The organism is Streptomyces sp. NPDC060209 (assembly GCF_042728155.1).
Classification (GTDB): domain Bacteria; phylum Actinomycetota; class Actinomycetes; order Streptomycetales; family Streptomycetaceae; genus Streptomyces.
Map to the genome: position 1 here is coordinate 1 of NZ_JBHWZS010000019.1, position 57,671 is coordinate 57,671.

The window sequence follows — 57,671 nt, forward strand, 5'->3', positions numbered from 1 at the left end:
GTGGAGGCGAGCTTCAGCTCCTTGCGGGCGGCGACCGTCCTGTTCGGGTCGATGCCGGTGAACGCCAGGTCGTAGGCGACGTAGAAGTCGTCCGTGTTGCCGGCCGAAGCGGCGTCCTTCCACGCGTCCGCGGTCTCCTCCAGCTGTGAGCGGAGCTTGACGGTCTCCGGATGCACGATGCCCTTCAGGGATGCCAGGTGGGTGTTCAGCGCCGCGGAGACGGCCTTGGCCTGCTTCTTGTAGCCCGCGAGGTCCTCCTCGATCTGGTCCGCCTCGGGCTGGTTGCTCCAGAACGCCTCATAGACGGCGTTCGAGCCCTTCAGGTAGGCGAGCTGATCGGTGCTCAGGGACTTGTTCTCGAGCGAGCCGGAGAAGGTGCCCGACTCCTTGGCGTACGTGCAGCTCACGGCGCGGTCGCCGGTCTTCCAGCTCTCGCTGGTGGGGTAGTAGTAGAAGAGGTTGACGCCCACCGGCACCGCCCAGGTGTCGGAGATGAACTTCTGCGACTCCGCCGGGCACCGCTCGTCGGCGATCTTCGTCGCCCCGTCGTCCCCGGGGTACTCCGACTCCCCCTCGATGTCGAACTCGCCGACGACCTGGCCCTTGTGGGCCTCCTCGCACGGCACGATCTCGACGCTGACCTCCTCGCCCGCGGTCGCCCCACTGCTCGGGTTGTAGCAGTCGCCCTGGGAGAGCGAGAAGACCGACCGCGAACGAACCACCTTCTTGGCACCGGCCTTGGCGCTGTCGATGGCGTCGGCGCAGCCCACCGCACCGATCGCGAGAAGGGCGACGGCGGCGGATATGCCGCGCGCTGAACGGGACGTGACACCGAAGAACATGACGTGGGCATCCTCAAACGGAAGAGCTGTGAACAGGTGTGCGCATCGTATGGCATAAGTGTGACGGTGCTGTGCGCAGGTGATTTCCGTAAGGAGCCCCCTCCGCTCGTGCCGGTCGGCTGCGAAGGGGGAAGCGTTCGACCCGACGCTTGTGAACTCAGTCAATGGCCAACACGCTGGAGAGGTGGCAGCGACGGGAGCCCGACGGCTTCCGCCGGGCCTCCTTGCCGGAGGTCCGCTTCGCGCGTGATCCGGCAAGGAGGCCCGCACCGGCGGCGGCGGTCGGAGGGAAAGGCGACGAGTAGACGTCCAACTCACGTTGCGAGAACGGCCTCTGATGGACATTCGACGGAGAGCGCACCTATATGCCCGGAGCGGTGTCCCGCCGGACGCCGCCAGGGAGACCCCGGAAGAGACGGACGCGAGCGCGAACCTCCTCCGTCTCCTGATTACGTCGGCGGCCACGGACGGCACCTGCGAGACTCACGAAGCCGTACGGTCCGAACTGATGGCGGCGCTCCTGCGTGCGGACCGCCGACCGTCGTCGGCCTTCGGCGTCCACGTCCTGCGGCGCACCGGGCACGGCTGGGCCGGGCGGGACGCCGGAGCAGCCCTGAGCAGGGACAGTCGTGAGCAGGGACAGTCGTGAACTCCTCTTCCGTTTCGGAGCACACATGAGAACACTGCAGACCGTGACACTCCTCGCCTCGGCCGGGGGAGCCGCCCTGATGGCCGGGCTGTTCTGCGCCTTCGCGTACGCCGTCATGCCGGGCCTGTCGCGCACCGACGACCGGGCCTTCGTCCGGAGCATGCAGCACATCAACCGGGCCATCATCAACGGCTGGTTCCTGGTCCCCTTCCTGCTGCCTCTGCCGCTGCTCGTCCTGGCGACGGTCCTCGCCGTGAAGGGGCACAGTCCGGGAGCCCTGCCGTGGATCATCGCGGCGCTGGTCCTCCACGGGGCGGCGTTCCTCGTCACCGGGACGCAGAACGTCCCGCTCAACGACACGCTCGACAAGGTGCCGCCGGACGCCGCCCCCGAGCCGCTCCGGGACGCGCGAGCCGCGTTCGAGAGCCGCTGGGTCAGGTGGAACACCGTCCGCGCCGTCCTGCACACCGCGTCCCTCGGCGCGCTGCTCTGGGCGCTCTACCTCCATGGCGCGGCGAGTTGAGCCATCGGCCGCCGTCCGGAGGGACCCGCTGTGCCACGGCCGGCGGTGCCCGGTGGATCAGGCCGCGATGACGACGGCCGGCTTGGCCAGGGCGCTAGCCCTCGACGGCGCCGCGGGCGGGGCGAAGACCACCGTCCGCAGCAACGCGAACCGTCCGGCCCCGGCCACCGCGGACGCCGACAGATACACGGACTGTTCGACCAGCGCGGAGGGGGCGGACTGCACGGCGTGCAGCACGAGCAGAGCGGCGGTGGTGAACGCGTAGCTCACCGCCACCGTGAGTCCGGACTGCAGGTGGACCCGCCAGCCCTTGCGTTCGCTCCGGAAGGAGATCCGGCTGTGCAGCTCCGTCGCGATCACCGTGGAGACGACGGTGATCAGGGCGTTGGCGAGGACCAGCGGTATCCGGTCGCCGATCAGCACCAGCGCGCCACTCGCCGCCAGGCCGACACCGCCCCCGCAGACGACGAAGCGCAGGAAGGCCGTGACGAGCGGATGGGTGGCGCGCTTCGTCGGCAGGTGCGCTCGGGCGATCACGGGTGAGCCTCCGGGAGGGGTGCGGAACGGTGTTCTGATTCCACCCCACAACCTAGGGACGGCACGTCCCCCGAGCGATGCAGCCAGGCCCCGACTTTTATGGGGGGTATCCCCCATGAGGTCCTGGGGGACGCCCGGCCCACGACCCCCGTTCCGCGTGACTCCTGTCGCTCCTCTCTCGTTGACCAAGGCCGCGCCCCTCTGTCCTGCGGCGCGGGTGAGGACTGGAGCGGTCATGTACGGAACCCGGCCGATGCGTCCGGCGCAGCGGGCCCCGATCACCACCCGGCCCGGCGGATGGACATCCGGTCCGCTGCCTTGGCTGACGGCGGTCGCCGTGGTCTTCGCCGCAGTGCAACTGACGTTCGTCGTACCGGGTTCAGGCCTTGCGTGGGACGAGACCGTCTACGTCAGCCAGGTCGGGGGCAACGCCCCTCCCGCCTTCTTCAGCGCTCCGCGCGCCCGCGGGATCTCCTACCTCGTCGCTCCTGTCGCAGCGCTCACCACATCCACCACCGTGCTGCGGATCTACCTCGCCCTGCTGTCCGCCGCCGCCCTGCTCATCGCCCTCTGGATCTGGCGCAGGGTGCTGCCCACGCCCGTCCTCGTCGGCTCGGGCGCACTGTTCGCCGGTTTGTGGCCGACCCTGTTCTACGGCCCCGCGGCGATGCCCAACCTGTGGTGCGCCCTGGGTGCCCTTGCCGCGGCAGGCTGGGTCGTCAGGAGCCTGCGCGGTGCCGCCGGCCGGGCGGAGGCGGTCGGCGCGGGGGCAGCCGTGGCGCTGGTCGCTCTGATGCGGCCGGCCGACGGATTCTGGCTCGCGCTGCCGCTGGCCCTCGCGGTAGTCCTGGTACCCGGCCCACGCCTGCCCGGCCGGTGCGCCGCGATCGTCGGCGGACTCGTGGCGGGCTGCGCCCCCTGGACCGCAGAGGCGTACGCCCGTTACGGGGGCCTCGGTGCCCGACTGCACCGGGCCGGAGAGATCCAGGGTGGGCTCGGGTGGAACTTCGCCGTCGACGACCACCTGCGATCGCTCGCCGGCCGGACCCTGTGCCGCCCCTGCGACATCGCCTGGGAGAGCCCTGCCACCGCGGTGTGGTGGGTGGCGCTGCCCCTCCTCACGGCGGGCGGGATCGTGTCGGCCCGGCGCGCGGGCAGAGGCTCCGTGGCACTGCTGGCGACGGCGACCGGCTTCTCGATGGCGGTTCCGTATCTGTTCCTGGTCGAATACGCGGCCCCCCGCTTCCTGCTGCCCGCCTACGCGCTGCTGGCCGTACCGGTGGCCGAATACCTGGCGTCCCTCTTCGCCCGGAAGCGGCGCGCACGCCACCGGGTGGGCCTCGTCGCGCTGACACTGGCACTGGCGGCTCATCTCGGGATCCAGCTCTCCGCGCTCAGCCATGTGGTCCGCACCAGCCACGCCACGAGTGCGAAGTTCGCCGCGGTCGCCGGTGCGCTGAACCGGATGGGAGTGCGCCCGCCGTGCGTGGTCAGCGGGGACGACGCCGTGCCGATCGCCTACTACGCCGGCTGTGCCTCGCGCCAGACCGGTGGGCATGACGCGAGTATCACGCCCGAAGCCCTTCGCGCCCTCGCGCGCCGCGTACCGACGGCCGTCCTCGTGAAGGAGGGTGGCGCGCCGCCCCCGGTCACCGGCGGCTCGCGGGCGGTTCCCCCGCCCGGCCCCCGCGGCCAAGGGTCCCACCTGACCTATCTGCTGCCGGGCCCCGCCGCGGGCGGAACGGCGGCCGGCGGACCGTCCCGCTGACCGGAACGCCCGGGCGGCCGACCCGCGTCACCCACGTCCCAGGTCACCGGGTGCGTCCGGATGCGCCGCGCGCCACGCGGCCATGGAGCGGTCCCACTCGTCCCCGGAGAGCGCGGTGAGGGAGGCCGGGAACAGGCCGTCCTCCTCCTTGGCGATGTGCCGGTGCAACTCGTCGACGGCTTCGCGCAGCTGCACGACGTCCTCGGCGCGGCCCGGATCGACACGGCCGAGGAACGCGGCGAGCTCGCGGTGCTCCCGCACCAGGGCGTCGATGTAGCCGGCGTACTCCGCATCGCCCCCCATCACCGCGAAGAGCCCGTCCTCCTCGCCCTGCCAATGGGCGAGGAGTTCCCGCCCCATCCGGGCGATCAGCTCCCCGGCGAGGCCCGGATCGCCGTGGTCGAGGGCGCGAAGAGCATCTCCCGCAGCGTCCGTGACGGACTCGTGCTCCGCGATGAACTCCTTGATCAGCGGGATCTCACGGCAGCCGCAGTAATGGCACATGCGGCCACCGTAACCGGGTGCGCCCCATATGGGTGACATGGTGTCATTGCGGGCTTATGGTCGCTGTGGCTCCGGTGGGCAAGTCGCTGTGGCTCCGGTGGGCAACAGGACCAGCCTGCCGACGGCTAAGCCCCACGGGTCATCGGATGGCGGCCTCCGGGCCCTTCGCCACGATCGGCTGGATACGCGCCTCGACGCGACGAAGGTGCTCCCGGTAGTCCTGCGTGTTCAGAGCCAGGGAGCGGTCCAGCCGTGCGGCGTTGAAGAAGATCTCCTCGTGCTCCAGCACCCCGGGATCCACGATGAGTTCGAGATCCGGATGGAAGCTGAACGGCAGAATCGTGCCGCTGACGCTCCCGGACAGTGCTTCGGCCCTGTCCGCGGACGCGAACGACACGTAACTGCCCTCCGCCAGCGCCTTCAGACCCGGCAGGTCGACCCGGGCGTCTCCCGGGACGACAGCCAGGAAGTACCGCTTGGTGCGCTTGCCCGTCTTGACCATGACGACAAGGCACTTGGCCCCCTGCGCCACTGGGTGGCCCCGGTGGCGGCTGACCTCCTCGGTGCGCCCCTCGGGGGCGTGGTCGATGACGCGGTACCGGGCAGCGCTCTCGTCGAGCAGCGACATGAGCCGCAGATAGGCGGCGTCGTCGCCGACGGCTTCCGCGGGCTCCTGCGAGACGGACGCATACTGTTCGGGCACGTGTACCAATCCTTCGTCGAACATCCGCTTGACCTCGGTGATGTGTTGCAGTCACGACGATAAGGCTCTGCCGCCCGTGCGGTCCCGCTGTCGGCCGGACGGCAGGATCGCCGGGGATCACTCGGCAACTCACCGGTCCATTGGCCACGTTGGCGGTGCGGGTGATCAGCGGCCGAAGACCCCGGCACCTGCGCGCGGGCCCTGCTCACCAGCACGCCGAGGGGGCCACGGGCCACATCGGCGCCGGCCCACACCAGCCCGAGAACGAGCGACCGGCACTCACCACGGCGTAGGCCGTCAATCGCCCTGAGACCCTCACCGAACGCAACCGGCTCAGGGGCTCCGGACAGCCCTTAGGGTCGCGGCATGACCAGAACAATCATATGGCTCCTCGCATGCGCCGGGTTCGGTGTCACCCTGTGGCTGCTGACCGGCGCACCGGACATCAGCTCGGGCTACCCCAACTCGAAGTGCCATTCCGTCCTCGGCAGCGAACAGGGTGCCGGCTACGGGTCGATGGAGAACGGGGTGGACGCGACGTGTGCCTCCCTCCAGACGCGACGCCTGGGGTGGGCGGTACTGGTGTCGGTGCCGACGGTGGTGCTGGCGGCGGCAGGGATGCGCAAGCAGGGCACCTGAGCCGGTCAGGGGCCCCGCGCCGTCGCGGACGTACCCACGAAACCATGGCGGACGAGGGGGCGTTGCCTGCGAAGGTGGTGCCGCGATGATCACAGGGCGCGTCTCCCGGTGTCACCACCCCGCGCGTGTTACGAATGCCGGGGCGGCGGACAGCCGCCCCGAATCCCACCCGGGCGCCGCCTGAAACGTCCCGGTAATCCGCTCGGCGCGGGAGCTTCCTACCCTCGCTCGGGAATCGTCGGAGCAGCAGACGGAGGCGGTGCCGTGGCCGGCGCACCAGCACGCGGACGACAGGCCGAGCACAGTGTGGGGCTGTCCCACCGGATCATCCACGGCTACCGCCGTGCGTACAGGATGGCGGGGGAGGGACCTGCCATCCTGCTCATCCACGGAATCGGCGACTCCTCCGCGACCTGGGCGGAGGTCATCCCCGAGCTGGCCCGCCACCACACCGTGATCGCCCCCGACCTCCTCGGCCACGGAGCCTCCGACAAGCCCCGGGCCGACTACTCGGTGGCCGCCTACGCGAACGGCATCAGGGACCTGCTGGGCGTCCTGGGCATCGAACGTGCCACCCTGGTCGGCCATTCGCTCGGCGGCGGTGTGGCCATGCAGTTCGCCTACCAGTACCCCGAACGCACCGACCGGCTCATCCTGGTGAGCGCGGGCGGCGTGGGGCGGGAGGTCAACCCCGTCCTGCGAGCGGTGTCGCTCCCGGGCGCCGACCTGATGCTGTCCACACTGCGCCTGCCCGGCATGCGCAGCCAGGTCGGCCTCTTCACCCGGTTGATCAAGCTGCTGGACACCGACCTCGGCCAGGACGCGGGTGAGCTGCTCGACCTCGTGGACGCCCTGCCCGACACCACGTCCCGCAGCGCGTTCATCAGTACACTGAGGGCGGTGGTCGACTGGCGCGGCCAGGTGGTCACGATGCTGGACCGCTGCTATCTGGCCCAAGGTATGCCCACGCTCCTGCTGTGGGGATCACGCGACAGCGTGGTCCCCGTGCACCACGCCTACGGAGCCCATGCGGCCATGCCCGGCAGCCGACTGGAGATCTTCGAAGGCGCGGGCCACTTCCCCTTCCACCACGATCCCGCCCGGTTCCGTGCCCTCGTGGAGGACTTCATGGGCACCACGGCCCCGGCCGACTGGAGCCAGGAACGCTGGCGCGAACTCCTCCGGGCCGGCAGGCCGGGCAGCACGGACGGCGCGCCGGACCCCGCGTTCGACAGCGCTGTGGACCGCGACCTCCGGGAGGCGAGCGAACGCAGCGCGACGTGAGGGCGCAGGCGGCCACGGTTCAGCAGCCATACCGAACTGTGGCCCCGGCCCCGCCCCTCACGCACCGGCCGCAACCGGGACTCGCGAACCCTGTACGCAGGGGCGGGTAACCGGCCGTTACGCCTTGCGGGCTACGGCGCACCACATGGGCAGGGTGTCGTCCGGAGTGTCGGACGGTCCGGGATGCCAGCGGGTCAGGGTGACCACGCCCGGTTCCAGGATCTCCAGGCCCTCGAAGAAGCGTTCCACCTCTTTCTGGGTGCGCGGGGTGGCGGAGGCGTGGCTGGCGGCGCGCTCGTTGTAGATCCGCATGGACTCGGCGACTTCGGGGGCCGTGACGTCGGCGGCCGGGTGGGACAGGACGAGGTAGCTGCCGGGGGCGAGACGGTCCAGCAGCCGACGGGTGATGTCCCACGGGTCCTCGGCGTCCTTGATGTACTGCAGGATCGCCACCAGCATCAGGCCGACCGGCCGGCTCAGATCCAGGGTGCGTGAGGCCTCGTCGAGAATCGTGTCCACGTCCCGTGCGTCCGCCTGCACGTAGTCGGTCTGCCCTTCGGGGCCGCTGACCAGCAGCGCCCGGGCGTGGGTGAGCACGATCGGGTCGTTGTCGACGTACACGACCCGCGATTCGGGAGCCTCCTGCTGGGCCACCTCGTGGGTGTTCTCCGCAGCGGGAATGCCCGTGCCGACGTCCAGGAACTGACGGATCCCGGCCGCCGAGAGGTGACGTACGGCGCGGCCGAGGAAGGCCCGGTTGGCCCGGACCGACGGCACGATCGTCGGGTTCGCCCCTGCGGCGAGCTCGGCTGCCTCCTGGTCCACCGGATAGTGATCCTTGCCGCCCAGCCAGACGTTGTAGACACGGGCGGGATGCGCGCTCGTGGGATGGGGAGTGGGCAGCGGGTATTCGTTCATCGTTCGTCACCTCGTGCGGCCGAGAGGCCAGGTCGGACTCGTGTTCGGTCACGGTACCCCTTGATCCGCCGCTCGCTGCTGATCGACGGAGTCGGTCGATGTACCACCAAGTCCCATGTACGTTCGCGTGCTGACTACCCGCCAAGTCCGACGGTCGTTGCCCGGCCTCCGCCAGGACGAATGGGTCCGCGAACGTCGCAGTCCGTCGTGTCAGCGCCCGGCCGTGTGGTCCAGGACGGCGGCGGTCAGTGGAGCGAGGACCTGCCGGGGAAGCGTATGGCCCATGCCGGGGATCTCGATCACCCGGGCCCCGAGGAACGCCTGGGCCAGATGGTGTGGGTGCGGGGGAGGGAAGACCGGTTCGGCCGGGGCGGAGATCACGAGGGTCGGTACGTCCGTGCTCGCCAGCTCCTCGGTGCGATCCATGCCGGCGGTGCCGGCACGGGCGTGCGCTGTGCCGGTGGTGCGGTGGCCGGTGTGCTCGATGATCTCCCGTTCCATGGCGCGTGCGCGCTCGGCGTCGAACGGGATCTGATCGCCTCCCAGTGCCCGCCAGTGCTCGACCCGGCGGTCCAGCTCGGCCTCCAGGCCCCGATCCGTGACCGGGAGAGCCCACAGCTCCAGGACATGGGGCGCGATGCCGGGAAGGTCTTCCGGCGCGACGCGTGTGCCGTCCGGGCGGGTGTACGGGGCGGTGCTGAGCGCCGACGTGCCGAGCAGAGTGGCGCTCAGCAGGCGGTCCGGATGGTCGGCGATCAGCAGTTGGGCGAGCATTCCTCCGAGCGACAGACCCATGATGTGAGCCCGGTCCGCGCCCACGGCATGGCCATGGCCCTCCCGCGCTCCGAGGCGAACCGAGACGTTGCGTCTCGTTTATTGACTGTAGCGCACTTCTCGCGTGCCCGGCGGTGTGCCGGGCGACCGCGTGGCCGGGCGACCGCGTCGGCCGGGTGGGCGAGGGTGCCGGCCCACTGAGGTCAACATCTAGGGTGGTGTCTCCGGCGGAGCTGCCGGACATGGCGGCAGCCGGTGCGGAACGAAACCGAGGACAGCGGTGGCGGGGGACATGAGCGGGAACAGGCCGACAGCGATACCCGGAGCGGTGGCTGCGAAGTCGGGGGCTCCCGGGGCCCCTGTGTCCGGTGCCCGGAAGGCCGTCGGCTCCCTGGTGTGGGCGGTGGGGCTCCCGGCCGTGATGATTCTGGGCGCAGGGATCGGCCAGTGGGTGACCTGGATCGGCGTCGTCGTCATGCTGGCGGCCGTCGCGGTCGCCGCGTGTCTGATCGGTGGCGCCTGGCACCGGGCCGGCGCCGCGACGCTGGCCTCGGTGGCCGGATTCCTGCTGATGCTCTTCGCGGGGCCCGCGGTGTACGAGGCGTACATGATGACGGTGGGTGAGCCCGCCGCCGCGGTGGTGACCGAGGTGACCGACCGTCACAACCGCCGGGGCGCCGACATGTTCTGCTCGGTCCAGGAGGCCGGCGGCGACCGTGCGACGTACGAGGTCTCGCAACAGGAGAACTGCTTCGGGCAGGCTGAGGTGGGGGACCGGGTCGAGATCCGCAAGGACCCGCTCGGCCTGCTGGACCCACGGCTGCCCGATGGTCCGGATCAGGAGAACACCACCGAGATCACCGTCGCAGCCACCGCAGGCCTCACCCTGCTGACCGCCGCTGCCACGTTCTACGGAGGGCAGCGTCGGCGGCAGTACACATAGCCGGGATGGCGGTGCCAGGTGCTCGACCCCTGCCCTTGCATGTGCCGTAGTCTGATCCGCTCACCTTCTGGGGGCCTGTGTGCGCGCGATATCGACTTCCGCGACGGCGGTACTGGCCGTCCTGCTCCTGGGAACGGCCGTCACCGGCTGTGCGGGCGGGGCGGGGCAGGAAAAGGAGCTCTCCGCCGACGAGTTGCTGGACGAGGCGCACAGGACGATGGGTGCGCTGAAGACGGTCACCATCGCGTCGTCGACCACTGCCACGGCCGGCAGCAGCTACTCGAGTCGGCAGACCACCGATCTCAAGGGCCGGTGCACGAACAAGATCACCTGGACCGACGGGGGCAGCCTCGAACAGATCCGGATCGGTGACACCGATTACGTACGTCCGGACCGCGTGTACCTCGAGCGATGGTCGGGTCACAAGGCGGCCACCGCCAAGGATCAGAGCCGCTGGATCAAGACCCCGGCCGACAACGCGAAGCCCGGGGACGGGCTGGTCGACTGCACCTGGCCGTTCAGTGCCTTCGGGACGGCCGCGAAGGGCGACCGGACCGAGATCGGTGGCCGCCCGGCTGTTGCGCTGCGGGTGACCGACGGGGCCGACACGGCCGAAGGGAAGGGCACTTACACCTTCTACGTCGCCACCGAAGGCGAGCCGTACCTCCTCCAGGTCGTCTACAAGGGCACCGACTACCGCAGTACCACCGCGTTCAGTGCCTTCGACGAGCCGTTGGGCGTGCGGGCCCCGGCCGGGGACGACGTACTGGACGCCGCCGACGCCGGTTAGGCGGTTTCGCTCGGATCAGTTCGAACCGGAGGAAGTTGGTCCGAACGGGACGGCCCGGTTCGCTCGTGCGGTGCCCGAGTCGGCACCGCGGCTGAACTCGGCTTCCAGGAGTTCGGTGAAGATGCCGATGGGGTCCTCCCAACGCCCCTCCGCCCAATCGGCGTTGATGTTCACTGCCAGCATGTGTGTGCCCTTGCGTGTGCCGTAGACGTACGACCAGGAGCCGAAGAGCGCGCCGCCCATGCCCCAGGCCGCCGTGCCGGAGGGCAGGAGCAGGCGGGAAACGCCGAGACCGTAGTCGGCACCCGGGAGCCAGTTCTCCGTCGGGACCGTGGTGAACATCTCGCACTGCTGTTCCGGCCGGAGGAGGCGCCCTCCGAGCAGTGCTGCGAAGAACTGGTTGAGGTCGGACACGGTGGAGATCATGCCGCCCGCCGCCCAGTACGGGCTCGTCTCGAGTTCCGTGACGTTGTGGACCGTGGCGTCCGGGTCGGGGGAGAACAGTTTGGTGTAGTGGCTCGAATGTGGTCCGGGGAGTGCTGGATCGGCGCCGAGCGGCAGGCTGGTTCCCGTCAGGTCGAGCGGGCGGGCGAGACGGTCCGTGATCTCATCGGCGAGCAGCCTGCCGGTCACGCGCTCAATGATCATCCCGGCGAGGACGTAGTTGGTGTTGGAGTACGCCCAGCCCGTCCCGGCCGGGAAGTCGGCCGGATGCGACACGGCGATCTCCACGAGTTCCCCGGGCGTGTAACTCTCCTGCCTGCTCAGCGCCGGCCGGTCATGGGTGTGGCTGAAGACTCCGCTGGTGTGGTTGAGGAGCTGCCGGACAGTGATGCTGGTGCCGTCGTGCCCGTTCCCGGTGAGCACGCCCGGTAGCCATCGTTCCACCGTGTCCTCCAGGGCCAGTTGGCCCTCGGACACGAGTTGCAGGACCACTGTGGCGGTGAAGGTCTTGGTGATGCTGCCGATCCGGAACCGGTCCTCGTGCCCGCGCGCCCGACGCGTCCGTGTGTCGGCGACCCCCGCCGTGCCGAACCAGTGCGTGCCGCCGTCACGGACCTGAGCAAGAATTCCCGGTACTCCCCCTTCTCGCACCGCTTGGTCGAGCACGCGCTGGGCGGAGTCGTTGTTCCTGGTGACGTGCGCTGCGGGCGTGGCGTCTTCCATGTGAACCCCTTGGTTTCATCTTTTCGCGACACCTGAAAGCTACGTTGCACATGGATCCGCAGACGCCGCACAAGCCTTGGGATCTCCGGGAACCGGGCAGTTCCCCGGACCTTGTAGCGTTGCCGGTGACGGCTAACGCAACGCACGGGGGTGCGCGGAGTCGGTCGCGTGCGGCCGGCTCGCGGTACCCGCGGTGGGAGGGCGGAAATGGGCGGCAGGAGACTCACCGCGGAGGACCGCCGGGACGTTGAGGCGGGGCTGGCCGAGGACTTGCCGTACGCCGCGATCGCCCGACGGCTGGGACGGTCGACTTCGACCGTCAGCAGGGAGGTCGCCCGCAACGGCGGACCCGGCGGGTACCGTGCGGAACACGCCGACCGGGCCGGCGCCTGGCAGCGACGCCACCGGCTTCCTCGGCCTGCGACGCCACCGACCGCCGACGCCACGCACGGGCAGGAATCCGCGGCCGTTCACGCCTACGTGGACAGATTCGCGACGATGGTGATCGGGACCGGACTGCCCCGCACGGCAGCCAGGGTGCTGGCCAGCCTGGTGACTGCCCCCGCCGGTGCTCGGACTGCTGCCGAACTCGCCCAACGACTGCGGGTCAGCCCGGCCTCGGTGTCCAAGGCCGTCGGGTACCTCGAACGGCTCGACGTCCTCACACGCGAGCACGAGCCCGGCCGTCGCCGCGCACGCTACGTCATCGACGACGACGTCTGGCTCCGCGCCTGGCTGACCAGCGCCCGGAAGAACGCGGTGTGGGCCGAGACCGCCCAGGAGGGTGCTGACCTGTTCGGCCTCAGCACCCCTGCGGGAGCACGGCTTGAGGCAATGCGGCAATTCTTCGCCGGAATCCACCGGGACATGACAGGCCCGCCGGTCGACGCGCCCCTCGACGACGCGATGACCGTGCTTGCCGCCCTCCTCCACGCGGCCCGGCCACTCACCACCGGTGAACTCGCCGCCGCCCTCGGCTGGCCGCAGGCGCGCGCCGCCACCGCTGTGCAAGCCGCCGAGCGCCGGCCGGAGGTCTGCCGGCCACTGACACTTCAGCGCACTCCCTCCGGCGCACACCGGGTCGCAGCCCAGCACGGCAGGCTCACCCCGGCGCAGCGCACGGCTCTGACCCAGCGTCCAGGACGATGCCCGATCGGGAGCCCGGACGAACCCGGCTGGATCATTGCTCCAGGCGATTGATGGCTCGGCAGCAGGTCAGCGGCAGGCGCTGAGCATCGCGGACGGCGGTGGCACGGCCTCGTCCGAGTCGGGTCCACTCACCATGGAGACATGGACCAGCTGCCCGGACGCCCCGGCGAGCGCCCTGGAACCACCGAAGGAAGCCACCGGCTCCCGGTCGGGCGCCGAGCAGGGGAGCGTCACGGCTTGCGGGCCAGGCCGCCGTGCTCGCCTATGGGCTGAGGGGCGGGCGCTGTGGTGTCCGGGCGCCAGAGGGGGACCGATACGACCCCGGGGTCCAGGAGTTCGAGGCCGTCGAAGAACGCCGTGATCCGGTCGACGGGGCGCAGGAAGTACGGGATGGCGCCCGTGTCGTTGTAAGCGTCCTGGGCCTGTTCGTAGTCGGCGTCGACACCTCGGGAACCGTCGTTGATGGAGAGGTAACTGCCGGACGGCAGCCCGTCCATCAGGCGGGTGACGATCGCGCGTGCCTGATCGTGGTCGGCGACGTGGCCCAGGATGTTGCTGAGGATCAGAGCGGTGGGGCGGCTCAGGTCGAGGGTCTCGGCGGCGGCCGACAGGATGCGGTCGGGGTCGGCCAGGTCCGCGTCCATGTATGCGGTCGCGCCCTCGGGGGTCGAGGTGAGCAGAGCACGGGCGTGCGCGAGGACCAGGGGATCGTGGTCGACGTAGACGATCCTGGCTTCCGGGGCGAGCCGTTGGGCGACCTCGTGGGTGTTGTCCTCGGTCGGCAGGCCGGTACCGACATCCAGGAACTGCCGGATGCCGGCCTCGGTGACCAGGTGGGCGATGGTGCGGCCCAGGAAGGCGCGGCTGCTGCGGGCCACGGTGACGATGCCCGGGAAAACGGCGCTGTACGCGTCCCCGGCCTGCTCGTCGACGGGGTAGTTGTCCTTGCCGCCCAGCCAGTAGTTCCAGATCCGGGCCGAGTGCGGCACCGACGTGTCGATCCCTTGCTGCGCGGAGCCGGGCACTGTCGCGTGGTCGGTCATGAGTACCGTTCCGTCTTTCAGCCGGGGCGTGAACCGTTCGATACACAACTTACGTCCCAATGTGCTTGAGGGGCACGCCAGTTCACCTCGATGCGTTCATGCTCTCCGCCGCAGGCACCGCCGGTGCGGCGGATGGCCTGACGAGTCGGTGCTGCGCCAGGCAGGCCAGCACGAGTGTGGCGCCGAGCACCGGCCAGGCGAACGCGCCGGCGCTCACGGCGGCCCCGACGACGACGGGGCCCAGGCTTCGCTGTGCCGACTGGGCCAGGCCGTGCACACCGAGGTAGGCGCCCTGCGCCTCGCCGGGCGCGAGGGCGACGGAGAGCTCCCAGGACGAGAGCGAGTGCAGGATCTCGGCGAGCGTGAAGGCGACCGCCGCGAGGAGGACGGTCGCTGTGGCGAACCAGGGTCCACCACCGGCCGAGGCCGCGAGCGCCACTCCACCCGTCAGGAAGGCCGCGCCGATCGGGACGAGCAGGCGGCGGGCGGCCGCCCTCGTCTCCCCGAAGCGTGAGAGAGGGACCTGGAGCGCGATCACCAGCACGCTGTTGAGGACGAGGACCAGCGGTGCCAGCCCGACCGGGGCGCTGGTGGCGTGGACGATCCACAGCGGGAAGCCGACCTGGAGGATGCTGTCGTCCAGGAACAGCCAGATCTCCGAACCGGTGAACGCGAGGTAGCGGCGGTCCCGCCAGGGTGTCACCGCCTCGGTCCGGGAGACGGGGAGGCCGGACCGGGCCCGAGGGGCGTCGTCCCCGGCGGGGGCGGCCGGCCCGGCGACGACTCGACCGGGTGCCGGAGGTTCCGCGCAGCGGAGGGTCAGGACCCCGATGACCACGTACGAGGCGACGTTGGCGAGCAGGAGAGCCTGGTAGGAGGCGGTGGTGCCCACGGTCAGCGCGGCGGCCGCTCCCGCCGCGCCGACGGCCCACCCGATGTTCACGGCGGTGCGCTGGATGGCCTGGTAGCGGATGCGATGGGGGCCTGCGACTCGTGCGGCGAACAGCTTGGTGAGGACGCTCGACGCGCGGTCGGGCAGGGAACCCAGCGCCGAGAACAGCACCAGCAGCGCATAGTCGTTCGTCGTCAGCAGGGCCAGGAGTGCGGCGCCTCGCGCCAGTTGGGCGACGACCAGGATGCGTGTCACGGGGAAGCGGTCGGCCAGCCGTCCCGCGAGCGGGGGACCGGCTACGCCGAGGATGCCGGACAGGCCCATGAGCATGCCGATCTGAGCGATCGACAGATGGGCGACGTAGATGAAGTAGAGCGTGGCGGCTCCACTCCACAGGCCGGTGCCCACCTTGTCGATGACGGCGACCACCAGCATGCGCCGTCCGTCGCGGCCGCCCGGAATGACAAGGCGCCGGGTGAACGGCACTCGTTTCGACCTCGGTTCCATCGGGATCCCCCTTGACACACATTTTGTATCGGTACAAACTGATCTCTGTGGCAGAACAATATGGGATCGTCGGGAGTACGGCCAGGGAGATTTCGGCGTCCGTCGAAAGTCGCGTGGCCGACGGCACGCTGCAGCCGGGTGCCTCGCTGCCTCCCGTGCGGCGGCTCGCCGAGGGGCTCGGCGTCAGCGCCGGGACGGTCGCGGCGGCCTACAAGGAGCTGCGCGGACGCGGGGTGGTGGTGACCCTGGGGCGCGGCGGCACGGTGGTGGCGTCCGCTCCCGCCGTCACCTCGCGACGGCCTCCGCGAGTGCCCGCCGGGCTGCGCGACCTGGCGGGCGGCCACCCCGATCCCGCCTGCCTCCCGGTGCTGGCCCCGCCCGCCCGTGTGGAGCCCGTGCCCGGATCGCACCGTGCCTCGCCGAGGCTCACCGCGCTCGAGGACGCGGCCCGCGCGTGGCTGGACCGCGACGGTGTGCCCACCGGTTCGGTGACCTTCGCCCACGGTGCTCTGGACTGTGTCGCCAGGCTGCTGTCCACCGAACTCAAACCCGGTGACGCCGTGGCCGTCGAGGATCCGGGCTTCCACCATCTGCTGGACCTGGTGCCTGCCTTGGGGCTGCGCATGCTGCCGGTGACGGTCGACGACGCAGGCATGCGCCCGGAGGCGCTTCGCACCGCACTGCGCACGGGGGCCCGGGCCCTGGTGTGCAGCCCTCGTGGCCAGAGCCCGCTCGGCGCCCGCTTCACCCCGGGGCGCAGGGACGAACTCCTGGCCGTGCTACGCGACTTCCCCGACGTGCTTGTCGTGGAGGACGACCACAACGCGGACATCGCCGGTGCGGACGCGGTGACCCTCGCATCCGGCGGGCTGCCCCGCTGGGCCCATGTGCGTACGGTGTCCAAGCACCTCGGGATCGATCTGCGCTGGGCCGCCCTCGCCTGTGACCCTGCAACCCTCGCGCGTCACGACGGACGGATGCTGCTCACGTCCGGATGGGTCAGTCACATCCTTCAGGCGACCGTCGCGGACCTGCTGACCGACCCGACGGTGACACGGCTGGTGGCCGGTGCGGCCCGCACGTACACCACCCGCCGCGACGCACTGGGTGCGGCGCTGAGGGAGCACGGCATCACCTCCCAGGGCGTGAGCGGCCTCAACGTGTGGGTGCCCGTCCGGGACGAGTCCGCCGTCGTCAACGGACTGCGCACCCGCGGCTGGTGGATCGCGGCAGGAACGCGCTTCCGCATCGCGTCGCCTCCCGGCGTACGTGTCACGACCGCCACCCTCACTCCCGCCGAAGCCGGCGACCTCGCGCGGGACTTCGCGGACGTGCTCGCGGAGTCACAGGCGGTCTACGGCGGTTAGGCACGGTCCGGCAGCAGCACGATCGGCCGGGGCGGTGCGCCGGACGAGCAATGACAGCAGAGCCGCCGCGGCGCACAGGGCGCCGAGTGCCACCCAGACGGGACCGTACGTCCCGAAGGCGTCGCGGGCGGCTCCACCTCCGTACGCGGCCAGGGCGGCGCCGACCTGGTGGGCCGCGCTGACCCAGCCGAAGGCCACCGCCCCGGTGTCGCCGTAGAACTCACGGCACAGCGCGACGACCGGCGGGACCGTGGCGAGATCGAGCAGACCGAAGGCGATGACGAACACCATCAGCGACGGCTGCACCGTGGCGCTCATCAGCAGTGGCAGACACATCAGGAGGAGACCGCGCAGGGCGAAGAAGACCGCGAGCAGCCGTCGTGGATCGCGGCGGTCCGTGGCCCACCCGGACGCGACGGTGCCGATCACGTTGAAGACCCCGATCGCCGCGAGCAGGGAGGACGCGGTGGTGGCGGGCATGCCGTGGTCGTGGGCGGCCGGGGTGAAGTGGGTCCACATGATGCCGTTGGTGGAGGCCCCGCAGACGGCGTACGCACCCGCCATCAGCCAGAACGGGCGGGTGCGCGCAGTGTCGCGCAGGACCGTCAGCGCCCTGCGGCCCGCGCCTCGGGCGGGAACGGGCCTCGGCACGGGACCGTCGGCGCCGTAGGGCTCACGGCCGACGTCGGCGGGGTGGTCCCGCAGCACGAGCCACATCAGCGGCGCGGTGACACACGCCGCGAGCACGAGGGTGACGAGGGAAGGGCGCCAGCCGTGGTGGTCCACGATCCAGGACAGGGCCGGAAGGAACACCATCTGCCCGAAGACGCTCCCGGAGGCAAGTACACCGGTGACCAGGCCACGCTGCCGAACGAACCAGCGCTGGGTGACGGTGGCGCCGAAGGCCGTGGCCATGGAGCCCGTGCCGAGGCCGACGAGCATGCCCCAGTAGAGGGTGAACTGCCAGGCCGTGGTCATGACGGTGGTGAGCGCGGCGCCCGACGCGATGATCACGAGGGCGACGACCACGACACGGCGGATGCCGAAGCGGTCCATCAGCGCGGCGGCGAACGGGGCGGTGAGACCGTAGAGGACCATGTTCACCGATGCCGCCAGGCCGATCGATCCGCGGGACCAGCCGAATTCCCGGTGCAGGGGGCCGGTGAGCAGGCCGGGCAGGGTCGAGAAGGCGCCCGCCACGATGATGGCGATCAGCGCGGCGGACGCCACCCACCAGGCGCGGTGCCCGAGGCGGCTGCGGCGCGAGAGGCCGTTGACTGAATCCATGCGTTCGATGGTCATCGCCTGCCCGCGGGGCAACCACTGGCGAGATGGACTACTTCTGCAAGAATCCGGCCATGGCTGCACGGAAGAGGCATCAGGTGGTCGTACTCGTCCGGCCGGGGCTGCTGCCCATGGAGCTAGGCATCGTGCACCGGCTGTTCGGGCAGGCGGTCTCGGCTTCCGGTGAACCCCTGTACGAGGTCGTCACCTGCACACCGCGACCGGGCGTGGTGCCGACGGACACCGACTTCACCATCAACGTGGCCGTCGGTCCCGAGGCTCTGGAGAACGCGGACACCGTCGTCGTGCCGGCCGCCCAGGAGGACTACGAGCCGCAGGAACGCGGGCGGATCAGCACCGAGGTGGCCCATGCCCTGGCCCGCGTGCCGCGGGGAGCGCGGGTGGCGTCCATCTGCACCGGCTCGTTCGTCCTGGCGGCTGCCGGGCTGCTGACGGGACGGCGGGCCACGACGCACTGGAAGTCGTGCGAGGAGTTCCGGGCGCTCTACCCGGAGATCGAGGTGGACGCCGACGTGCTGTACACCGATGACCGCGGGGTCCTCACCTCGGCCGGTGTGGCCTCGGGCGTCGACCTCTGTCTCCACATGATCCGGACCGACCACGGAGCCGAGGTCGCCAACACGGTCGCCCGCGGGACCGTCGTGCCACCCCACCGGGAAGGCGGTCAGGCCCAGTACATCGAACGCCCGGTCACCCCGCCCGAGCAGTGCTCGACGGGACCGGCCCGGGAGTACGCCTTGCAGAACCTTGAACAGCCCATGACGCTCGCCGCGTTGGCCGATCGCGCCTCGATGAGTGTGCGGACCTTCAACCGGCGGTTCCGGCAGGAGGCCGGGCTCACTCCCATGCAGTGGATCGTCCAGCAACGCGTCGACCGGGCACGGCAGTTGCTGGAGCGGACGGACCTGCCCGTGGACCGGATCGCCGCCGACGCCGGCTTCGGGACCGGCACCGCGCTGCGGCAGCACTTCCACGCGGCACTGGGGGTGTCACCGCGCGCGTACCGCTGCACGTTCAGGGGCGCGGCGGCCGGCCCGGTCGCGTGACAGGGGTCAGCCGGCGGAGGGGGTGCGGATGGCGGCGATGTCGAACTGCAGGCGCAGCCTCTCGCTGACCATGGCGCCGCCCTCGGCCAGCCGGGCGTTGTAGGTCAGACCCCAGTCGGAACGGTTGATGGTGGTGGTCCCGTCGAAACCCACGCGCTCGTACCCGAACGGGTCGGTGACGTAACCGATGTACGTGAGGTCCAGGACCACGGGGCCGGTGATGCCCCGGATGGTGAGGTCACCGGTCATGCGGTAGACGTCCTTGCCGACGAGCTGCACGGAGGTGCTCGCGAAGGTCATACGGGGGTGCTTCCTGGCGTCCAGGAAGTCGCGGCCGGTCAGGTGTGCGTCGCGCTGCTCCACACCCGTGTCGACACTCGCGGTGGAGAGCGAGATGTCGGCCCGGGAGCGGGCCGGGTTGCGACCGTCGAAGTAGAGGCGGCTCTCGTACTCCAGGAACGCGCCGCGCACCGTCGTCACCATGGCGTGCCGCACGGAGAAGCCGATCCTGCTGTGCGCGGGGTCGATCATCCACTCTCCGGTGAGAGCGGCCAGGCGGGGATCTGGCAGAACTGCAGCACCGGCGGCCGCCGGGGCGGCAGTTGGCTCCTCCGTGCGGGGCTCCGGACGGCGGAGCAAGGAGCTGCGGCTGAAGAGGTTCATGAAACATTTAGTTACTCTGAGGTAAGTGGCACCCGCAAGAGCTGATCAAGGAACCCCAACATTCGAGGTCAGACCTTCACAAGGTGACGTACCGGCGGAGCGGGGTGGTAGCCGAGCGTGTGGAGGCACCTTGGACGGCTCTGGCCACGCCCTGCCCGTGTTGCAGAGGGTCAATGAGCCCTTTCCAACCTGCTGCAGGGCGCACCGCGGTCGCCGCGAGCGCGGTGTTCGACTGTTTCAGGCGCCTTCGGTACCCATTCGCTCCGCGGACTGGAGCAGGTGCTCGGGTAGCTTTGAACTGGCCGCCCACACCTCGATGCCTATGAGGCGGCCCCGCTCGTCGAAGTCGAGGTTGATCATGCCGTCGACGTCCACCGGATCGCGGGGATACATGCGTGCGGACACGCGGGCCTGCGGTTCGGTGAGGTATACGTACGCTGCGTCCACGGACTTGTCGAAGGTGCTCTGACGTCTGCCACGGTGAGCGGGCTCCCTTGCTGGCGTTGATGGTGGCGCTGTCCTTGTTCTACCTCCGGCCGCAGCGACCTCAGACTGCCGTGGCGATGTGCCGGTAGACGGTGGCCACTCCGATCCCGAAGCCGGCCGCGAGCTGGGCGAATGTGTGCCCGCAGCGCAGGTGGGCCGGCGCGAGCAGGGCCTGTCGGCCAGTAGTCAGTCATCGCCGCCGGGGCGCGCCGCGCTCACGGCGCCGGGCTGTCAGCAGGTCGGACAGGTAGCGCAGGGTCGAGTCGGCCAGAACGATCCCCGATAGGTCGACAAGCACGTGAAGCTCCGGGCGGACAGGGTGATCTTGGTCGACAACCCATCTACCAGAAGCTTCGCATTTCCCTCAACGCCGCCCTGGGCTAACTGTTTTGCTGCTCAATCATGTTGGAAGAACCTCAATGATGTGATCGCGGCCCCTGTGTCCTCCCGGGAGGACACAGGGGCAAGTCGTATTTGGTGTCACCGTCCAGTTGCATATTGGGGCTTTGTCGTCGAATCCGCAGCCACGTAGTGGGCTTGTGTTGGTGCATCCGGAACTGGGCTGGCCCTTGTGCGTCTGGCTGTTGCAGCAGTTCTCGTTCCGGAGTGGCCTCGGGCCGGCCATCCGGGGATCATGACGACGGGGGCGCTGACTGCTCGGGCGGCCATCGCGGCCGCCTGCGTCCCTCACGGATCGGTGACGAGCAAAGGCTCGTCGGGGCCCCTGGTTCTGGGAAGAGAGTCATGCACTTCGCCCGGGCGTGACCAAGTCGTCGGGCCGCCACCACCGTTGTACATCCAGTAGGCGCTGGCTGATCCGGTGGTCAGTCTGAAGGGCTTACCCGAATCCGAGATCCTTATGGTCTGACGCTCACCATTGACGACTGCCTCGATCGCCAATTCAAAGCTGCAGCTACGCCCGCTCTTCGCAATCAAAGCAGCAATATCGAACTGCTCCGTATCGCCCTTGGGGACCTCGAAGCCAAATGGGGCAGTCTTTGCTTTCGATACATCAAGGTTCTCGATCTTCGGATAGTACAAGGGAACTGGCCTCGGGAGGTCGAGATCAATGACGATTGCACGAGGTGTCACCGGATCCGCTCCACCACCTGTCCAAATCCGGATGCCCTTGAGTGGGTCTTCGCACGCAAACTTCTTCAATCCCATGCTACGTAGGTAGACGACACCCCCGGACAGGTTCTGGATGGTCACGCCGAAAAGTAATCTACCTACTGCAACGCCATGGAAGGACTTTGCGAAGTTATAGAAAGAGTCGATCGATGCGTAGCCGGGGTCACCTTTGACTACTTGCCCCTGAGGGAGCATCCACTCCTGATTCCTGCCGTAAGCCTCGATCATTTCCACTGAGCTGGCATGGAAGGGATTGGTATCCACCGAAACCTTCAAATCGGCTGGGGTGGGAGGTGCGGTGGCATTCCTCACGCGGTCCAATTCCGAGGCTGATGAGGCGCCGAAAATATCTCGGTTCATCCATAGGGTCGAGATGACAGACAGCGCCACGACAACTGCGATGCACGTGATCACCTTACGTCTGAGCGTGGCGCGTCCCGCCGGGTACACGTGCAGGTGTGTGTTGTTCATGGTCCCGGAGCCCAGAGTCGGACCGGAGAAGTTTCCCTGCCGGAAGTCGTTTCGCCGTTCGCCTGCGCTTGACCCGAGACCTCTACGCTTCCTGCCGGTTTTCTTCCTCTGCGCCCGGCCTTCGTATTTGCCCATGCCAGCTCTACTCGAAGTGATTGTTCATGGTGCCGCTACCCTGGACGGGGCCCTGGAAATTGCCATCTCGGAAGTCATTGTGGATTACTCGGTTTTTGACTGCGGTGTCGGATCCCGGCGCGATGGCTTGCGCAGCGGCTTGCAACTCGGCAGCCGCCTGAGGGTCGGCTGCCAGCGAGGCGCGAAACATTGACTCCCAGACCTGCAAGGCGTGCGCGAAGTCCCCGTCAGCCTCGACCTGAGCACGAAGAAGGTGTTCCAACTCTCTCGCGCACTCCAGGTCCTCCGGCTCCCGTTCCAGTGTGGCAAGCGCAGCTTCGGCTCTGTCGAGCTCCAGAGCCTGCCCGGTCGCTGTGCCAGTGCTAGAGGTGTCCGCCCTCCGTCGACGTATCAACCCGGTCAGGCCGGTCCAGGTCAGGCGTCCGATCTCCCCACCTGCCCCACCAGCGAGTGCAGCGAGAACAGCCAACGAAATCGGGTCCATGGATCCGCCTCCTTCGTCACCTCACCGATAGCCGGCGAAGTATCACCACCGTATGGCTTGCAGCGAGGTCTCCGCAGCCCATCGGTGCTATCACCGAGGGGACTTGGCGGTGGGGCCGACCTGCTGCCGGGTCCGCTGTAAGCTTCTCAGGAGCGCTGGCGCGTACGCGATCAGATGCCAACGCGGGGTTCAACTCGCACGCTCACGATGAGTGGGATGAAATTACCTCATGCGGTGCACTTTCGGAAGTGTCATGATGTCCGCGCCGCTTCGCGTTTCGCCTCATCTGTTCAACCGTCGCGGTCGGTCCGTCACTGTTTCCGAGTCATCTCGTGAGCCAGATCGTCTACTTCAGCAAGCAATGCATTCGGCGGCTGGGAGAGGTCCAATGCGTGCTGGAACAGGGAGATCTCGGCATGGCGCACTCGATGCCGCGCGCGAGGGGCATTGCCCCTCGCATACACGAGGTGGCCTGCAGGCAACCCGATAGCAGTGCAGTACGCGAGCATCTGGTACAGGTCAGCCTCCGGATAGCCTTCCGGGCGTTCGGCCTTGTACTTGGCGTCAGCTACGGCCAGAGGCGTACCTCGTTCGTCATACCACACGAAGTCCGGGCGCATGCGGACAGCGCCTGCCTGATCGAGAGTGATCCCCTTCGCCTGAAGTGAGCCGAGCCCTCCGAGAGGGAGGATTGCTTCACGCAGGGCGACGCACACGAAGTCCTCGAAGACCTTGTTCATGTCGAAGAGGAACCCGTCGATGTGCAGCGCTCCCGTAGTGTGCTCTGCCGACGAGCCCGTCAGGATGGCTCGGGCCAGATGCAGGGCGTGGAGATAGCGGGCGTTGAGGCGGCTTGGGCGCCAGTCCGGTAGACGTTGCCCGCGGACCAGGGGGGTGATGGCGCCCAGCCGGGTCCGCTGGTGCAGCAGACGGGTCCGCACATGGCGCGGGACCCCGGGCAGGCGCAGGACGCGGTCGACGGCGGAACGCAGCAGTCGATTCTCCGCGATGTCCGTCGTGAAGTCGTCGTAGGTGATCTCGACGGGCATCGCGGCGCCGAACCTGCGCCCTATCTGGTCGGCCTCCCGGATACGGCCACGAACGACGAGCGCGGTCTCCTCGGTGGTGCGGTATCCCTGCAGGAGGCCCTTGCCGAGGGCTCGTTCCACCTGCCGTTCCAAGGCGTGCGCCAGCGCGGGTACCAGCTCCCGGTGTTCGGCGACATCGACCTCGTCGTCCCGCCATCCGCGCGGGTCGAGGCTGTAGCCGAGCAGGAAGAAGAGCCTGCCGACCGGCACCTTGGGCGTGATCCGGAGGGTCACCCTCACCGGTTCAGGCCCAGGAACTGTCATGGTCACTGCCCCCACCTTGCTGCCCGCCCGTAGAACCCATTGCCCGGGCGCATACGGATCGGGAGCCGCGTCGATGATCCGGGAAGCGGCGAGAGCTCGCCCGACGGTGTCAGGCAGGTGCAGGTGCACAGGCCTGGCGTGTTCGACGAGCTCGACTACGAGCTCGTTCATTCGCCCGGCTCGTCGACCGGTAGGCGCAGTGTGGCACGCAGCGCCGTCACCCCATAGCGCTTCTCGATGTCCATGCCTTCGCCGTAGTGATGTTCCTCCAGCAGCGGCAGGATCTTTGTGCGCCAGGCCCGCTCCAGGCCGCCCTCCCGGTAAACACCCGGTTTCATCAGATAAGACGGGCCGACGTGGAAGTCGGCGTCGTGAATACGAGAGTTGAGCTCGTCCAGCAGGTCAGCGGGCTCGCTGTCCCTGCCCTCGGCGACCAACCACCGTCGTAGCAGGCCACGGGTTGGCTCGGTGCGCGGTGACAGTTCGACGAAGGCGAAGCGGCGCCGCATGGCCGCGTCCACGAGCGCGATCGACCGATCGGCGGTGTTCATCGTGCCGATGACGAAGAGGTTGGGCGGCAGCGCGAAGTCGTCGCCGGAGTAGGTCAGTCGCACGGACTTGTTGCGGTACTCCAGAAGGAAGTAGAGCTCACCGAAGACCTTGGCCAGATTGGCACGGTTGATCTCGTCGATGATCAGGAAGTGGGGAACGTGCCGGTTGCCCTCGCGCGATGCGAGGTCCGCGAGTTCCCGCAGCGGGCCGGCGGTCAGCCGGAAGGCGACCTCCCGGCTCTCCAGGTCCTCCTGCGGCCGGAATCCTTCGAAGAAGTCCTCGTAGGAGTAAGAGGGATGGAACTGCACGAGCTTGACCTGCTCGGGCCCGCCGCCCAGGAACTCCGCCAACTTCATCGCCAGGTACGTTTTGCCGGTGCCCGGCGGTCCGTACAGCACGAGCTGCCTCTCGTCCCACAGCAGATCGCGCACCTCCCGCAGCCACGATGCGTCGTGGACGAGCAGCTCGCGCGTCAACTCGTCCGTCGGCACCGGCAGATCGAGGTCACGGCGGGCGGCGATGGCCGGGATCTCCACGCTCGGATCCTGGTCCGCGGCTTCGGCCTCCTCGATCAGCTCCTTGTCACTGACTCCGAGCCCGTCGAGCAGGTCCCTGACCGAGGTCAGATCGACGACGTCGTGCTGCACGGACAACTTCTGCTGCAGGGCTTCGGGCAGCCCGTCGTACGGGTGCCCGTGTTCCGACCAGTCGACCGGCCGCCGCAGATTCGACCGGCCGTCCTCCGACGTGATCTGCTCGGCGGAGCCTGTGATCTCACCGAGGTGGAGCTGTCCACCGGAGATTGTGCATACCGTGTCGCCAGGCCTCATCCGGCTGAGGAAGGAGTGCAGCTCTTCCACGAGCGTCAGCCTCTGGTGGTACGTCGCCGTCGAGTCGTAGTCCTCCTCGACCGTGGTGCGCAGCGCGTCCTTGCTCGTGTTCTGGCCGACTCCTTGCCGCAGCTGCTTGGCCGGCAGACTCACCACACTCTCCGGCAGCCACAGGCGCTGGACGAGGTCGAGACCCGCGACATTCGAACCTCGGACCAGCCAGGAGCGGTTGGGCCCCCAGGAAGCCTGCTCGATGTAGTCGACCAGCGGATGCCCGTCGGTGGTCTTCCACTCCTGCCAGCCGTTGGCACTGCGCCCCACCAGGATCTCGGCGGCGGCAGAAGGGGAGTTGCATTCGATGTCCCGGGCGGTCTCCAGCCACCCCGGCCAGCGCTCGGACTGCCGCAGGGCGCCCTCTGCCAGCAGTCGTTCCCGCAGCCGGTGCGAGGAGGGCATCCGCTCGGGAAACGACGGCACGGCCTCGGAGCGGGCCGGCGATCCCGCCGACACGATGAACTTCTGGCTGCCGTTGGTCCCCATGAGCCGTGTCAGCCGTCCGACCGCCTCAGGACCGCCATTCGGCAGCCGAAGGCGGAATTCCGGGTACTCCTCGGGCATGGTGCCTCACAACTCCTGGTGGGGGCGGGTGGTGGTGTCCGCCGGTGAACGGTGCGCAGCCGGTGCTGGATACTCACGTACGAGCACGTGTCGGGGAATCGGGGCGAGCAGCGGAGGTTCGCTCGATCCCTCGTAGCCGAAGTGAAGTTCGCTGCGGGCCCGTGTGGCAAGCACGTAGTAGGCCATGCGCAGCGCTGCCGAGGTGGGGTCGGTTCCCGCGTCCGTTTGTGTGTCGGGTACGACGGTGAGGTCGAAGCCGAGCCCCTTGGCGCTCGCTCGGTGGACGATGACGATGCCGGGGCGGCTGAGGTCCAGATTCTTGTACCGGCCCGAGGTCGCTTGCGCGGTGTACATCTGCGGTTTGAGCCGGGGAGACCGCCGCTCCAGGCGGGTGAGCAGGTCGAACTGGTCACGGGAGGAGTTCAGGACGACACCGATACTCCGGCCCGGCCGATGTTCGGCCAGTCCCAGCAGCAGGTCCACCCGTGCGCCGGGGCCCTGGAGGGCGTGCAGGCGTGGCGGTGGTCCTGTGCGTTCCGGCAGCGCCGGCCTACCCGCCCCGACATGGAAGTGCGCTGCCAGTTTGGCGATCGGCCGTGTATTGCGGTGGTTGCCGGTGAGGTCGTGCGGGTAGCCCGCGCCCAGGCCCCTCGCGATCTCCTCGAGAGTCGACTGCGTGTCCGTCAGGCGCTGGCACTCGTCGGCGTAGACCGTAGTCCGCGCGCGGAGCACCCGGCAGAAGCGGTAGAAGTCCGGTGGAAGATCCTGCCCTTCGTCGACGACCAGGGAGAAGCCCGGCACCGTCGGGGCCACGGCTGCCTGCTGGAAGAACTCGCTCCAGTCGAACCAGCCGGAATCGGTCCGGGACGGGGCGCTTCCCGTGTGCTCGCGGTACCAGCCGGACAGCCAGGTGTGCGCGGTCGCGACCACCACACCGTCCTGCTGCGGACCTAGGGCGGACACGAGAGGGGCGAGTGACTGCCGCAGCAGGTTGGACCGGGTCAGGAGTACCGTCGGCCCGCCTGTCAGGGCGAGCATCACGGCACGTTGCGCGGCCAGTACGCTCTTGCCGCTGCCCGGTGGACCACTGACCACGTGGTTTCCATCGAACGGTAGCGCGTCGAGCGATACCTGCTGATGTTGGGTGAGGTCGAGGTAGCTGAGCGTCATCTGTGCAGTCACTCCATTGCGGCAGCCGCGGCCGACCGGGCCTCCGCGACGATGGATTCGAAATAGCCGGGCACGTGCTCGCCGCCCACCACGAGCGCACGGTCCAGCAGGGTGTTGCCCGTCTCGCAGCTGGTCTCCGGCAGCAGCGCACAGGCATGGCAGGCGGCTCGGTTGAGATTGTCGAAGCCCTGACCGGTGTGCTCCGCGCACAGCGGGTCGGCGGAACACCATGCGGCGGCCTCGGTCATCCGCAGCAGCGTCTCGGAGAGTCTCGGCGGCTCGCCCTGCTGGACGAGTCCGCCGAGGGTGCCTTCCGCGTCTCCGGCCGCTGTGTACACCAGCACGCCGTACTGGTCGTGCTCGGGCCGTGCGTACACCCGCTCCCGCAGGCTCGCCGTCGAGTAGCCCGACTCGAACGACAGCTGGCGGATCAGGAGATGAGCGAGGGTGTGCAGGAGGACGAAACGAGGGGAGAGCTCGGCGCCCGTCACCGTGGCCAGCCGGTCCAGCTGGAAGGAGCGGTCGAGGTCGGTCCGCAGGCCGGCTACCCGATTGCGCACGCGCTCGTCGTTTTCCCACTCGGTGAGTGCGCCCTTGTCCAAGGTGAGGAAGAGCCCTTCGCCGAACACCTCCACGGCGGGGAGCCAGCGCAGCCGACGGGCGGTGTCCGCGTGGACGAAGGCCGAGGTGGGGGAGATGCGGCGGAAGCCCTGCAGGGCACGGACCTCGCGGAGTCGGTCGGCGAGAACGACCCGGCCGATGCGGTGTCGCAGCGACGCCCAGGGTTCGGCGTGCTCGTGACCGAGTCCGAGGTCCGTCTCACGTACGGCGAAGTCGCGGGTTGCGGGGGGTACGGGCGACATGAAGGCCGCCCATTCCTCCCGGCTCAGGTCCGGGGCGACCGGTCCGTCGTCCGCGTCGGAGGTGTCGGCCCGGGGCGGCGGGGCGACACCCGTCTCCTCGGCCATGAGTACGTCCAGCAGGGCATCGTCGGCGCCGGTCTCGTCCTTGAGCAGGCCACGGAAGGCGTCCTCGGCAGGTCCGCCGTGAGCCCGGCACAGCGGGACCCACATATCGCTGGCACGCACCCGCTCCGCCAGGGCCCCGTCCGTGACCTCGGCAGGAGCATCGCTCTCAGGGATGTCGAGGGCCGAACTGACCACCGGGTAGTACAGATTACCCGCCGTGCGCTGCACCACCTGGACGGGCTTGGCGCAGTCCGTCGCTTCGTTGCGCCGCTGCCACGGGTTGCGTCCGGAGCATCGCGTCCCATGGGTGCCGAGTACATCCAGCAGGTCGCGGTCGGCTCCGCAGCCGTTTGCCGTGCAGAGGACGGACAGGGCTTCAAGTCCCGTCGCGCGGTCGGACACGTGGAATCGCAGCCGGTCACGTGTGGTGCAGGCTTGCCTGGCCGCAGGGTCCAGCCGGGAGTGGGCCCAGAACCACCAGTCGACGTCACCGAGGTGGCCGCCCGCGCAGATCTGTACGAAGCGCATCGGTGCGAGCTGCCGCACCGGCGAACAGCTCGGGCAGCGAGGTGGCAGACCCGCCTTCTCGTCGGAGATGCGCCACCGGGTCATCCGACGGCAAGCCCCGCAGAACAGCCAGGACGGGAACCGGATGTACGGGGCCCCGGCGGCGTCGGGCCGGTCGAAGCGGTCGTCAGCGACCGGAGGAGCCGCGTAGAAGGCGCTCACCCCGAGTCGCGTGGCGAGCCGCGGCGACAAGACCTCCTGGCGCCGGCGCGGCCAGTCACCGATGCCCGTCGCCACGAAGGACTCGCCCTGGATGTCGAAGACGGCACCGACCCCGAACGGAAGCACCGTCTGGGCCTGTCGTACCCGCAGTCGCCTGCTCACAGGTCCGCTCCCTTCACCGTCACCTGGCACTCCCGGTCGACGTTGCGCATCGAGTGCGGGGTCTCCCAGAGGCCCCCGTGCTGCTCGAAGTTCCTCAGCAGATTCATCTGTCCCTTGCCCTGACTGCGGTAGTACAGCTCCTTGCCCTCCTTACGCGCGTCGAGCGCCTGCTGCTGCCAGGCGGACAGCAGGTCGTCCAGCTCGTCACGGACGGCAGGCGCCGCCCTCGGGTCACCGGCCGTCGCCCGGTGGGCCAGCTCCTCCGCGAGCGCCGCGGCGGCGGGCAGCCGGTCGATGATGTCGCCCGCCTGGTTCTCGGCGGACAGCCCGAGACCGTGGCGCACGAGGATGACGAGCGCGGCGTGCAGCGCGCGACGACGCGACGGCGCGGACCACGGGGTGACGCTGGTCGGTTCGACGTGCCGGTACAGCGCCCGGTGGTAGACGTCGAACGTCTCGTAGTGCGAACGGTCCCGGGGACGGGTCGCGTTGAAGAACGTCACGACGAGCCCCGGCACCGAGTGACGGCCGACGCGGCTGGTCGCCTGGATGTACTCGGCGGTGGTCTTGGGCTGTCCCTGCATCAGCATCAGGGACAGCCGCTTCACGTCCACACCGACGGACAGCATGTTGGTGCAGGGGAGGAACGACACGGAGTCCGGCTCCGTGTACGGCTTCTCCAACCGGTCCAGCAGGACGGGCTGCTCGGCTCGTGGAAGGTTGCTCGTCAGTTCCTGTACCTGATGGTCACTCAACTCTCTTACACCCAGGCCTCTGTCGAGGCCGGCCAGCTGAGCGGGGATGTCGTCCGCCGCGGCCGTCACGGTGCGGCCGAGCTCGCGGAGGCTGTGGTGGTACGCCACGAGCGTCCAGTACGCGTCCCGGCTCTCCTCGGGAAGCTCCCACGCCCCCTGGAGCATGGCGGCGGCCGTAGCGACGGAGGCGCGGCCCGCGGTGTGGCCCTGCGCCATGACACCGACGTAGCGACGCCCCGGACGTGAGGTGTCCGGCTCGGCGAAGTAGGAACGTCGGGCGTCGAGCCCGGCCGGCGGGAAGAGCTGCACCTCACGCCCGTACAGGCCGCGTACCTGCTCGCCGGAGCGGCGGATCGTCGCGGTGGAGGCGACCACCTTCGGGCCGACTCCGTCCCGTGTGCACAGCCCCAGCACAGCCGCCTCGTACAGGCCTACCGTCGTCCCCAGCGGACCGGTGAGCAGATGAAGCTCGTCCTGGATGATGAGGGAGGGCGGCAGCTGGTCGGACCCGGCGCCGAACAGGCGCCCCGAACGCGGCTCCCAGGCCAGGCGCGCGAACTTGTCGACCGTTCCGAGGACGAACGTCGGCGGGCGGTCGTAGAGGTGCTCGTCCACGACGGCCACCGGGAGCTCGTCGTGGAAGGCGCAGGTGTCGCGCGGACAGAAGAAGGCGAACGAATCCGCGTCGGCACGCACCCCGTAGTCGTCGATGTCCGGGGACTTCCTGTTGGGCAGGATGCGTGTACCGCACCACGGACACCGGTCCAGGATGAACACGTCGTCCGGTCGCACCGCTTCGCGCACGTCGTGGAAGGCCGTGACCGCCGCCTCGTACGTGTTCGGGGACGTAGCCATGCCCACCCACAGGCCGATGGAGAACGGTTCGGTGCCGAGTGCCGCCGGATCGTCCCGGCGGAGCTTCTCCAGAGCACAGACGGTCGTCGCCGCTCGCTGGAACTGCTGTGTGGTCAGCAGGCTCAGGGTGTAGCGGCTGACGACAGCAGTGCCTCCTCCGTGCGGTTCACGACGGCGCAGCACCATCACGAACGCCGCGAGCAGGAGGTACGCCTCGGTCTTTCCCTCACCGGTGGGGAACCAGATCAGGTCGGCCACTTCCCGGTCAGGGTGCGAGGGATCGACGACTCCGTCGAGCGACAGCAGGAAGAAGGCCAGCTGGAAGGGACGCCAGGCCGCCTCCGGGGCCGGAGCCGGCTCGAGGGCCGCCGGATCGCGGCGAGTCCGCCGCTCGCCTGCCTGGTCGGGCGCCGAGTGCCGCATCTGCAGAGCCATGGCGTGGTTTGCCGTACGGAACGCGGCCAGCAGCTCGGGGCGCTCGGGGTCGCACAGAGTCCGCACTCCAGACGCGATGCGTCCGACCACCGCTTCGATGCGTTCCAGGATCCGATCGGCCGCATCGCGGCCCCAGCCTGGGATCTCTGCGTTCCGCTGCTCCTCGAACCACTCGCGGTAGCCGTCCGCGAAGGCCGTCAGCTCGTCGCGTAGCCGATCGGCGGGCACAGAGGGGTCGGCGAGGTGGAGGACCCGCAGCACCGGGAGCCCCACCGGGCCCGCGGCCTTGGTGGCGGGCACCTCGGCCTCGGGCATCACCGCGGCCCTCAGCCCGGTGATCCTGCCGTCCTCGCACACCTCGGTGACCGAGCAACCGTGGCCGACCGCATGGGTGCGGACATGGCGGTACTGGAGCCGGAGCTCCTGCTCCTCGGGGTCACGGCTGGCGAGACGCACGCTTGGGTACTGCCGCACGTCACCGCCTACCGGACGGGCTTCGAGCCGGACCTGGAACAGCATGCCGTCCCACTGCGTAGGACGGCTCCGGCCCGACCCGGCCGCCGGTGCACCGCCCGTGCGCGCCGTGTTCACGAGGGCCACGGTGACCAGGTGGCCGGAACCGAACTGCCTGCGCCGCAGCCTGATTTCCGCCCGGCCGTCGAGCACGGCCATCCGCTCGGTGTCGGGGCCGAGGACGACGGTCTCCCCGGGAAGCTCGACACGCCGCCACCGGCGCCCGCGCTCGCCCTGTTCGGTCTCGTAACGGGCCGCACCGCAACCGATTTCCACGTCGGGCGCATCGGTGTAGAAGCTGAACCCGAGCGACGACGGAAGCCAGGAGTTCGACTCGGGGATCGGGTCGGTCGCCGGGTCGGTGTCCTCGGCATCGCCCTCCGTCCCGGGGCCGTCCAGGACTTCCGCCGTCTCCGTCAACCGCCGCTGAAGGTCGGCGTCCTGGGCGTAGAGGGTGCCCATGAGGTACTGCCGGTCCGGCGGCGCGTCGAGCACCTCCTCCGCCCCCAGGGCGGGGCCGACGAGTTGCCGGCGCACGTAGTCGACGAGTTCGTCTCTGGGGCTGGTCACTGTCGGGGTCCTCCACGTGGGGGTCGTCGCGGCATGGGTGCTCATGGGCGCCGCCACCAGCGGCGGGGGTCGGGCTGCTGGGGTTCGGGAGCCGGTTCGGGCTTCCGCACCGGCGTGAGCTGCGCCTCCAGCTCGGCGATGCGTGCCTGCGCGGTCTGCCGCTCCTCGGCGAGGCGGAGCTCCGCCCACCGCTCGACGGCCTGGACTCGCTCGGCGGCCCCGTCCTGCACCGCCTGCGCGGCCTGGACCCGCTCGGCGAAGGCCGCCTCGGCCTGCCGCAGCCGGACTTCCAGCACCTGTACCTCCTGCCGGGCCGACTGCTCGACCGTGCGGACCCGGCGCGCGTAATCCTCCTCCATGCGACGCAGCGCCCGCTCCTCACGCTCGTCGGCCGCACCGGCCACGGCGGACGTGGCCTGCAGTATGCGGCCCTCGGCGGCCGCTTCGGCCTCGCGGACGAGTCGTGTGCATTCGCTGCGTGCCAGGTCGATCTGCTGAGCCAGCTCGGCCTGCGACTCTGCCCTGGCTCTGTTCCGCTCCTCCGCCCGGGCGTTCGCCACCTGGTCGGCAACGCTCGACTCCAGCGCGTGGATGCGCTGCGCTGCCTGCTTCGCCTCCGCCTCCACCTGGGAACGAGCGTTGTTGCGCTCGGCTGCCCGGGCCTGGGCGATGCGGTCCGTCACCTCGGCTTCGAGCTCCCGCAGCCGACAGACAGCCTCGGCTTCGGCGACCCGGGCCTCGTGCAGGGCGGTGGTGTCGTTGGCGGTGGGTACGGGGACCGGGTCGGCAGGGGGAGTGGAGACCGAAGCTGAGTCGGTCTCCTCGGCTGTTACGTTTTCGCGGCTGCGCGGAAACTCCTTGAGCGCATCGGCGAGCGCCAGCCGGGCTTCCGGCTTGGTGAGCGGGTACGCGGCCAGATAGGTGCGCGGCGACCGCCCGAGCAGGGCGGGGGACGACCACTCGAAGAAGTCCTTCGGACGCGCCTCCCTCTCCTTGAGGCCGTCCACCACACGGACGAGGACGTCGATGGCCTGAGCGACCGGTCGGTCCGGGAGTTTGCTGCCGTCGGCCACCTTGGCCACGGTGAGTGCGGGGTACAGGCCCAGGATCTCGCTCAGAAGAACGTGACCGAAGGCGAGGTACACGTAATGGGCCGTCCATCGGACGCTCCGGTTGAGAGAGAGGGACAGGGCGACGGCCTCGTCCCATCGGTCGGTATAACGCCCGGTGGAGGGGAGGCCGGCCTGAGGCACCTCTGCGTCTCCGAGCTGCGTGACCTCGACGGGGGGCCGGTGCTGCGGCGCTGCCTCCGGGGCGTGCGCAACGACGCTGGTCAGGGCAGGGGCGGGCACAGCGAGCTCCTGCGGTTTCGGCTCGGTGACTGACGGGGGCTTGTGGGTAGGGGCGGCATCGGGTGATACCTGAGATGCTGCCGTGAGCGTCGGCGGGTCCACCGTGAGGAGTTCCGATGGGGTGCCGGTGCCTGTCAGCCCCGGAAGTTTCGGACGCGGGGCTGCCTCGGCCTCTTCGACCACAGACGGCGCGTCGGAGGGTGTCGGGCCGGGCGTTGCCTCCATGATGTCGGCGCCGTGCGGATCCGGCGCAGGAATCCTCTGCCTTCCGGGCCGCGCGAGTCGGCGGCTTCCTGCCGCGTGGCGCGCCCGCCTGCGCGCACGCTGGGTTCGCCTCCACGCCTCTTCGGGTTTCGGAGCGGCCCACACCATGCCCAGAGTGTCCAGCAGGATCCGCCGGTACGTTGGAAGCCGATGCCCTCCGACCCGGCCCTCAACACGCTGTTCGGCCACCCATAGACCCAGCGGGAATCCGTCCTCGACTTGGTCCGGATCAGGTGTGGCATTGCCTTCCCGCTCCCGGTACGCGGTGAGAGCCTTGATCCCGGCACGCCAGTTCGGCTTGCGGAGCTCCCTGCTGATCACTCCCACCGGGTTCTTCAGGCTGCCGTCGGACTGCGCATCGGCCAGCATGCCTGCCAGCGCGGCGTGGGGATTCCCGGCCGGATCCTCGAACGCGACTCGCAGCACGGCGAATGCCTGCGATTCCAACTGCCGGATCCGCTCGCGGGTGACGCCGAGCTCTGCGCCGATCACATCGAGAGTCGCGGGATCCTCCCCGTCGAGGCCGACGCGCAGCGTCACGACGCGTGCGAAGCGCTCCGGAAGCAGCGCCACGAGCGCGTGAGCGCCCTCGTTCGCCAGCGTTGCCATGACCGCGACCTCGACGGACGGCAACGAGTTCCGGTTTTCGAGGAGTTCTCCCAGGTGGGTGCCGTCCCCCACGATCCGGTCGGTAGAGTCCGTCACCCTGCTGATCCGGCGGATCTCCTCCACCTTGCCGACGGGAAGATCACACGCCACAGCCACGGCTGCGGCACTGCGGGACTTTCCGACCCCCACCAGATCGCGCTCCACCCGGCCCACCCTGCGCACCAGTTCGTGCATATGGACCGGGATGCGGATGGCGCTCCCTTCGTCGGCCAGGGCCCGCGTGATGGCCTGCCGCACCCACCAGGTCGCGTACGTGGAGAACTTGTTGCCCTGACGCGGGTCGAACTTCCGGACAGCACGCAGAATGCCGAGCATCCCGTGCTGGAAGAGGTCGTCCTCGTCCAGGCCCTGACCGAAGTGCGTCCTCACCTGAGACCAGGCGAGGCCCTGATTGTGGAGTACGAGACAGTCGCGTGCGAGGCGACGGATGTCTCCGGCGGGCAGGTTCGCCAACTCCTCGTCGGTCGGCTCGACGTCCACGCGATCGGGCCCACCGCGCAGCAGCACGCTGAGGCCGACCTCCTCCAACGCCTTGAGGATGCGCTTCTCGGGCCGCCTGTTGCGGCGGTCGTCGTCAATGACCGCTCGCGCGGCGGCGACCGCCGACGCGAGATCGCCCGTGTCCGGCGCCGATCCGCCGGGCAGGACCGGGCCGGCCTCGAGTTCGTACACGTCTTCATCGGCGTCGGGCCGGTGGCCATCCTGTCGATCTTCGCCAGGTCGCAGCGAGAAGCGTTCCGCAGCGACCCCTCGCAACTCCGATGCCTGTGCGGTGGTCAGGCCCGCAAGCCGCGCGACGCCCACCACTGCACGATCGGTTACGGCCCCGTCCACGGCGTACCGGCTGAGCAGCCCCAGTGCCTTGCTCACAGCCGGATGCGGACGACATTCCGATTGTGGGGATTCTGTGCGTGGACGTACAACCTTCTTCACGTCTCCCGAGTCATCGGTACGTGTGGCAGGGGTGGCAGGTGTTTCCAGGCGCAGGTTCAGCTCGGCCAGTGCCCAGATCAGTCGCGCACGCGCTGTCTCGTCCAGTGTCAGCGCGGCCGTCTCCGCCTCGAAGGCGGCGAGCGGCACAACCCCGTGGGTCGCCACCTGTTGGAGATTGCGGTACAGCATTGCGACCGAAGCTTTGAGTTCCACTGCAGCCCAACTTTCACGCGGCGCGACCTGATGGTGCTGACGTGGAGCACGGCTTCCGCGTCGTTCTTCTCGACTTCACCATACGCTGGATGCGTTGACGATGTAAACACTCTCACGGGTTGGTTCGAATCCTGATTCTCGTGTACGCTTTCGGGGGCCGACTGCACCCTCCACCACAGCGACGGAGAAGGGGCCGGTCGGCATGGGGAGTCGTGTGCCCTGACCGGGGCCGCGCGGGAGTGCGCAGGAGGAGTGCCAGTGAGTCTGGAGACGGTCGCGGGACGGTTCCGACTTCGGGGGGCCATCGACTCCGGAAACATGGGCGAGGTGCACCGGGCCGAGGATCTTCAGGAATCCGACGGTGCGGCCGGCCGGCTGGTCGCCGTCAAGCTGATCCTGCGTCACCGGTCCGGGGCGGTCGTTGACACGCGGGCAGATGCGAAGGCCGTGGCGCGATTCGCCCGAGAGGTGCGGATCATGCGTCGGCTCCAGGACGTGAACCTCACCCGGATCATCGACGGTGGTGTGGACGAGGCGCAGGGAGGCCGGCCCTACCTCGCGATGGAGCTCCTCGACGGTGACACCCTCGGAGACCTCATCGACGAGGAGAGTCAGCTCCCCGTTTCATGGGTGGCGGCGATCGGCGCCCAGATCGCGAGCGGTCTGTCCGCCGCGCACAGCGCTGAGGTCATCCACCGCGATCTCAAGCCGCGCAATGTGATGCTGACGCGCGGCGGCGTGGTCAAGGTCCTCGACTTCGGCATGGGTCGGATCGCCGACGACCCTGACGAAGCGCGACTGACCAGCACCGGTGTGGCTGTGGGTACGGTCCGCTACATGGCACCGGAGCAGTTCAAGGTCGGCCTCGTCACGCCGGCCGCCGACCTCTATGCGCTGGGTTGCGTGCTGTACGAAATGCTCACGGGTGTCCCCCCGTTCGTCGGTGAGGGGGCGTACGAGCTCATGGAGAAGCACGTCAACGACTCGCCGACCCCGCTCCGTCTGATTCGCCAGGAGGTGCCGCAGGAGCTGGCGCGCTTGGTCGACCGTCTCCTGGCAAAGAATCCGGCCGACCGCCCCGCGGACGCCGCAGCTGTACGCGATGCTCTCCTCCCGCTCGCCGGTTCCGGCGACGACGAGGCGCAGCAGCTCCCGACGTGGGCCGCGCTCGACCCGGTGCGAGGACTCCGGTCGCTCCGAGCTGCTGAGCCGTCCCGACCCGCACAGGCTGAGGTCGCCCGGCTCGCCGACGATTCCCTCCGGAGCTCTCCCGCTCCCGGTATGGATGTCTTCGGTGTCCACCGCACGCTCATCAGGGACTACCACTCCTTCACCAAGGGCGGCACGGTCATCCGCGACGGACGTATCAATGCGTACGTCGAGGACGACCTGAAGGCCAAGTCGCAGTGGCCCGACCCGTGGCTCTCCTTGAACCCGTTCTTCGCGGGCGGCGGCACCGTTGTGGAACTGGCCGGCCAGGGGGTGCTCCACGAGCAGTGCGCCCGCATCTTCCAGGCGAAGAAGACCGAGGGTGGAACAGAATGCGACGGTCGTCCGCTGACCCTGCATCAGCATCAGCGGGAGGCCGTCGAGGCCGCCCGGTCCGGCGCCTCGTACGTGTTGACCACCGGCACCGGCTCCGGTAAGTCGCTCGCCTACATCGTTCCCATCGTGGACAAGGTCCTCAAGGAGCGCGAGGCAGCAGGACCCAAGGCAGAGAAGCGGGTCCGCGCGATCATCGTCTATCCGATGAACGCCCTGGCCAACAGTCAGCTCAAGGAGCTGGAGAAGTACCTCCGAGACGGCTACGGCGAAGGGCATGAGCCCGTCACCTTTGCCCGCTACACCGGCCAGGAGGACGACGCGCGCCGCAAGGAGATCCGCGACAACCCGCCGGACATCCTTCTCACCAACTACGTGATGCTCGAGCTGATGCTCACGCGTCCCGCGGACCGCGCCAGCCTCATCAAGATGGCCCGGAATCTGGAGTTCCTGGTCTTCGACGAGCTGCACACCTACCGGGGCCGCCAGGGCGCCGACGTCGCCCTTCTCATCCGCCGGGTCCGCGAAGCCTGCCAGGCCGCCGAGCTCCAGTGCATCGGCACATCGGCGACCATGTCGACGGAAGGCACCCTCGACGACCAGAAGAAGGTCGTCGCAGACGTCGCTTCCACCCTCTTCGGTACGAAGGTGCGTCCCCAGCACGTCATCGGCGAGACCCTGGTCCGCGCCACCGACCCGTCCCCCGACACCGTTCCTGCCGAGCGCCTCAAGTCCACTGCCGCGCCCCGCGCGTACACCGAACTGGTCCGCGATCCGCTCGCGCGTTGGATCGAGACCCGCTTCGGCCTTGCCACGGACGAGGAGACCGGCCGACTGATCCGGCAGCAGCCCGCCAAGATCGAGATCGCGGCGAAGGAACTCGCCGAGCAGTACGGCGTCGACGAGGACGCGTGCGTCGACGCGATCCGGGCCACCCTGGAGACCGGCTCACAGGCCCTCCACCCCGTCACCGACCGCCCCCTGTTCGCGTTCCGGTTGCACCAGTTCCTCTCCAAGGGCGACACCGTCTACGTCACCCTGGAGGACAAGGCGTCCCGCGAGCTCACCCGCTCCTACCAGGTCGAACAACCGGGCAGCGGCGGCAAGTTGCTGATGCCGTTGGCGTTCTGCCGCGAGTGCGGCCAGGAGTACGTGACGGTCTGGCGCGACGAGAAGAACGGCGACGTACGGTACGAAGCCCGCCGCGACACCTCCGCCACCGGCGGCCGGCAGGGCGACGGCTATCTCTACATCGACCACGACCGTCCGTGGCCCGCCAATCCGCAGTACGCCGTCGACGACCGCAGGCTCCCCGAGTCCTGGCTGGAACTGGACGACAAGGGGCAGGAGGTCATCAAGAAGACCTACCGCGAACGGGTGCCGCGCGCGATCACGGTCGATGCCTTCGGCTACGAGGGCCGGGGCGAATTGACGGCCGCGTTTATCCCCTCACCGTTCCTCTTCTGCCTGCACTGCGGCGTGGCGTACGAGCAGACGCGCGGCAAGGACTTCGCGAAGCTGGCCACCCTCGACCAGGAGGGCCGCTCCTCGGCGACTTCGTTGATCTCGGCCTCGGTGGTCCGCTCGCTGAAGTCGGTGCCCGAGAAGTCCCTCGACAAGGAGGCGCGCAAGCTCCTCACCTTCGTCGACAACCGGCAGGACGCCTCCCTCCAGGCAGGCCACTTCAACGACTTCGTCCAGATCACCCAGCTCCGCGGCGCCCTCTACCGGGCCGCCGTGGCGGCAGGTGAGGACGGCGTACGCCACGAGGAGCTGGCCTCCTGCGTGGCCAACGCGATCGCGCTCGAGCCGGTCGACTACACGGGTGAGACCGAGCTTCCGCCGGGGCTCGCGCGAAGCGCGGCCAAGACCCTCCGCGACGTGATCGCCTTCCGGCTCTACCTGGACCTGGAGCGCGGCTGGCGGATCACGATGCCCAACCTGGAACAGACCGGGCTCCTGGAGATCGACTACGAGGACCTGACCTGGGTCGCGGACAAGCAGGACCGGTGGGCAGGCAGCCACGAGGCCCTGCGCGACGCCGACCCCGCTCTGCGCGCCGAGGTCATGAAGGCACTGCTCAACGAGATGCGGCGGGCCCTCGCCATCGACGTGTCCTACTTCAGGGACGACTTCGACGCCCTCCAGCGGGCCAGCGAGGAACGCCTGATCGACCCGTGGGTGCTCTCCGCCGCGGACAAGGCGAAGGTCGGCACCGCCTACCCGACCCCCTCCCGCCCCGGCCTGGACCGCACCGCGCTGTTCCTGTCGGCGGGCGGCAAGTTCGGCAAGTACCTCAAGCGCACGGACAATGCCTTCCACAAGCTCCCCAAGGACGATCTCCAGCTGGTCATCGAGGAGCTCCTGAAGGTCCTCGCCAAGGCCGGCCTGGTGAAGGAGGTAGCCGAGGCCCAGCAGCGCGGCGGCCGCTTCCGCAGGCCGTCCGGCCCGGTCGTGACCGGATACCGGGTGGCGGCACAGTCCCTCATCTGGCGTGCGGGCAAGGGGGAGAGGGGGGCCCACGACCCGCTGACCCGCACCTACCCGAGCGGTGACGGCCCTCGCGTCAACACGTTCTTCCGCGACCTCTACCAGAACGCGGCAGTCGAGCTGGCCGGTCTGTTCGCCCGCGAGCACACCGCGCAGGTGTCCCCGGAGGACCGGGAGCAGCGCGAAGAGGCCTTCCGCAAGGCCGAGCTGAAGCTGCTGTACTGCTCGCCGACGATGGAGCTTGGCGTGGACATCTCCTCGCTCAACGCCGTGATGATGCGCAACGTCCCGCCCACCCCGGCGAACTACGCGCAGCGCTCCGGCCGCGCCGGCCGCAGCGGCCAGCCCGCACTCGTCACCACGTACTGCGCGACGGGTAACAGCCACGACCAGTACTACTTCCGGCGCTCCGAGCGCATGGTTGCCGGGGCCGTCGCCCCGCCCCGCCTCGACCTCGCCAACGAGGACCTGGTCCTCTCCCACCTCCAGGGCATCTGGATCGCCGAAGCCGGCCTGAAGCTGGGCCGCGCCATCCCCGAGGTCCTCGACGTCTCGTACGCGGAGACCGGCGACCGCCCCACTCCCGCGCTGGACCTGCAGCCGGAGATTCTCGCCGCGTCCCTCGACGTCGACGCCCAGCGCCGTACGGTCGACGCCTCCCTGCGCGTCCTGGCCCCGCTGCTGCCGCAGTTCGTGGAGACCACCTGGTGGCACGACGACTGGATCCAGGACCGGGTCCGCACGGTGCCCGAGCGGTTCGACCGTGCCTTCGACCGGTGGCGCCAGCTGTTCAAGGCCGCGCTCGACGACCAGTACATCCAGAACAAGCGCCGCCTCGACTACAGCCTCACCGAGGGCGACCGCATCCGTGCCAACGCCCGCCGTCGTGAGGCCGAGACACAGCTCAACCTGCTGATGAACGAGAGCGCCGACAGCAAGTCCGTCCTCTCCGACTTCAACCCCTACCGCTACCTCGCCTCCGAGGGCTTCCTGCCCGGCTACTCTTTCCCGCGCCTCCCGCTGGCCGCGTACATCCCGAAGGTCGGGGGCCGCCGCGACGGCGATTACCTCCAGCGCCCCCGCTTCCTCGCCATCCGCGAGTTCGGCCCCGGCGCGCTGATCTACCACGAGGGCGCTCGCTACCAGGTCACCCGCATCCAGATCCCGCCGGACGCCTCCGGCGAACTCGCCACCACCGAGGCCCGCCGCTGCGCAGGCTGCGGGTACCACCACGACCCGAAGCTGCGCGCCGACCGCTGCGAGATGTGCGACGAACCGCTGGGCTCGGCGACGTACGGGCTGCTGCACCTGCACACCGTGTACACCACACGCCGTGAGCGGATCTCCTCCGACGAGGAGGAGCGCCGCCGCGCGGGCTTCAAGCTGGAGACCTCCTACCGCTTCCAGGACCACGGCACCCGTAAGGGCCGCCAGGACGCGAAGGTCTCCGACGCCGCAGGCGAGCAGATCGCGGGACTGGCGTACGGCGACTCGGCTACGGTCCGCATCACCAACACCGGACGGGTGCGGGCCAAGAAGGACGACCCCGACGGCTACTGGCTGGACCTCGCCGACGGCCGTTGGATGAACGATCGCGACGCCGCCGACGCCTCCGGTGACTCGACGGAGATGCCGGTCATCGACTCCGACGGCAACGAGAAGCGCCGCAAGAAGCGCGTCATCCCCTACGTCGAGGACCGCCGCAATATCGTCGTCGTCACCCTCGACGAACCGCTGCACGAGCCGGTGGCCCTGTCCGTCATGTACGCCATGGAGCGCGGCATCGAGGCGGCGTTCGAACTGGAGGACTCCGAGCTCAGCAGCGAACTCCTTCCGCCGGACGACGGTCCCCGCAACCGCATCCTGTTTACCGAGGCCGCGGAAGGCGGCGCGGGCGTTCTGCGCCGCCTCCAGGCAGAGCCCGACGCTCTGGCGAAAGCCGCACGCAAGGCACTGGAGATCTGCCACTTCGACCAGGACGGCAACGACACCGGCGGCCCGCACCCGGACCGCCCGTGCGCACGCGGCTGCTACGAGTGCCTCCTGACGTACGGCAACCAGGGCTTCCACACCGACATCGATCGACACACGGCACGCGAACTGCTGCTGCGCCTCGCCTCGGCGACAGCGAAGCGCGAAGGCCGCGGCGAGTCGCGGACGGAGCAGTTCAAGCGGTTGCTGGAGCAGGCCTCCAACGCACAGACCCGCACCGAGGCCGCGGTGGAAGCGGCGGTGGTGGAAGCCGTTGCCGTGGCCCAGGAGGATCTCCTCACCTGGCTCAAGGCAAAGGGCCTCAACCTCCCCGACGACGGGGAGACACTGATCACCGAGGCGAACGCACAGGCGGACTACGTGTACCGGCTGCCCAACGTCAACCTCGCCGTCTTCGTCGACCTGCCCGGCATCGAATCGACGGCCCTGCGCGACGAGGACGCGGAGGAACGGCTGCTCGACGCCCGCTGGGACGTCATCCGCTTCCCGCACGACGCCGACTGGAACGAGATCGCCGCAGCACACGCCGGCTACTTCGGCACCGCAGCCAACTGACCGCTCACCGCTCACCGCGAGGACTTGAACACTCACATGGCACTCACATACTCCGCCGGTTCCCTGGTGACGGCCCGTGGCCGCGAATGGGTGGTGCTCCCCGAGAGCGCCACCGACATGCTTGTCCTGCGTCCCCTCGGCGGCTCCGACGACGACATCGCCGCTGTCTTCCCGGCCTTCGAAGACGTCAAGGGCGCCGAATTCGCCGCCCCCGAACCCTCCGACCTCGGCGACCAGCGCGCCGCCGGCCTGCTCCGCACCGCGCTGCGCATCGGCTTCCGCTCCGGCGCCGGCCCGTTCCGCTCCCTCGCCGGCATCGCGGTCGAGCCCCGCGCCTACCAGCTCGTACCGCTGCTGATGGCACTGCGCCAGCAGACCGTACGCATGCTGATCTCCGACGACGTCGGCATCGGCAAAACTGTCGAGGCAGGCCTCATCGCAAGCGAACTGCTCGCCCAGGGCGAGGCGACGGGCCTCGCAGTCCTGTGCTCGCCCGCACTGGCCGAGCAGTGGCAGGGGGAGCTGCGCAGCAAGTTCGGCATCGACGCGGAGCTCGTCCTCTCCTCCACGGTCTCCCGCCTGGAGCGCGGCCTTGACCTCGGCCAGTCCCTCTTCGACAAGTACCCGCACGTCATCGTCTCCACGGACTTCATCAAGTCCACCCGCCACCGCGACGACTTCGTGAAGCACTGCCCCGATCTTGTCATCGTCGACGAGGCACACACCTGTGTCGCCGCCGACGACACCTCCACCTCCTCGCAGAACCAGCTCCGCTATGAGCTGCTGCGCCGCGTCTCCGAGGACATGAGCCGCCACCTGCTCCTGGTGACGGCGACCCCGCACAGCGGAAAGGAGTCCGCGTTCCGCAACCTCCTCAGCCTGGTCAAGCCTGAGCTGGCGACGGTGAACCTGGACTCGGAGTCGGGCCGAAAGCTCCTCGCCCAGCACTTCGTGGCACGCAAGCGGGCCGACGTACGCCAGTACCTCACGACGGACGACGGCCTCGCCGACGACAGCCTCGCGGAGAAGACCGCGTTTCCGTCGGACCGCTTCTTCAAGGACGAGACGTACAAGCTGTCCCCGGCCTACCGCGCCCTCCTGGACGACGCCATCGCCTACGCGAGCGAGCGCGTGGAGGAAGCCGGCTCCCAGGGCAAGCGCGAGGCCCGCATCGCCTGGTGGTCGGCGATCGCCCTGCTGCGCTCCCTCGTCTCCTCCCCGCGCGCCGCCGCCCAGACCCTCACCACCCGCTCGGCCGCCGCGATCGCCTCCTCCGCGGAGGAGGCCGACAAGTTGGGCGCCCCGCTGAACTCCGACTCGGCGGACAGCGACGCCTTGGAGGGCCTGGACGTCGCCCCCGGTGCCGAGACGCCTGACAACGCGGGCGCGCGCCTGGCGGAACTGGCGGCCCGCGCGAGGGAGCTGGAGGGAGTCCAGGACGACCTCAAGCTCAAGGCGCTCATCAAGCACCTGAAGGCGCTGCTCGCCGACGGCTACAACCCGATCGTGTTCTGCCGCTACATCCCGACGGCGGAGTACGTCGCCGAGGCGCTGAAGGGCAAGGGCGGCGTGCGGGCGACCGTCGGTGCTGTCACCGGCACGCTCTCCCCGCAGCAGCGCATCCAGCGCATCGACGAACTGGCGGCGGAGGCGGGGGACAACCCGGCCGCCCGCCGTGTCCTGGTCGCCACCGACTGTCTCTCCGAGGGCGTCAACCTCCAGCACTACTTCGACGCCGTCATCCACTACGACCTGGCCTGGAACCCCACACGCCACGACCAGCGCGAGGGCCGTGTCGACCGCTATGGCCAGAAGCGCGACGAAGTCCGCATCATCACCCTGTACGGCGCGGACAACGGCATCGACGGCAAGGTCCTCGAAGTCCTCATCAAGAAGTACCGCCAGATCCGCAAGGACCTCGGCATCTCCGTCTCCATCCCCGACGAGACCTCGGCGGGCGTCACCGACGCCATCGTCGAATGGCTGCTCATGCGGGGCCAGCGGGGGGAGCAGGAGGGCCTGTTCGCGGCCGACGAGGTGATGGACACCAAGGCCGCCCAGCTGGAGAAGGACTGGAACTCGGCGGCCGAGCGGGAGAAGGCTTCCCGCTCACGGTTCGCCCAGCGCTCGATCCACCCCGAGGAGGTCGCCCGGGAGGTCGGCGCGGTCCGCGAGGCACTGGGCAGCGCCGGCGAGATCCGCACCTTCGTACGCGAGTCCCTGGGTGCGCTGAGCGGTGTCCTGCGGGACGCGGGTGAAGGCGACTCGGGCGGTTCAGGCGGCGACTTCACCGTCCAGGTGGGCGGCACCCCGGCCGGCCTACGGGACGCGCTGGCGCCCGTGGTCGGCTCGGAGATCATTGAGAAGGACCACCCGATCCCCTTCCGCGCCGACCCGGCGGTCGCACGCGGCGAGGCGGCCCTGGTCCGCACCGACCCGGTCGTTGGTGCCCTGGCCGCGCACGTCCTGAACGCGGCCCTGGACACCCAGGCCGAGGGCGCCCGCCCGGCCCGCCGCTGCGGCGTCGTCACGACGGACGCGGTCACCACCCGCACGACACTGCTCCTGGTCCGCTACCGCTTCCACCTCACGCTGCCGTCGCGCAGCGGCGAGAAGCAGCTGGTCGCGGAGGACGCGAGGCTCCTGGCTTTCCGCGGCTCCCCGAAGAACGCGGAGTGGCTGACGCAGGAGGAGGCGCTGACCCTGCTCGACGCAACGGCCACGGGCAACACGGACCCGCACTTCGGCGAGCGGACGATGACCCGCATCCTGGGTCAACTCCCCGAGACGACCACCCACCTGGAGTCGTACGGCGACGAACTCGCGGCCGACCTCGACGCCTCGCACCGCCGGGTGCGCGCCGCTTCCGGCGAGATCGTCCGTGGTCTGTCCGTCACGGCCCAGAAGCCCGCCGACATACTCGGCGCCTATGTCTACCTGCCCGACGCCTCTGCCTCTGCCGCTGGAGAGTCCGCCTGATGTCTGCCACTACCCGCAACCAGGTCTTCTCTGCCGTCCAGACGGTGGGCGCACTTCTCCCCTCGGACATGCTGGTCCGCATCAGCGAGGGCAAGGACGCCCCGGGCTCCAAGCCGGCCGACTACGGCCTCCCGTCCTCCCGCTCGGTCCGTGACGAGGCCGAACGCAGCTGGGAGTACCTGAAGCCGCTGTGGCGCGAGCTCCGCAAGCGCCTCCCGGAGGACCCCACGACGGGCGCCCCCGCCACCGACCCGACGGGCCTCGCCGCGGGGGAGTGGCTGGCCCCGCTCTGGCGCGAACTGGGCTTCGGCCCGCTGACGCCTGTGGGCCCGGAGGGCATCGCGGCCGACTCCGACAGCGAGAAGAAGTTCCGGGTCTCCCACCGTTGGAACCACGCCCTGATCCACCAGACGGCGTGGAACGCCGAGCTGGACAAACGACCGGCCGGCGCGGGCACGGTCCCGCCGCAGTCGATGCTCCAGGAGTGCCTGAACCGCACGGACGCCCACCTGTGGGGCGTGCTGACGAACGGCCGTCAGGTGCGGCTGCTGCGCGACTCCAGTGCACTGGCCACGGCGTCGTACGTGGAGTTCGACCTGGAGTCGATCTTCAACGGCGAACTGTTCAGCGAGTTCGTGCTGCTGTACCGGCTGCTGCATGTGTCGCGGTTCGCGGTGGAGGAGGGCACGTCGGCTTCGGGGTGCTGGCTGGAGAAGTGGCGCACGGAGGCGATCGCCTCGGGGACGCGGGCTCTGGACCAACTCCGCAAGGGAGTTCAGGAAGCCATCACCACGCTCGGCACGGGCTTCCTGCGCCACCCGGCGAACGCCGCCCTGCGCGAGGACACCGACGCCAAGGCCCTGCACAACGCCCTGCTGCGCCTGGTCTACCGCCTCCTCTTCATCTTCGTCGCAGAGGACCGTGACGCGCTGCTGAAGCCGGACGCGAGCGAGCAGGAACGGACACGATACGAGACCTACTTCTCGTCGGCCCGACTCCGCGCCCATGCGCGGAAGCGCCGCGGCACCTCCCACGGCGACCTCTACCAGGCGCTGGGCATCGTCCTCGACGCACTCGGCGACGAGAACGGCCGCCCGGAGCTGGGCCTGCCGGGACTCGGCGGCATCTTCGACGCCACGGACACCGACGCCCCGTTGCAGGGTCTGTCCCTGTCGAACGAGCACCTGCTGACGGCGGTCCGACACCTCTCCCAGGTTCGGGACGCGGGCACGCGCCGCTGGCGCACGGTCGACTACCGGCACTTGGGGGCCGAGGAGTTGGGCTCGATCTACGAGTCCCTGCTCGAACTCGTCCCGCAGCACAGCGCGGTCGACCGGACCTTCGAGCTGGTTGAGCTGGCCGGCAACACCCGCAAGACGACCGGCTCCTACTACACCCCATCCTCGCTGATCGAGTGCTTGCTCGACACCACCCTTGACCCGGTCCTGGACGATGCCGTCAAGCGGGGCGAAGAGGCCGCCGCGACGGCGGGTGAGCCCGACCCGGCGGACGCGATTGTCGGCGAGTTGCTGTCGCTGACCGTGTGCGATCCAGCCTGCGGTTCAGGCCACTTCCTGGTGGCGGCGGCGCGGCGCATCGCCAAGCGGGTCGCGGCGGTACGGGAACACAACCCGGAACCGACGCTGGGCGCGGTCCGGCACGCCCTGCACGAGGTCGTGGCCCGCTGCATCTACGGCGTGGACCTAAACCCGATGGCGGTGGAGCTGGCCAAGGTGTCGTTGTGGCTGGAGGCTTTGGAGCCGGGGAAGCCGCTGGGGTTTTTGGATGCGCACGTTAAGCACGGGAACGCGCTGATCGGGGCGACGCCGAGCCTGCTGCGGGGCGGGATTCCGGATGATGCGTTTATCGCCACGGAAGGCGACGACAAGAAACACGCCAAGTCCCTGGAGAAGATCAACGCCGATGAGCGGCGCGGCCAGTTCAGCCTCTTCGATATCGAAGACGATGGCGTGAAGGTCGCCAACACGGCCCTCGCCTCCGGTATGCGCCGAATCACAGCCGCCCCCTCCGGTAACCTGCGCGCGGTGCGCGGCCAGGCGGCGGCCTACGCCAATTGGGAGAAATCCACCGAGTACGTGACCGCCCTGCACATGGCGGACGCCTGGTGTGCGGCGTTTATGTGGCTCAAGACGCCAGAGACTCCCAGAGCGGTGACTCAGGGCCTCTTCCGCTCGCTGGAGGATCCGAATGCTTCGAGTGCGTCGAAGGCCACGCATGACGAGATCGTGCGCCTTCGGGAGCAGTACCGCTTCTTCCACTGGCACCTGGCGTTCCCCGAGGTGTTCACGGTCCCGGAGGGAGACGAGATGGTAAGGGTAGACGATGCGACGGGCTGGGCGGGCGGTTTCGACTGCGTTCTGGGGAACCCGCCATGGGATAGCGTGGAACTGAAGGAGCAGGAGTTCTTTGCGCAGCGCGTGCCGGCTATTGCGGCGGCCCCCAGGGCGTCGGCGCGCAAAGAGCTAATTGTGAGACTCCAGCATGATCCGGGCACTCGGTCATTGTTCGATGAGTTCGAAGTGGCAAGGCGTAAAAGCTATGCAGAGAGCCATTTTCTTCGCCGGTCTGGTCGTGCCCCGCTCACTGGACAAGGAAACCTCAACACATACTCGGTTTTTACGGAGACGGATCGAATGTTGTTGGGCGTGCGAGGGCGGGTTGGTATTGTTGTCCCAACCGGCATTGCAACGGACGCGCGAACGCAGTATTTCTTCAAGGATCTTGTGTTGAAGAGGGAAATTGCCGCGCTCTACGACTTTGAAAATGCAGCGCCTGTTTTCCCTGACGTTCACCGCTCGTTCAAGTTTAGTATCCTTTCTCTGGTAGGGTGCGCTCTGCCAGAACAGGCTGCACGGTTCGCGTTCTTTCTGCGCGACGCCGCGGAACTAGATAACCCAGACCGCGCGTTTACCCTCGACTCTGAGGAGATCACTCTCCTCAATCCTAATACGGGAACTTGTTCAATTTTTCGGTCCCGCCGTGACTACGAAATCACCCTGGGCATCTACCGTCGTGTTCCAGTCTTCATCAGAGATCTCGATTCGTCTGGTAATCCGTGGGGCATTTCCTTCCTGCAGGGCTTGTTCCACATGGCCCATGAGTCGGGACTGTTCCATTCTGGAGATGAGTTGAGTGCTGCCGGTTGGGATCTTTTTGGGAATAGATTCAGTAGGGAGGGCAGTGAGATGCTCCCTCTTTACGAAGCGAAGATGGTCGACTTCTACAACCACAGAGCGGCAGATGTGGTCAAGAGCGCCACGGCAGTGAAGCGGCAGAACCAGCCGCGCTACCTCTCAGTAGACGAGTTGAGGAACCCAGAGCGGTGCGCCGTACCATTGCACTGGGTTGATAGCCGAGAAGTTTCGTCGAAGCTGGAAGCAGCTAGTTGGGATCGGGACTGGCTGCTCGGGTGGTGTGACGTGACCAGTGCCACTAATGAGCGCACTGCAATTCACGCGTTCCTGCCTCGCTCTGCAGTTGGGCATACTTATCTACTCATGCTGCCCTCTCTCTCCGCCGAGTTGATCGCCACTCTCTGTGCGAGCCAGTCATCGTTTGTGTACGACTACGTAAGCCGCCAGAAAATTGGTAACGCGCACATGACGCTGACTGTTCTGAAACAGCTTGCCGTGCTCTCCCCGGAACGTCTATCCGTTCATTCTTCATTTGTGATCCCGCGAATTCTAGAACTCACTTTTACCGCATGGGACATGGCGCCACTTGCTGGCGACATCGGCGACATCGGTACCCCGTTTGTCTGGAATGAGGGTCGCCGTTTTGTCATACGAGCCGAGTTGGACGCACTGTTCTTTCACCTCTACGGAATCAACCGTGGCGACGTCGACTACATTCTCGATACATTTTCTATTGTCAAGCGTAAGGACGAGGCCAAGTACGACACCTACCGCACCAAGGACCTCATCCTTGCCGAGTACGACCGCATGGCCGCGGCCGGCCTCACCTTGGAGAACCCTCTCGTCGACGGCGAGAACTACACCTCCACCCTCACCCCGCCCCCCGGCCACGGCTCCCGACACCCAGACGCCTGATCGGTCGACCCTGTACGCATGAGCCCTTGTCGCCAGCGCCTCGCACCCACGGAGCCCACGCATGCCGGTTATCGATTCCTTTCCGGATGGAGAGGACACTCGCAAGGTTCAGACGGCCGTCGTAGGTGGGGCGGAAGCCGACTGGCCTGTCTTCCTGCCGTACGACCACGATGGATTCGACCGGTTCATGCACGGTCGAGGACGGGATGACTTCTACTGCGGGACCCTGCTCGGCGGTTGCGGAAAGATCCTGACTGTACGTCGGAGCGAGCGAAAGAAGTGCCACTTCGCACACCGGCCGCCCGTGCACTGCCGCCGCACGGCGGTCGGTGAGGACAGCGCCGACCACCTTTACATCGGACAGGCGCTGCGGAGGTGGCTCCAGAAGCAGAGCCATCAGTCGGTGTCGGTGAATTACCTCGACCACGGATTCGGACCTGGGGGTGCGGTCGAGGTTCGTTTCGGGGCTCCGCGCCGAATGATCAGAGTGCAAATGGGTCGCCTCGCTCTGCGCGACTGGCAGAACGAGCGTGCCCCAGCTCACGTCGGAGGGGCGGCAGTAGTCCACTGGGCGTACGGTCCAGGCAGTGGGCTCGCGCACAACGAGGCGCGCGAGCACGGCCATGCCATCCGTTTTGAGTGCCGCACGGTGGATGACATGCGGGAGGTGTACGTCGGTACGCAGATGACGGACCACTCCGTCGAGTGGGTGCCACTGGCTGAGGCACACCTGGATGCCACCGGGATCGTCACGCCGCAGCTCGCTGAGCAGGACGGCGAGCGAGCTGAGGCTGAGCCGCAAGCCCTCGTGGCGTTCCCGTTGCTCCCGGGATCCATTGCATTTACCGGGGGAATCGAAGTGACGGCTCAGGGCGACGAGAGTCGCCTCTACGATGCCGACGTACAGCCGAGAGGGTCTGTGCTGATCCGGGCTCGGATCTCGCTACCCCGAGGGGCGGCACAACCGCAGCCGCATCGCATCCACGTCATCGACGGTATTGCCCACCTGAGTACGCTTCCCATACCGAGCGAAGCTGATGCGAGTTGGCTCGTCATTCACACTGACGGGTGCTCACCGCTCGCGGAAAGCAGGGATCCGCGGTGGCCGGACCTGAAGCCTCCGGAACAAGTGCCGGAGCCCCCTGCGGCGGTGGAGGTGGCCACACCGGCACTCGCCCCTGGACCACACGTTGACGCGCGAGCGACGCGTGAGGTGTCCATAGTTCAGGCCTTCCGTGCAAAGTTGACTCAGATCGCGCATGCGCGGGGCGTCATCAACTGGGAGAAACTTGCTCCCCATGCTGGCGCGGCTCCTGGCGACTTCAGTCCTGCGGATCGCGTCAGGCTCCTTGTTGCTGTGGACTATCCGCGCGCGGCCAACAAGCCCATTTTGTCCTCCCTAGTGAAAATGCAAGGGGATGCAATCGGTGCCCCGCGCTTCTTCGCGGACATCCTTGCGGAGCTCGGTAGGGATGATGCGAGTGAGGATGGGACGCTTGAGGAGGTCCATGAGCGCGAGGTGCGCAGGGCCTACGCGCTGGTACGTGGCGAGACCACGGACGTAGTCGTACAAAGTCTGAGGGCGCAGGAGGAGCGTCGGCTCACGGCGAGGAAGGCTGTTCCCGTACCCCGTACACCCGCCACGGTCGGCAACAAGGCCGGTGGCCGCGCGACGATCCGAGGCTACAACCACAAGGCTGTGGTGAGGGCTGTTCGGAAGGCGTTGATCGACGCTGCTGAGCACCAGCGGTGCGTGGGCTGGCAGTTTCTCGCCGCTGCCGCAGGACACGACCCCGATGACCTCACGGTGAACGACCGAATTTGGATCCTTGTCGGTGTGGACCGCGCCGACTCGCCCTCAGGCGTTCTGTTGTCGTCACTCGTCATTGGTCCGGGCCACACGCCGGTGCCGTATCTCGACAAGGTTCTGAAGCAACTCGGCAGGCCACATGGTCTGCGTCCCATCGAACTGGGAGCGTTGAGAAAGGCGGAGCAGACCCGAGCGTTCGCCGCACACGGTGGCAATCCGGCGCCCGAATCCTGACGCTGTGTTGTACAAGGGGCCGGAAGCCATTGCTCCGGCCCCTGCGCATTCAGACGCCTGCGGCATACCGCACGAACTGCGCCCAGCCGTCACGGCCGACAGCGAAGTCCGGACGAGTCGCATCTTTGGAGTCCCGTACGTGGACGGCTTGTTGGCCGACTGCGACCTCTACGCAGCTGTCGCCTTGGGTGCCGCTGTAGCTGGACTTGAACCAGGCGAGATCCGTTGTGGTGGTCATAGCTCTCCTCGCAGTCTCTCCAGTAGGCCCCGCGATTCCTTGGGGTTCAGGGCCTGCGAGCGCAGTGTGTCATAGCGCTGATGGAGGAGGCTCACCTCTTTCGGGTCGGTGATCAGCCGCCCGTTCTGTTGCCCCTCGGAGTACCCGAGCCGCCGCCCCTCCGGGGTCTCCAGCAACTGCACCGGTCCATCCAAGCACGCATGGAATTCGGTCCCCAGCGGCATCACCTGCAGCGTCACATTGCGCGGCGCGCAGAGCTCCAGTACGCGGTCGATCATGTCCCGCCGCACGTCCGCCCCGCCCAACCTTCGACGGATGACAGATTCCTCCACGATGAAGCTGAACGGAACCGTCGGTCGCTCGTACAGCACTTTTTGTCGCTCCAGCCGGGCTGCGAGCTGCGCATCCAGTTGTTCATCCGTCAGTAGCGGAATGCTGTTGTCGAACACCGCCCGCGCGTACGCCTCCGACTGCAACAACCCCGGCACTAGCCGGCACTCGTACGTGCACAGGCTCATCGCTACCTTCTCCAGCCGGGCCCACCGCCTGAACCACGTCGCAAGCCCTGGCTCGCCCCGTGTCAGGTGCCGGGCGGCCTTCCGCAGCGCACCCGTGTTGCCCAGGGCCTCCTCCGCGCGCTCCACGAACGCCTCGTCCGGCATTCGGCGCCCCAACTCGACTGACTCCACCGTGTGTTTGGAGAACCGGACCTGCGCCCCGAAGTCCACCCGGCTGAGGCCCGCGTGTTCGCGCAGCGCCTGGACGACAGCACCGAACGTCCGCAGACTGTCCGATGGATCGGGTTCCCGCTCCGACTCCTCCGCCCTCGCATCGGAATCCTTCTCGACGATCTCCGTCACGCCGCCACCTCCACGTACATCCGCGGCGCTCCCCGCGGTCCGGGCCCACTCAGCGTGACGGCGCACAGGCGTACTGTCCACTCCAAGTGCCCGTACGGTGACTTTGCGTACGTGGTGTGGCTCTCGCGGACCCGTGCGCGGAGCCGTCACCGTAGCCACGTGAACCAAACCACTACGCAACTGCACTCCACCGCATACGTGTTCAGTCAACTGCTTTCGTCCACCAGGCGCGGCGCGCGTCTCGCCCGCCTCCTGACGGTCACCGAGCTCCGATCCTGGGGCGTCGAACCGCAGCTCACAGAGCGCGCCGAGTTGATCGTCGCCGAGCTCGCCGCCAACGCCGTGTTCCATGGATACGTGAGGGGGCGTGACTTCAGGCTCGGTCTCATGCAGGGGAGTACGACCAGCCCTGTTCGTGTCGAGGTCACCGATGCACGTGGTGACCGGCTGCCCGCCCTGGGGCGGGTACTCGACGGTGAAGGTGACGGGGGAAGGGGGCTGCACATCGTTGCCGCACTTGCCGACCGCTGGGGCGCGGCACCGTACCCGCCGAGCGCCAAGACCGTCTGGGCGGAGTGCGGCACGGGAAGGACATGAAGATGTCCCTGATGGGCCGCCGGATCATGCGATGCCCCGCCGAGCCGGCTGACCCCCGCCACGTACGTCGAACAGGGCCGGCGCATCGCACCAGGTCTGCGCGTGGCAACGACTTCGGGACTCAGACGGTCGACTTGATGGTCCTGTCCGCGTACCTCAGCGTCTCGTCGATGGCCTTGTCCAAGTCGCGCAAGTCGTCGGGCGTTGCCGTGAGAAGAGCGGGGACGTTGATGAGGCTCGTGGCGAGGAAGCATCCTGCCACGGTGAGGAACTCCTTGTACCGTTCCTGACCCTCGTGCCCGAGCGATTCCCAGTCCCGGGGCTCCGGCGGCAGACCCGCCCTCCACTTCTCAAGAGCGTGGGTGCCGTGGACTTCGACGTACTCCATGGTGGCCGTGGCGCGATCCAGCACGTCGATCATCGCGTCGAAGCCTTGCTGTGACTGATCCAAAGCCGCTTCCGCAGCCTCGACCTCGGTTCGGAGACGTTCCTCCTCCTTCTTGTTCCGGCGCTGCCTCAAGATGTAGAAGCCGGCGGCCGCCAGCGCTGCCGCTGGGGCGGCGACCATGCCGGTGAGCAGGAGGATTCCACCCGCCATGCCCGCGCCGCCCGCGGCCAGCGTGCCTCCTCCCAGGAGGGCCAGAGCCGCGTTGGTCGCAGCCACCCCGGACAGCGTCGAGATAGCCGCTCCGGTGGAGGCGGTACCGAACAACGCGGCGGCGGTGAACGCACCGTAGGCTGCGGCGCCGCCCACTGCCACCCCGGCTGCGCCTCCAGTGGCGGCACCGCGGATCGCGTTGGCGATTCCGGCGGACATGGCCTCGATACGTATTGCCGCAGGGGCCTCCTCAGTGCTCTCGGCCTCCTCCTCTCTCAGCCTCTCTGGTTCGGGTGCCCCGCTGATGCTCTCGGCCAGCTCCACGAACCTCATGAAGAACTCGTCGCGGACGACATCATGGACGCGGTTGAAGGCTTCCCCGTATTCTTGGGTGATCTTCGACCGCTCGGCCGCTTTCTCGTTGATCTCGGCGTGACGTCTTTTCGTCTCCGCGACTTGGTCGCGCAACTTCACCGGCCTCTGGCCCCGCTGACGAGCGAGAGACGTGGTTCGGTCCTCCGCCTCCTGCTTGAGCTGCGCAGGTGTGAGTTGGAGCGCGAGGGCGATAGCGGCCAGACGGTGCTCTCCCGGGCTGATGAGCCCGCCCTCGATCCGGGAGATCGAAACCGCGCCACCCTTCCCGTAGTCGGCCCGCTTAGCCAACTCATCCTGCGTCACCGACGGATTCTGGGCCTGGCGGCGCTCGCGGATCACGAGGCCCATCGCTTCTGCGCTGAAATCATTCATTGGTTGCGGTTCCCTTGGTCAGAGGGCTGTGGCGACGCCAGGAGGACTGAACCTCTCGTGCCAGCGCAGTACCGGAGCGGAAAGTCTGGACACTGTCCTCCGCGAACTGCTTGGCCGCCTTGATGACGGCCGGGTCACGACGGACGTCGTCGGCGGTCTGGATGTTCTGGGCTGCCGTGAGGGTCAGGTGGGCGAGGTTGAGACGGGGCATGGCAATAGACCTTTCGTCGCGCTGGAGCCTGCGCGCAAGCAACATAGCGTCACTTAGTGTTTGAGGTACGCACTATGGCGATACTCGCTGCATTCGTGACGCGCTCGGTCTCCGTGACCGCCTGAGCGCGAAGCGCTTCGCAGGTGCATTGCTGGGTGTTCCTCGTCGCGGCCTACTCCGAGGCGCGGGCTGCAAGTGCAGGGACGCCTACACCGAGATCGTGTGGGCGAAAAGCCCCTGCTCGCACGCGTGATCAGGCTCGGGCAGCCATTCTGCAGCCGCATCGGCCGAAGGCTCAGATCCCCTCGAATCGCGGACCCCAGGTCAGCCGGATACCGACTGCCTGGGCGAGTGAAGCCCACCGGCCGTCCGCCGGCTTCTTCTCCAGGACCAGGACGGGCCGTATCGAATGGCCGGAGCCACGGTGTCGGAGTTGCTGCGCGTAGTCGAGTACTTGGCCGATACCCAGGCGGACTTGTTGATCCTGGCTCGTCCCCGTCAGGCTCTTGACCTCGGCGATGAACAACTCGGTTCCGACTGCCCAGCCCGCGTCGAATTTCGGGCTGTTCCTCGCATAGGTGTGAACCTTGATTTCGCGGCTGGCCAGGTGCGCGATGAGTGCGCCGACGGTCGACTCATGGGCCGCTGTCGCCTTGTCGAGGGAGCTGAGATCCACGGCCAACTCCTCTCTGTCGTGCCGGCCGACCTGTCGTGTTCGCAGGGGAGCCCCGAGGACGTCGTAGCGCGCCTGCGGAGGCACCAGTACAGGGCTGGTGCCGCGAGGAGGGCGCCGCAGCTTCAGGCAAGGTGCGGGGAAGCCGTGGATCAGGTCGCCGAAACCCTTGCTGTCCACGAGATGAACATGGTTTCCGTGTTGGCGCTCGTGCTCGGCACCCAGAAGGGTGTCGCTGTAGTTCCGCCCGGCGTCGGACACGATCTTGGTGCTGAGGTCGCCGTGGACAACGAGGCTGATCTTGGCGGAGAAGTCGGCTTTGCTCTGCGCGCCTCGCTGTCTGGCCTTCGCGTCGCATTTCGTCCGGACTATCCACTCGCCGTCTACGACGATCTTCCCGGTGAAGCAGAGCGTCTGCTCCTTGAGGCCATAGACCCAACCGTCACATGCCCGACTCACCACGTGCCGCCTCCAGATGCCGTCTCGTTCCAGTCTGTCGTGCCGAGGGCGGCTCAGCGGCGGAATCGTGGAAGACATGGCTTTCCCGCGACGGTGATTCAGGAGAGCCAACTGCTGTTGAGCAAGGACGCGGCTATCGACAACGGGGGAAGGCGCCCGCCATCATGAGCCGTGACCGAGAAGGAAGCCGTCTCCGAACTCGCCGCCCACGTGCAGGCCGTTCTGGGCGACGGCCCGTTCCTGCCAGCAGCCGGATGGCACCACATGGGTGCCGTGATCTGCGACGCGATCATCCAGCAGGCCAGGCACTACGAACGATGGGTCCGGCCGCGTGTAGAGGGCTTGCAGAGCACTTGGCCCGACGCGGACACGGTGATTCGCTTTCGCGCGCGCTTGGTCGACGCAGATCTCGGCGCGGTCCTCCGCACCAAGCACCAGAGGAAGCTCGCTGCCATTGGCGCGGTCGCGGATCTTCTCGCCGCGAGCGGCGTGGATACGCGTGACGACCTACACACGTGGCTGAAGCAGGACAACAATCGCTCCGCACTCCTCGCGATACACGGCGTCGGCCTCAAGACGGTCGACTATCTGGGCTCCCTGGTCGGCGGCTCACACGTGGCCGTGGACGTGCACCTGCGCACGTTCGCTCGGGAAGCCGGTCTCGGAGTGACCGCCTATCTCGACCTGCGCCATGTCTACGAGGAGACCGCAGACCGACTCGGGCACGATCGCGGGGCGCTGGAACATGCGGTGTGGAGCCACATGTCCAACCGTCCGAAACCTTGATTCGCAGCACTGCCACTACCGTCCAGGCGCCGGCAGTGAAGGCTTTTACCGCAACGGCCACGCGCACTGTCTGTGCGCCCCTCCGAAGCTGAGAGCCTCACACGGCTGCGCCGATCCGTGGCGTTGTATGGATTGCGGCTGGTGTCAGCACGTGGCACCGCCACCACCGGAGCGGCCCCATGCGGACCGAGCGCATCGCTGCTTGCTCAGATCCCCCCGCCACATGCTCAGGGCAGCCTCGTCAGGTCGCGGAGGGGGCGCGGCAGGAGCGGGCAGAGGCCGTCGGGGAGGGCGGCGGGCGGTCCGGGGCGGCCGCATTCGGCGCATTCGAGCATCAGACGGCGGGCGGGGCTCTCGGTTGCGGCGGAGGCAGCTGTGCGGGGGAGTTGGGGCGGGAGTTTGTCGGTGAGGCGGCGGCGTACGGGGCCGATGGGTGAGCCGATCTGGGCGGGGAGTCCGGACGTGAGGGCCTGGGTGAGGTAGTCGGCGTCCACGCCGCGTGCGAACCACTCGGCGGCCAGGCGGCTCCCCCCGGTGAGGACCTCCTTCTGCCGTTCGTTCATGTCGATCAAGGCCGTTCCCCTTCGCTCGGAGTCTCAACCTACGAGTGTTCGTCCGGGGGGTCGCGAGTCGAAGAGCTACATGGTCCGGGGCGGCTACGTGTGTACACGTATTCGATTCCAGCCTTCCATAAAGCATGTTGACAGCGCTAACAGGTTCATACATTCTGACTCATGTAACGGGGCGTCAAGGTGTGTGCCCCGTCCTTCCGTTGACGTTCCAGGCAAGGAGCACACCCATGACCGACACGCATGTGGCCGCAGAAGCCGAGGTCCGGTCCGACGGTGCGTCGGTTTCCCTGCGTGATCTGCTCCTCAGCCGCCTGTCCGACTCGGGGTTGACCATTGAGGCTCAGGAGCTTGCCCGCGCGTGGTTGCCCACCGAGCAGAGGACGAGGATCGAGGGCGGGGCGGGTCCGGTGTTTCTGAGTTCTATCTCCGCCACCGGATGGCGGGGCATCGGCCCCGTGACCACGCTCGAACTGAGTCCGGAGCCCGGGCTGACGGTGATCGCGGGCCGCAACGGCTCCGGCAAGTCGAGCTTTGCCGAAGCCGCCGAGATGGCTTTGACGGGCGACAACCGCCGCTGGCAGGGACGAACCAAGGTCTG

The 57,671-nt window shown here is 68.5% G+C and carries 44 protein-coding genes and 2 pseudogenes (1 of these 46 running past the window's edge); 18 read left to right on the forward strand and 28 right to left on the reverse strand.

Annotated elements, in window-relative coordinates; all coding sequences use genetic code 11:
• On the reverse strand, positions 1-842 hold an 842-nt coding region (locus tag ACFWFI_RS06260; RefSeq protein ID WP_387386141.1), incomplete at its 3' end, for a septum formation family protein.
• 508 nt (positions 843-1,350) lie between these two features.
• Between ACFWFI_RS06260 and ACFWFI_RS06265 the strand changes: the two genes are divergently transcribed.
• Both ACFWFI_RS06265 and ACFWFI_RS06270 read left to right on the forward strand, forming a co-directional pair.
• Entirely contained in the window at positions 1,351-1,491 is a 141-nt protein-coding gene (locus ACFWFI_RS06265; protein WP_387386144.1) for a hypothetical protein, read from the forward strand.
• 25 nt (positions 1,492-1,516) lie between these two features.
• Positions 1,517-2,014, forward strand: coding sequence for an anthrone oxygenase family protein (locus ACFWFI_RS06270; protein ID WP_387386146.1), 498 nt, complete (start codon positions 1,517-1,519; stop codon positions 2,012-2,014).
• Between the two features lie 57 nt (positions 2,015-2,071).
• On the opposite strand, the gene ACFWFI_RS06275 is transcribed toward ACFWFI_RS06270, so the two are convergent.
• Positions 2,072-2,551 carry a GtrA domain-containing protein gene (locus ACFWFI_RS06275; protein ID WP_387386148.1) on the reverse strand — a complete coding sequence of 160 codons (480 nt, stop codon included), beginning with the start codon at positions 2,549-2,551 and terminating at the stop codon, positions 2,072-2,074.
• Positions 2,552-2,786: 235 nt separating this feature from the next.
• On the opposite strand from ACFWFI_RS06275, the gene ACFWFI_RS06280 reads away from it, so the two are divergent.
• Entirely contained in the window at positions 2,787-4,319 is a 1,533-nt protein-coding gene (locus ACFWFI_RS06280; RefSeq protein WP_387386151.1) for a hypothetical protein, read from the forward strand.
• A 27-nt stretch (positions 4,320-4,346) separates the two neighbouring features.
• Here ACFWFI_RS06280 and ACFWFI_RS06285 read toward each other — a convergent pair whose 3' ends face one another.
• Together ACFWFI_RS06285 and ACFWFI_RS06290 are read right to left on the reverse strand one after the other, a co-directional pair.
• The gene (locus ACFWFI_RS06285; protein ID WP_387386153.1) at positions 4,347-4,823 is read right to left on the reverse strand and encodes a hemerythrin domain-containing protein; all 477 of its coding nucleotides are present in this window, start codon (positions 4,821-4,823) and stop codon (positions 4,347-4,349) included.
• Positions 4,824-4,962: 139 nt separating this feature from the next.
• Positions 4,963-5,451 carry a YbaK/EbsC family protein gene (locus tag ACFWFI_RS06290; protein WP_387386238.1) on the reverse strand — a complete coding sequence of 163 codons (489 nt, stop codon included), beginning with the start codon at positions 5,449-5,451 and terminating at the stop codon, positions 4,963-4,965.
• 441 nt (positions 5,452-5,892) lie between these two features.
• Between ACFWFI_RS06290 and ACFWFI_RS06295 the strand changes: the two genes are divergently transcribed.
• Both ACFWFI_RS06295 and ACFWFI_RS06300 read left to right on the forward strand, forming a co-directional pair.
• A complete protein-coding gene (locus ACFWFI_RS06295; protein ID WP_387386155.1) occupies positions 5,893-6,165 on the forward strand; it encodes a hypothetical protein in 273 nt (90 codons plus the stop codon).
• Positions 6,166-6,429: 264 nt separating this feature from the next.
• A complete protein-coding gene (locus ACFWFI_RS06300) occupies positions 6,430-7,449 on the forward strand; it encodes an alpha/beta fold hydrolase (RefSeq protein WP_387386157.1) in 1,020 nt (339 codons plus the stop codon).
• Positions 7,450-7,566: 117 nt separating this feature from the next.
• Here the strand turns inward: ACFWFI_RS06300 and ACFWFI_RS06305 are convergent, their stop codons facing one another.
• Positions 7,567-8,367 carry an SAM-dependent methyltransferase gene (locus ACFWFI_RS06305; RefSeq protein WP_387386160.1) on the reverse strand — a complete coding sequence of 267 codons (801 nt, stop codon included), beginning with the start codon at positions 8,365-8,367 and terminating at the stop codon, positions 7,567-7,569.
• Between the two features lie 210 nt (positions 8,368-8,577).
• Positions 8,578-9,189, reverse strand: a pseudogene (locus ACFWFI_RS06310) (alpha/beta fold hydrolase); the annotation flags it as partial.
• A gap of 244 nt (positions 9,190-9,433) precedes the next feature.
• On the opposite strand from ACFWFI_RS06310, the gene ACFWFI_RS06315 reads away from it, so the two are divergent.
• Positions 9,434-10,084: a hypothetical protein gene (locus ACFWFI_RS06315; protein ID WP_387386163.1), complete on the forward strand. Its 651-nt coding sequence runs from the start codon at positions 9,434-9,436 to the stop codon at positions 10,082-10,084.
• A 79-nt stretch (positions 10,085-10,163) separates the two neighbouring features.
• Positions 10,164-10,874, forward strand: coding sequence for a hypothetical protein (locus ACFWFI_RS06320; protein ID WP_387386166.1), 711 nt, complete (start codon positions 10,164-10,166; stop codon positions 10,872-10,874).
• A 15-nt stretch (positions 10,875-10,889) separates the two neighbouring features.
• Here ACFWFI_RS06320 and ACFWFI_RS06325 read toward each other — a convergent pair whose 3' ends face one another.
• Positions 10,890-12,041 (reverse strand): serine hydrolase domain-containing protein, encoded by a 1,152-nt coding sequence (locus tag ACFWFI_RS06325; RefSeq protein WP_387386167.1) that lies wholly within the window; start codon positions 12,039-12,041, stop codon positions 10,890-10,892.
• A gap of 207 nt (positions 12,042-12,248) precedes the next feature.
• Here ACFWFI_RS06325 and ACFWFI_RS06330 point away from each other — a divergent pair, with 207 nt between their 5' ends.
• Positions 12,249-13,241, forward strand: a complete 993-nt coding sequence (locus tag ACFWFI_RS06330; RefSeq protein ID WP_387386170.1) for a GbsR/MarR family transcriptional regulator — start codon at positions 12,249-12,251, stop codon at positions 13,239-13,241.
• 15 nt (positions 13,242-13,256) lie between these two features.
• On the opposite strand, the gene ACFWFI_RS06335 is transcribed toward ACFWFI_RS06330, so the two are convergent.
• From ACFWFI_RS06335 to ACFWFI_RS06345, 3 genes are all read right to left on the reverse strand, one after another.
• Entirely contained in the window at positions 13,257-13,388 is a 132-nt protein-coding gene (locus tag ACFWFI_RS06335) for a hypothetical protein (RefSeq protein ID WP_387386172.1), read from the reverse strand.
• Between the two features lie 32 nt (positions 13,389-13,420).
• Positions 13,421-14,233: an SAM-dependent methyltransferase gene (locus tag ACFWFI_RS06340; protein ID WP_387386174.1), complete on the reverse strand. Its 813-nt coding sequence runs from the start codon at positions 14,231-14,233 to the stop codon at positions 13,421-13,423.
• 82 nt (positions 14,234-14,315) lie between these two features.
• Positions 14,316-15,632, reverse strand: coding sequence for an MFS transporter (locus tag ACFWFI_RS06345; protein ID WP_387386177.1), 1,317 nt, complete (start codon positions 15,630-15,632; stop codon positions 14,316-14,318).
• A 47-nt stretch (positions 15,633-15,679) separates the two neighbouring features.
• Between ACFWFI_RS06345 and ACFWFI_RS06350 the strand changes: the two genes are divergently transcribed.
• Complete coding sequence (locus ACFWFI_RS06350) at positions 15,680-16,999, forward strand: GntR family transcriptional regulator (RefSeq protein ID WP_387386179.1); 1,320 nt, start codon at positions 15,680-15,682, stop codon at positions 16,997-16,999.
• On the opposite strand, the gene ACFWFI_RS06355 is transcribed toward ACFWFI_RS06350, so the two are convergent.
• Entirely contained in the window at positions 16,976-18,286 is a 1,311-nt protein-coding gene (locus ACFWFI_RS06355) for an MFS transporter (RefSeq protein WP_387386181.1), read from the reverse strand. The two genes, ACFWFI_RS06350 and ACFWFI_RS06355, sit on opposite strands and share 24 nt — an antisense overlap.
• Before the next feature lie 71 nt (positions 18,287-18,357).
• Here ACFWFI_RS06355 and ACFWFI_RS06360 point away from each other — a divergent pair, with 71 nt between their 5' ends.
• Positions 18,358-19,350, forward strand: a complete 993-nt coding sequence (locus ACFWFI_RS06360; RefSeq protein ID WP_387386184.1) for a GlxA family transcriptional regulator — start codon at positions 18,358-18,360, stop codon at positions 19,348-19,350.
• 6 nt (positions 19,351-19,356) lie between these two features.
• On the opposite strand, the gene ACFWFI_RS06365 is transcribed toward ACFWFI_RS06360, so the two are convergent.
• From ACFWFI_RS06365 to ACFWFI_RS06415, 11 genes and pseudogenes are all read right to left on the reverse strand, one after another.
• Complete coding sequence (locus ACFWFI_RS06365; protein ID WP_387386186.1) at positions 19,357-20,013, reverse strand: YceI family protein; 657 nt, start codon at positions 20,011-20,013, stop codon at positions 19,357-19,359.
• A 237-nt stretch (positions 20,014-20,250) separates the two neighbouring features.
• On the reverse strand, positions 20,251-20,460 hold the full coding sequence (locus ACFWFI_RS06370; protein ID WP_387386188.1) for a DUF2283 domain-containing protein: 210 nt from the start codon (positions 20,458-20,460) through the stop codon (positions 20,251-20,253).
• A gap of 103 nt (positions 20,461-20,563) precedes the next feature.
• Positions 20,564-20,797 (reverse strand): annotated as a pseudogene (locus tag ACFWFI_RS06375) (transposase family protein); the annotation flags it as partial.
• A gap of 389 nt (positions 20,798-21,186) precedes the next feature.
• Positions 21,187-22,101, reverse strand: a complete 915-nt coding sequence (locus tag ACFWFI_RS06380) for a hypothetical protein (RefSeq protein WP_387386191.1) — start codon at positions 22,099-22,101, stop codon at positions 21,187-21,189.
• A 142-nt stretch (positions 22,102-22,243) separates the two neighbouring features.
• Positions 22,244-22,720 (reverse strand): hypothetical protein, encoded by a 477-nt coding sequence (locus ACFWFI_RS06385; RefSeq protein WP_387386194.1) that lies wholly within the window; start codon positions 22,718-22,720, stop codon positions 22,244-22,246.
• Between the two features lie 311 nt (positions 22,721-23,031).
• Entirely contained in the window at positions 23,032-24,243 is a 1,212-nt protein-coding gene (locus ACFWFI_RS06390; RefSeq protein ID WP_387386196.1) for an McrC family protein, read from the reverse strand.
• Positions 24,240-26,072 (reverse strand): DUF4357 domain-containing protein, encoded by a 1,833-nt coding sequence (locus ACFWFI_RS06395; RefSeq protein WP_387386199.1) that lies wholly within the window; start codon positions 26,070-26,072, stop codon positions 24,240-24,242. The genes ACFWFI_RS06390 and ACFWFI_RS06395 overlap by 4 nt, the downstream gene beginning before the upstream one ends.
• A 6-nt stretch (positions 26,073-26,078) precedes the next feature.
• On the reverse strand, positions 26,079-27,242 hold the full coding sequence (locus tag ACFWFI_RS06400) for a DEAD/DEAH box helicase (protein WP_387386201.1): 1,164 nt from the start codon (positions 27,240-27,242) through the stop codon (positions 26,079-26,081).
• A gap of 8 nt (positions 27,243-27,250) precedes the next feature.
• Entirely contained in the window at positions 27,251-29,101 is a 1,851-nt protein-coding gene (gene drmB / locus ACFWFI_RS06405) for a DrmB family protein (RefSeq protein WP_387386203.1), read from the reverse strand.
• On the reverse strand, positions 29,098-32,229 hold the full coding sequence (locus ACFWFI_RS06410) for a helicase-related protein (RefSeq protein WP_387386205.1): 3,132 nt from the start codon (positions 32,227-32,229) through the stop codon (positions 29,098-29,100). Before ACFWFI_RS06410 ends, drmB begins: the two co-directional genes overlap by 4 nt.
• Before the next feature lie 41 nt (positions 32,230-32,270).
• Entirely contained in the window at positions 32,271-35,186 is a 2,916-nt protein-coding gene (locus ACFWFI_RS06415; RefSeq protein ID WP_387386208.1) for a sigma-70 family RNA polymerase sigma factor, read from the reverse strand.
• A 792-nt stretch (positions 35,187-35,978) separates the two neighbouring features.
• Here ACFWFI_RS06415 and ACFWFI_RS06420 point away from each other — a divergent pair.
• From ACFWFI_RS06420 to ACFWFI_RS06435, 4 genes are all read left to right on the forward strand, one after another.
• Positions 35,979-42,239: a protein kinase domain-containing protein gene (locus tag ACFWFI_RS06420; protein ID WP_387386241.1), complete on the forward strand. Its 6,261-nt coding sequence runs from the start codon at positions 35,979-35,981 to the stop codon at positions 42,237-42,239.
• A 36-nt stretch (positions 42,240-42,275) separates the two neighbouring features.
• Positions 42,276-45,218, forward strand: coding sequence for a helicase-related protein (locus tag ACFWFI_RS06425; protein WP_387386211.1), 2,943 nt, complete (start codon positions 42,276-42,278; stop codon positions 45,216-45,218).
• Positions 45,218-49,288: an Eco57I restriction-modification methylase domain-containing protein gene (locus tag ACFWFI_RS06430; RefSeq protein WP_387386213.1), complete on the forward strand. Its 4,071-nt coding sequence runs from the start codon at positions 45,218-45,220 to the stop codon at positions 49,286-49,288. The genes ACFWFI_RS06425 and ACFWFI_RS06430 overlap by 1 nt, the downstream gene beginning before the upstream one ends.
• 61 nt (positions 49,289-49,349) lie before the next feature.
• Complete coding sequence (locus tag ACFWFI_RS06435) at positions 49,350-51,332, forward strand: competence protein CoiA family protein (protein ID WP_387386215.1); 1,983 nt, start codon at positions 49,350-49,352, stop codon at positions 51,330-51,332.
• Between the two features lie 49 nt (positions 51,333-51,381).
• On the opposite strand, the gene ACFWFI_RS06440 is transcribed toward ACFWFI_RS06435, so the two are convergent.
• On the reverse strand, positions 51,382-51,570 hold the full coding sequence (locus ACFWFI_RS06440) for a DUF397 domain-containing protein (RefSeq protein WP_387386216.1): 189 nt from the start codon (positions 51,568-51,570) through the stop codon (positions 51,382-51,384).
• Positions 51,567-52,430, reverse strand: coding sequence for a helix-turn-helix domain-containing protein (locus ACFWFI_RS06445; protein WP_387386218.1), 864 nt, complete (start codon positions 52,428-52,430; stop codon positions 51,567-51,569). The genes ACFWFI_RS06440 and ACFWFI_RS06445 overlap by 4 nt, the downstream gene beginning before the upstream one ends.
• 159 nt (positions 52,431-52,589) lie before the next feature.
• On the opposite strand from ACFWFI_RS06445, the gene ACFWFI_RS06450 reads away from it, so the two are divergent.
• Positions 52,590-53,027 carry an ATP-binding protein gene (locus ACFWFI_RS06450; RefSeq protein WP_387386220.1) on the forward strand — a complete coding sequence of 146 codons (438 nt, stop codon included), beginning with the start codon at positions 52,590-52,592 and terminating at the stop codon, positions 53,025-53,027.
• A 121-nt stretch (positions 53,028-53,148) separates the two neighbouring features.
• Here the strand turns inward: ACFWFI_RS06450 and ACFWFI_RS06455 are convergent, their stop codons facing one another.
• The 3 genes from ACFWFI_RS06455 to ACFWFI_RS06465 all read right to left on the reverse strand — a co-directional run bounded on the left by ACFWFI_RS06455 (position 53,149) and on the right by ACFWFI_RS06465 (position 55,259).
• Positions 53,149-54,372 carry a hypothetical protein gene (locus ACFWFI_RS06455; protein ID WP_387386222.1) on the reverse strand — a complete coding sequence of 408 codons (1,224 nt, stop codon included), beginning with the start codon at positions 54,370-54,372 and terminating at the stop codon, positions 53,149-53,151.
• Positions 54,365-54,583 (reverse strand): hypothetical protein, encoded by a 219-nt coding sequence (locus ACFWFI_RS06460; RefSeq protein ID WP_387386225.1) that lies wholly within the window; start codon positions 54,581-54,583, stop codon positions 54,365-54,367. The genes ACFWFI_RS06455 and ACFWFI_RS06460 overlap by 8 nt, the downstream gene beginning before the upstream one ends.
• A 295-nt stretch (positions 54,584-54,878) precedes the next feature.
• Positions 54,879-55,259: a hypothetical protein gene (locus ACFWFI_RS06465; RefSeq protein ID WP_387386227.1), complete on the reverse strand. Its 381-nt coding sequence runs from the start codon at positions 55,257-55,259 to the stop codon at positions 54,879-54,881.
• Between the two features lie 144 nt (positions 55,260-55,403).
• Here ACFWFI_RS06465 and ACFWFI_RS06470 point away from each other — a divergent pair, with 144 nt between their 5' ends.
• Both ACFWFI_RS06470 and ACFWFI_RS06475 read left to right on the forward strand, forming a co-directional pair.
• On the forward strand, positions 55,404-55,883 hold the full coding sequence (locus ACFWFI_RS06470; protein WP_387386228.1) for a hypothetical protein: 480 nt from the start codon (positions 55,404-55,406) through the stop codon (positions 55,881-55,883).
• Between the two features lie 3 nt (positions 55,884-55,886).
• Complete coding sequence (locus ACFWFI_RS06475) at positions 55,887-56,501, forward strand: hypothetical protein (protein ID WP_387386231.1); 615 nt, start codon at positions 55,887-55,889, stop codon at positions 56,499-56,501.
• Positions 56,502-56,728: 227 nt separating this feature from the next.
• Here ACFWFI_RS06475 and ACFWFI_RS06480 read toward each other — a convergent pair whose 3' ends face one another.
• The gene (locus ACFWFI_RS06480) at positions 56,729-57,073 is read right to left on the reverse strand and encodes a hypothetical protein (RefSeq protein WP_387386234.1); all 345 of its coding nucleotides are present in this window, start codon (positions 57,071-57,073) and stop codon (positions 56,729-56,731) included.
• 227 nt (positions 57,074-57,300) lie between these two features.
• On the opposite strand from ACFWFI_RS06480, the gene ACFWFI_RS06485 reads away from it, so the two are divergent.
• The coding region annotated (locus tag ACFWFI_RS06485; protein ID WP_387386236.1) for an AAA family ATPase crosses the window boundary (this coding region is incomplete at its 3' end): on the forward strand, positions 57,301-57,671 show 371 of its 2,002 nt. The annotated region continues 1,631 nt past the right edge of the window.

Excerpts from the sequence above, each read along its gene's own strand:
- ACFWFI_RS06400 (WP_387386201.1), bottom strand. The coding sequence starts at position 27,242 with ATGACGCTCAGCTACCTCGACCTCACCCAACATCAGCAGGTATCGCTC.
- ACFWFI_RS06345 (WP_387386177.1), bottom strand. The coding sequence starts at position 15,632 with ATGGAACCGAGGTCGAAACGAGTGCCGTTCACCCGGCGCCTTGTCATT.
- ACFWFI_RS06355 (WP_387386181.1), bottom strand. The coding sequence starts at position 18,286 with ATGGATTCAGTCAACGGCCTCTCGCGCCGCAGCCGCCTCGGGCACCGC.
- ACFWFI_RS06385 (WP_387386194.1), bottom strand. The coding sequence starts at position 22,720 with ATGGACCCGATTTCGTTGGCTGTTCTCGCTGCACTCGCTGGTGGGGCA.
- ACFWFI_RS06395 (WP_387386199.1), bottom strand. The coding sequence starts at position 26,072 with ATGCCCGAGGAGTACCCGGAATTCCGCCTTCGGCTGCCGAATGGCGGT.
- ACFWFI_RS06455 (WP_387386222.1), bottom strand. The coding sequence starts at position 54,372 with ATGAATGATTTCAGCGCAGAAGCGATGGGCCTCGTGATCCGCGAGCGC.
- ACFWFI_RS06270 (WP_387386146.1), top strand. The coding sequence starts at position 1,517 with ATGAGAACACTGCAGACCGTGACACTCCTCGCCTCGGCCGGGGGAGCC.
- ACFWFI_RS06290 (WP_387386238.1), bottom strand. The coding sequence starts at position 5,451 with ATGTCGCTGCTCGACGAGAGCGCTGCCCGGTACCGCGTCATCGACCAC.
- ACFWFI_RS06365 (WP_387386186.1), bottom strand. The coding sequence starts at position 20,013 with ATGAACCTCTTCAGCCGCAGCTCCTTGCTCCGCCGTCCGGAGCCCCGC.
- ACFWFI_RS06435 (WP_387386215.1), top strand. The coding sequence starts at position 49,350 with ATGCCGGTTATCGATTCCTTTCCGGATGGAGAGGACACTCGCAAGGTT.
- ACFWFI_RS06420 (WP_387386241.1), top strand. The coding sequence starts at position 35,979 with ATGGGCGAGGTGCACCGGGCCGAGGATCTTCAGGAATCCGACGGTGCG.
- ACFWFI_RS06380 (WP_387386191.1), bottom strand. The coding sequence starts at position 22,101 with ATGAACAACACACACCTGCACGTGTACCCGGCGGGACGCGCCACGCTC.
- ACFWFI_RS06295 (WP_387386155.1), top strand. The coding sequence starts at position 5,893 with ATGACCAGAACAATCATATGGCTCCTCGCATGCGCCGGGTTCGGTGTC.
- ACFWFI_RS06340 (WP_387386174.1), bottom strand. The coding sequence starts at position 14,233 with ATGACCGACCACGCGACAGTGCCCGGCTCCGCGCAGCAAGGGATCGAC.
- ACFWFI_RS06285 (WP_387386153.1), bottom strand. The coding sequence starts at position 4,823 with ATGTGCCATTACTGCGGCTGCCGTGAGATCCCGCTGATCAAGGAGTTC.
- ACFWFI_RS06305 (WP_387386160.1), bottom strand. The coding sequence starts at position 8,367 with ATGAACGAATACCCGCTGCCCACTCCCCATCCCACGAGCGCGCATCCC.
- ACFWFI_RS06280 (WP_387386151.1), top strand. The coding sequence starts at position 2,787 with ATGTACGGAACCCGGCCGATGCGTCCGGCGCAGCGGGCCCCGATCACC.
- ACFWFI_RS06430 (WP_387386213.1), top strand. The coding sequence starts at position 45,218 with ATGTCTGCCACTACCCGCAACCAGGTCTTCTCTGCCGTCCAGACGGTG.
- ACFWFI_RS06460 (WP_387386225.1), bottom strand. The coding sequence starts at position 54,583 with ATGCCCCGTCTCAACCTCGCCCACCTGACCCTCACGGCAGCCCAGAAC.
- ACFWFI_RS06315 (WP_387386163.1), top strand. The coding sequence starts at position 9,434 with ATGAGCGGGAACAGGCCGACAGCGATACCCGGAGCGGTGGCTGCGAAG.
- ACFWFI_RS06325 (WP_387386167.1), bottom strand. The coding sequence starts at position 12,041 with ATGGAAGACGCCACGCCCGCAGCGCACGTCACCAGGAACAACGACTCC.
- ACFWFI_RS06390 (WP_387386196.1), bottom strand. The coding sequence starts at position 24,243 with ATGAACGAGCTCGTAGTCGAGCTCGTCGAACACGCCAGGCCTGTGCAC.
- ACFWFI_RS06440 (WP_387386216.1), bottom strand. The coding sequence starts at position 51,570 with ATGACCACCACAACGGATCTCGCCTGGTTCAAGTCCAGCTACAGCGGC.
- ACFWFI_RS06265 (WP_387386144.1), top strand. The coding sequence starts at position 1,351 with ATGGCGGCGCTCCTGCGTGCGGACCGCCGACCGTCGTCGGCCTTCGGC.
- ACFWFI_RS06330 (WP_387386170.1), top strand. The coding sequence starts at position 12,249 with ATGGGCGGCAGGAGACTCACCGCGGAGGACCGCCGGGACGTTGAGGCG.
- ACFWFI_RS06425 (WP_387386211.1), top strand. The coding sequence starts at position 42,276 with ATGGCACTCACATACTCCGCCGGTTCCCTGGTGACGGCCCGTGGCCGC.
- ACFWFI_RS06360 (WP_387386184.1), top strand. The coding sequence starts at position 18,358 with ATGGCTGCACGGAAGAGGCATCAGGTGGTCGTACTCGTCCGGCCGGGG.